The organism is Izhakiella capsodis (assembly GCF_900115045.1).
GTDB classification, from domain to species: Bacteria; Pseudomonadota; Gammaproteobacteria; order Enterobacterales; family Enterobacteriaceae; genus Izhakiella; species Izhakiella capsodis.
Genome location: NZ_FOVC01000005.1, coordinates 115,344 through 173,014, shown reverse-complemented (window position 1 = coordinate 173,014; position 57,671 = coordinate 115,344). Strand labels below are relative to the sequence as shown.

Below are 57,671 nucleotides of genomic sequence, written 5' to 3'. Positions count from 1 at the left end.
TGGTGAACGCTGCGGCGAGCTGGCTGAAGTAATCGTTAAAAATCGCTTCGCGGTGGGAGATAGCCTGGAGCTAATGACGCCTGAGGGCAACCTGCGTTTCGAGCTGGAAACGATGCAGGATAAAAAAGGCAATCAGATGCTGGTTGCACCGGGTGATGGCTATCGCATCTGGCTGCCTGTGAACCATGATATCGACCTCGGCTGGGCACTGCTATTGCGTAATTTCAGCGAAGGCTCCACTCGCCAGGCGGTGAGCGCAGCGACCAGATAGTAGCCTGTTACAAGCTTGAGAGCCGTTAATCACAACCGACAAACCCTGGTTCACAGCAATAATCTCATTGGCCCGTTCGCCTCCGAACGGGCCTTTCTTTTATCTTTCATCGGGCTCTTCAGCCCGCGTTTATGCTATAACTTGTGACATATCGTGATTATTCAGGAAATTAACATGGACAAGTACGCCCGCACCTTATTGATTATTAATGGCAAAGGCGCCAACAACGAGGCTCTGCGTAACGCAGTCGTTTTGTTGCGCAAGGAAGGATGGAAAATAGACGTTCGCGTTACCTGGGAACAGGGTGACGCGCAGCGTTACGTCGATGAAGCGCTGGCGCTTGAAGCCAGTACCCTGGTCGCTGGCGGTGGGGACGGTACCATAAATGAGGTTGCGACGGCGCTGGCCGCACAGCCAGCAGACAAACGTCCGGTACTGGCGATTTTACCGCTGGGTACTGCTAACGATTTTGCCACCAGCGCCGGTATTCCGTTCGAGATGGAAAAAGCGCTGCGGCTGGCTCTGGTCGGCAAGACTTACACCATCGATCTTGCCAGCGTCAATAAGAGCCGCTACTTCATTAATATGGCGACCGGCGGTTTTGGCACCCGTATCACCACCGAAACACCCGAAAAGCTCAAGTCTGCGCTGGGTGCAGTCTCCTACTTCATCCACGGGCTGATGCGCATGGATACTCTCAAAGCCGATAAATGCACCATCATCGGGCCTGACTTTAAATGGCAGGGTGAAGCGCTGGCAATCGGTATTGGTAATGGTCGCCAGGCCGGCGGCGGACAGCGCCTCTGCCCGGATGCATTGGTGAATGACAATCTGCTGGCGCTAAGCATCGTTACCGCACAGGAAATGGTACCTACCCTGCTGAATGCCATCTTTGGCGGCGATGACGATAACCCCAATATTACTCGCGCATCGCTACCCTGGCTGGAAATTCATGCACCTCATAAAATGACCTTTAATCTGGATGGCGAGCCGCTGACCGGCACTGATTTCCGTATTGAGATCATTCCTGACGCCATCAAATGCCGTCTGCCACCGGATTGCCCGCTGCTGGCCTGATTTTACCTGGCGGCGCAAGCCTGCCTGCCGCCAGCCCCCTGTTATCATTGCACCATCGTCTTCCGCGCGTGAGACCCCATAATCGAGACAATCCCATCAGGGGTTTGTGATCGCGATCCGATATTATAGCCTGCTAACTTGTATGGTAGTTATACAAGGATTACATTCCGCCCATCGCTTACGACGAAAGGGAACTTTGAATGAAAATTGTCAATGCTGAGGTGTTCGTTACCTGCCCGGGACGTAACTTTGTCACGCTGAAAATCACCACCGATGAAGGGGTGACAGGTATTGGCGATGCCACGCTTAATGGGCGTGAGCTGCCCGTCGCCTCTTACCTGAAAGATCATATCTGCCCACAGCTGATCGGCCGTAACGCTCACCAGATTGAGGACATCTGGCAGTATTTCTATAAAGGCGCTTACTGGCGGCGTGGGCCAGTAACCATGTCAGCCATCTCCGCCGTTGATATGGCTCTGTGGGACATAAAAGGTAAGGCAGCCGGTATGCCGTTATATCAGCTGTTGGGCGGCGCTTCTCGCGCTGGTGTCATGGTCTATTGCCACACCACCGGTCACAGTATCGATGAGGTACTGGATGATTATGCCAGGCATAAAGAGATGGGCTTTAAAGCTATTCGCGTGCAGTGCGGCATTCCCGGAATGAAAACCACCTATGGCATGGCGAAAGGTAAAGGGTTAGCCTATGAGCCAGCAACCAAAGGCAACTGGCCCGAGGAGCAGATCTGGTCGACTGAAAAATACCTCGACTTCATGCCGCAGCTGTTCGAGACCGTGCGCGAGAGATTTGGCTTTAACGAGCATCTGCTGCATGACATGCATCATCGCCTGACGCCGATTGAAGCGGCGCGTTTCGGTAAAAGCGTTGAGCCCTATCGTCTCTTCTGGATGGAAGATCCGACGCCCGCAGAAAATCAGGCCTGCTTTCGTCTTATCCGTCAGCATACCGTTACGCCGATCGCCGTCGGTGAAGTATTTAATAGCATCTGGGACTGCAAGCAGCTAATTGAAGAACAGCTGATCGATTATATCCGTACCACCATCACCCACGCAGGCGGCATCACCGGAATGCGACGTATTGCTGATTTCGCCTCACTGTATCAGGTGCGCACCGGGTCGCACGGCCCTTCCGACCTCTCCCCCATCTGCCACGCGGCAGCGCTACATTTCGATCTGTGGGTGCCCAATTTTGGCGTACAGGAATATATGGGTTACTCCGGGCAGATGCTGGAAGTATTTAAAACCAACTGGCGTTTTGAAAACGGTTATATGCACCCGGGAGACGCCCCAGGCCTCGGCATTGAGTTTGACGAAAAGCTCGCGGCGAAATATCCCTATGAGCCAGCTTACCTGCCGGTAGCCCGGCTGGAAGACGGCACGCTATGGAACTGGTAAAGCATAAGGAATGAATATGAAAAGTGTCGTCATTGAACAACCCGGGCAGTTGAACATTGCACAGCGTAACGTACCGCAACCAGACCCCGGAGAAGTCCGGGTAAAAGTAAAATACGCCAGTATCTGTGGCTCAGATGTACATATCTGGCACGGGCATAACCCCTTTGCCAGATATCCTCGCGTTATTGGCCACGAGTTTTTCGGGATTATCGATGCTGTCGGTGCGGGCGTTGATCCTGCCCGTCTCGACACGCGCGTTGTCGTTGACCCGGTAGTGAGCTGTGGCCACTGCTACCCCTGCTCGATTGGCCGGCCAAACGTCTGCAGTGAGCTACAGGTTATTGGCGTTCACCGTGACGGCGGCTTCAGCGAATTTGCGCTAGTGCCTGACGCCAACGCCTGGGCGCTACCCGATAGCATTGAAGATCGGGTTGCAAGCCTGGTTGAGCCATTTACCATCGCTGCCAATATCTGCGCCTTTCTCCAGCCGCAGCCACAGGATATCGCGCTGGTCTTTGGCGCAGGTCCTATGGGGTTAACAGCGATTCAGGTGCTTAAAGGCGTGTACGGCGTTGAGCGGGTCATCGTGGCCGACCGCATCGACGAGCGCCTGCAAATGGCCCGTGATAACGGTGCCGATTTAGCGCTGAACAACACTGAGACGCCGCTGGCAACACAGCTCAACGGCGTGCAACCCACGCTGATTATTGATGCGGCTTGCCATCCGGACATTTTCGCCGAAGCCGCGGCGCTGGCCTCCCCCGCCGGACGGATTGGCCTGCTTGGATTTTCTGGGGCGCCCTGCACTATCACTCAGCAAAGCCTGACCAGCAAAGAGCTTTCAGTTTTCACCTCAAGACTCAACAGTCATCGTTTCCCTCACGTGATCCGCTGGATGGCCGAGGGGAAAATTGCACCGCATAAGCTGATAACCCACTACATACCGCTGAATGAAATCGAACGGGCGATGACCCTGTTTGAAAAAGACCCACGCGCCTGCTGCAAAGTGATTCTGGAGATTTAGTCACCAGACCAGCAGAGTGCAGTTGCTGGGGGGCTGTGATAGCCCTCCCCTGCCTCCCCTTATAGCTATAAATATAATGATGGAGTGATTATGTTTAAGAATCTGCGCTGGACAATCGTGTTGCTGCTGTTCCTCGTCTATATGATTAACTATCTTGATCGCGTAGCGCTTTCGCTAACCGTACCAATGATTGAGAAGGATCTACTGCTTAATGCCGAGCAATTTGGCATGATTTTCGGCAGCTTCTTTTTTGGCTATGCCCTGTTTAATTTTATCGGTGGTCTGGCCACCGACCGGTTTGGCCCAACCCTTGTCCTCGGCGCTGCGGTTGGCCTGTGGTCGCTATTCTGCGGCCTGACGGCGATTGCCACCGGATTCTGGTCTATGCTTATCCTGCGCGTGCTGTTCGGCATGGCGGAAGGACCTATTTGTGCTTCAGCTAACAAAGCTATTAACGGATGGTTTCCTAAAAAGCAGGCGGCAACCGCGATGGGTTTTCTTAGCGCCGGATCACCGTTGGGCGGCGCGGTAGCTGGACCGATAATCGGCTGGCTGGCGCTGTCATTCGGCTGGCGCCTGGCGTTCATCATCATTTGTAGCATTGGCATCGTCTGGATGATTATCTGGTTTTTTATTGCCGCCGATAACCCGACGAAAAGCCGCCTTGTTCGCAAGCAGGAGCGCGAGCTGATTGAAAAACTTAAAAATGAACAGCACACCCCGGAAGATGAGCTGACACAGTCAAAGCATGGACTTGGCTATTATCTGCGTCAGCCAGTTATCATGGTCACTGCCTTTGCATTTTTTTGTTATAACTATATCCTGTTTTTCTTCCTCAGCTGGTTCCCGGCGTATCTGGTTCAGGCGCATCATCTTGATATCAAATCCATGAGTATGACAACCGTCATTCCGTGGATAGTCGGTTTCGTTGGGCTGGCACTGGGCGGCTGGATTTCCGATAAAATTTTCAACATTACCGGAAAGCTACTGATGTCGCGCAAAATCGTACTGGTCGTATCGTTGATAGCGGCAGCCATTTGCGTTGCGCTTGCCGGCAGCGTACAGGGCGTAATCCCGGCGGTTGCACTGATGTCTGTATCGATCTTCTTTCTCTACATCACCGGCGCTATTTACTGGGCGATTATTCAGGATATAGTGCATAAATCGCGGATTGGCGGCGTTAGCGGATTTATCCATCTGGTGGGCAGCATCTCCGGCATTATCGGACCGATCGTTACCGGCTTTATCGTGCAGCGTACCGGTCATTTCGATAGTGCTTTCGTGCTGGCAGGGGGCGTAGCCGCGCTGGGGGCGCTGTTGGTGCTGTTTGTGATTAAAAGTCCCAAAGTTGCAGATAACACCGTTTCCATCTGAAATCTACCGGGTGCACGGCACGTGCACCCGGTTATGTTTATAAGGACGTTCTATGCTCACCCTCTCCTCATTGAAAACCGGCGTAGCTACGCCGGGATATGATCGACGCCAATTGCAAACCCGTATGGTGCACATCGGTTTCGGTGCCTTCCATCGCGCCCATCAGGCGCTATGCAGCGATACCCTGGCACGCGACCATAACAGTAACTGGGGTTATTGTGAAATCAATCTCAACAGCGGCGAGTTGATTAACGCCCTGAATGCGCAGCAGGGTCTGTATAGCGTGGCTGAGATGTCTGGCGATGCGATCACACTACGCGTAATCGGGGTCGTCAAACAGGGCATTCACGCGAAATCGGCAGGCATGAATGCCGTCATTGAAGCCCTCAGCCAGCCTGAAGTCGCTATCGTCTCACTGACCATGACAGAGAAAGGGTATTGCCATCATCCAGCCAGCGCACGGTTGAACCTCGATCATCCGGATATTATTCACGACCTGGCTTACCCGGATACGCCCCGCTCAGTGCCCGGCATCATCCTGGCCGCAATCCGCCGGCGGCGTCAGCGTAAGCTGCCCCCTTTTAGCGTCATGTCCTGCGATAATATGCCGGAAAACGGGAAGGTTACACGCCAGGTGGTTAGCGAATTAGCTCGCCAGCAGGACCCCGCGCTGGCCGATTGGATCGTAAGCGAAATCGCCTTTCCTTCCACGATGGTGGATCGTATTGTTCCGGCAATGACCGAGGAAACCCACCGTCTGCTGCGGGAAAAACTGGGCTGCGACGATCCGGTAGCGGTCGCCTGTGAACCTTTCTTTCAGTGGGTGATTGAAGATAATTTTGTTAGTGGTCGTCCCAGTTGGGAGAAAGCGGGCGCACAGCTGGTAAACGACGTGGTGCCATTCGAGGAAATGAAGTTGCGTATGCTTAACGGCAGCCACTCCTTCCTCGCCTATCTCGGTAATCTCGCTGGCTATGAATATATCAGCGATTGTATGGCCGACGAACATTTTCGCCAAGCCGCCCGCCAGCTCATGCTTGCGGAGCAGGCACCCACTCTCAGCATCCGGGGTGTCGATCTGGTCGCCTATGCTGATTCGCTCATCGCCCGCTATGAAAACTGCGCGATCCGTCATCGTACGGCCCAGATAGCTATCGACGGTACACAAAAACTTCCACAGCGCTGGCTGGAAAGTATTCGCTGGCATCTGCGAAATGGCAGCCGCTTCGACCTGCTGGCACTGGGCGTCGCCGGCTGGATGCGCTACGTTGGCGGCCTCAACGAACAGGGTGGAAACATTGAAATCCGCGACCCGCTGAAAGAGCGTCTTGCACAGTGCGTGGCATCATCAGGGCAGGGTTCAGCGCGCGTTAGCGCTCTGCTTAGCTTGCAGGAGGTATTTGCTGACGACTTGCGGCACAGCGCCGTGTTTACTGAACGCGTAAACACATTTTATCAACAATTATTGCGCCAGGGCGCAAAAGCAACGGTACAACAATTAGTTAAACGCGATTAATCAGCCTGTCTCACTTGTAGCTGAAAGGGCTGGCGCTCCGTCAGCTGGCTGTTTAGACTGGGCGCGACCCCGCTGCCGCTGAACGGAACTTGTCCATGTCAATTGCTTATAACATCACCGCCTGCGAGCCGGTAAATCAGCAAATTTACCGCTTCCTGCGTCAGGATATCGTAACCTGCGCAATTCATCCCGGCTCACTGCTATCAGAAAAAGAGATCTCTACCCGCTTCAGCGTTTCACGCCAGCCAGTGCGTGAAGCCTTTATCAAGCTGGCAGAGGCGGGACTGGTGCAGATCCTGCCGCAGCGCGGTACCTTCGTGCGCAAAATTTCAGCCAGGCAGGTCGCCGATGGCCGATTTATCCGTGAAGCCGTTGAAACCGCCGTTGTGCGCCGTGCCGCCCTTGAAGCATCGCCGCAGACCTTAAGCGAGATGGCGCATAACCTCGATCTGCAACGGCTGGCGGCTTCACGTCTTGACAGTCAGCGCTTTTTACTTCTGGACGACGAGTTTCACCGTCTGATTGCGCAAAGTATCGGCTGTGCACTGGCCTGGGAAACGGTGGAGAACATCAAAGCCACGATGGATCGGGTGCGTTATCTTACCCTTAGCGAAGTCTCTCCGCCTGAAAGTCTCATCCAGCAACATGAGAAGATTTATCAGGGGCTAATTCAGCGTGACGCAAACGCTGCCGCATGCGCTATGCAGAAACATTTGCAGGAGATTATCTTCTCTATTACCCCTATCGCCGAGCACAACGCCAGCTGGTTTGAAGCGTTCTGACAACATGCGAGTGGCGATAATAGAACACCGCCCCGGCAGATAACTCACCCTCTGTTCAGGCAAGCGCTTGGTGTTTCGCCAGATGGACATCCCTTACTTCGTTAATCAACGCATCGCATCGGCAAGATCAAAAACTCCGCCCGCGGCTCCGCCGACGTTGATCAGGCCGGCTCGCCTCATGTAACCGTTAGGCTGCGGATAGCCCGCTTTATAGCCACCGTTATTCTCTGCCATTTTCTGCATAACACTATCCGCGCCTATTGTGGCTGCCAGGTGATTGGCCTGTCCTGTTACGTGAGAATCGATTCCCGTCTTTTATAAGGCGTTTATAGTTAAGTTCTTAACGTACTTTTCCCGGCGCATCAGGCTTAAAATCTCTCTAACAGAGATTGTCCGCTGGAATAGTCATGTAACGTTTTGCAAAAGTGGACCAGCATCTTTACCTAATAACTTTAAGATGTCCGTCATGTTAGCGCCTGTTGAGATGTAATCAGCCGCAGCGCGGCGATTGCGAACCTTTCACATACTGCACGCAAATCGCGCAGGCAGGCAGATTGCTGACATTATTTTTCCGACAGCCATTGGTAAATCGGGCGTTAAGGTTAAGGCCTTTCCCTACGGGTAGAAGCAGTGCGGCCATACGTTGCGCTCTGCCCAGCGTGGGTATTTTAACTCCCCGCTCCTTAGCATTGATTACGCCGCCGCCGCCGCAGCGGAATAAACCCCGCCAGGGTACCCGCTTTTTACCCGCAGACAGCGGGTTGCTGACATTTGGTTGATCCTCATCAAACGTCGCAACGCTAAAACAGCGCTTAATATCGCCGCTTTTATCCTGTCTTTTTGCTGCAATACTTCGGGAGATTGAAGGTGCTGCCACTTTTATTACGCTGTCGCGCATTACGATTAAGAATCAAGCAGCTGGAACAACATAATCGCCAACTGGAACGTAGGTTAGACACGGCGCGCAACTGTATCCGGATGCAGGCGGAAAAAAATTTTCGCCTCTACAACCAGTGCCGCCGCTGTAAAAGGCCACAAAGCGCTCAGGTCTTTGAACTGAAAGAACATTAAGTTCACTGCTTTTAAGCGCTTATCGGCTCAGCTACTGCTAAGCCGATAAGCACTCCTTTTTTTGTAAAATGCAGTGCTCAGACCTCGATGATAAAATAGAACCTACCGGAAGAGACTAATAAGCACGCGCTGGTCGTTTTTTGCCCGGAGCCCTCCGGGCAGAAATACGCAAATAGTGCGTTACTTATTGCGCCATTAATTTGGCAGCGGAGCATTATCATGAGCGCGTGGTGTACCCCCTAAGGCAATATACTGCCCGTTAGGGCGATACGCGCCGCGATATCATCAATCAGCACTTTTATTTCCCCCGCCACTCAGCACCGTCAACCGCCAGGTTACAGCATGAGAAAATCTGCTATGTTAATAAATCGTTATCTAAGCCATGCTGCTGGTTATTAGCAGATTTATCACGCGCTTCAGCGTCGGGGATTACAGCTTACTCACTGTTGAATCACCCTATACTCATACAGAAAGGGAGCCGCACGATGGAAATTCGCCGTTATATCGAGGAGGACCGCCCCTTTCTGCGCACGCTGTATCTGGCCTCACGTAAGGCAAACTGGCACTGGCTAAATGCCAGCGCCTGGCAACTGGAGGACTTTGATCAGATTATCATCGGCGAGCGCGTATGGGTTGCCATTGAACAAGGATACCGGGTTGGTTTTGCCGCAGTAAGCGTAAATGATAATTTTTTGCATAGCCTGTATATCGCGCCGGGCTGGCAACGTCGCGGCATTGGCAGCGCGCTTCTGGATGAAGTTGAAACCACATTTACCTCTATTGGCGCGTTAAAATGCCTGTCAGCCAATACTGCCGCGCTGGCGTTTTATTTACAGCGCGGCTGGCATCGGGTCTCTTCCGGAGAAAGCGAGCTGGGAAGCTACGAGCTGATGCATCTCAGGAAATAAACCTGCTTGTCGTGCCGTTAAATCGCCCTGAAAGCAATGCCATCCGGGATCACCTCACCGCGCCAGTACAGCTGCGCCGCCACCCGACCAGCCAGCTGGCGATACAATGTGGTTAGCTCGCTGTCGGGACGCCGGATCACCGTTGGCTGGCCATAGTCCAGATCCTCACGCAGGGTGATGTGCAGCGGTAACTGCCCCAGCAACGGGGTATGATAATGCACGACCAGATCCTCCGCGCCGCCACTACCGAAAATGGGCTCCTGATGGCCACACTGGCTGCAAATATGAATGCTCATATTTTCAACGATGCCCAGCACCGGAACATCAACCTTGTTGAACATCACGATCCCTTTGCGCGCATCAAGCAAGGCGATGTCCTGCGGTGTCGTTACCACCAGCGCGGCCGTTACCGGAACGTTTTGCGCCAACGTTAATTGGATATCACCCGTACCGGGGGGCATATCCAGCACCAGATAATCAACATCCGGCCATAAGGTTTCATTTAACAGCTGGAGCAGCGCTTTACTGGCCATCGGACCACGCCACACCATCGCGTTGTCGTCGTTGACCAGATAGCCAATCGAATTGGTCGCCAGACCATGCGCCATAATCGGTGCCATGTGGGTTCCATCCGGGGAGCCGGGCCTTTCACCCTCGGACCCAAGCATTGAGGGAACAGAAGGCCCGTAGATATCCGCATCCAGAATACCCACTCTGGCCCCTTCCGCCGCCAGTGCCAGAGCAAGGTTCACTGCCGTACTGGATTTACCCACGCCACCTTTACCCGAGCTGACGGCAATAATATTTTTAACGCCGTTGATACCCGACAGGTTTTTAACGCGTTTTAACGTGGCTATCTGGTGGCGTAGCTTCCAGCTGATCGCCTGCGCCCCCGTCAGCCGCAATAGCTCGCCACTTATCTGCTCCTGTAATTGCTCAAATCCTTGCTGCCAGGCAAAAGGCATAACAAGCTCCAGGTGCAAGGTCTCGTCAATGAGTGCACAGTGGTGTAGCGCTTTCAGAGTGGTTAAATTTTGTTCAAGCGTTGAATGTTCAAACGCGGCCAGCGTACCCACGACCAGCGCCCGCAGCGCTTCCGGTGATTGCTGACCAAGGGATTGTGAACGCATCCCGACTCCTCACATTTTTCTCAACATACCTGCAACAGGATAGATAGCGCTAAGCATATCAGATGTGGGTATATCACGCAGAGTCCTTGTAAAATTTCCAACAACAATCAGCATCCTATTCGGGTTCTGTTTACGCCGGGCCGCGCTTTCAGGTAACATCAAGACCCCTTTTTTTCATTCAGGAATAGCAAGTCTCACTATGACTCAAGTCGCGAAGAAAATAATGGTAACGTGCGCCCTGCCATACGCTAATGGCTCGATACATCTCGGCCACATGCTCGAGCATATCCAGGCAGATATATGGGTGCGTTACCAGCGAATGCGCGGCCATCAGGTGTATTTCATCTGCGCGGACGATGCTCACGGCACGCCCATTATGCTGAAAGCTCAGCAGTTAGGTATCCCTCCGGAGCAGATGATCGCCGAAATGAGTCAGGAGCATCAAAAGGATTTCGCTGGCTTTAATATCAGCTATGACAACTATCACTCCACGCATGGCGAGGAGAACCGGGAGCTGTCAACGCTGATCTATCGCCGCCTGAAAGACAATGGCTTTATCAAAAACCGTATCATTTCTCAGCTCTACGATCCCGAGAAAGGCATGTTTTTGCCTGACCGTTTCGTAAAAGGTACCTGCCCTAAATGCAAGGCCGCCGATCAATACGGCGATAACTGCGAAGTCTGTGGGGCAACCTACAGCCCAACGGAGCTTATTGAACCTAAATCGGTCGTTTCCGGTGCCACGCCGGTCATGCGCGATTCAGAACATTTTTTCTTTGACCTGCCAGCCTTTAGCGAAATGCTCAAAACCTGGACCCGATCCGGTGCACTACAGGAACAGGTTGCGAATAAAATGCAGGAATGGTTTGAATCAGGACTGCAACAGTGGGATATCTCCCGTGATGCGCCCTATTTCGGCTTCGAAATCCCCGATGCACCCGGCAAATATTTTTACGTGTGGCTGGACGCGCCGATTGGCTATATGGGATCGTTTAAAAACTTGTGTGATAAGCGCGGCAACATCGACTTTGATGCGTTCTGGAAAAAAGACGCCACCACCGAGCTTTACCACTTTATCGGCAAAGACATTGTCTATTTCCATAGCCTGTTCTGGCCGGCAATGCTGGAAGGTAGCGGCTTTCGCAAGCCGGATAATCTGTTCGTACACGGCTACGTTACGGTCAATGGTGCCAAGATGTCTAAATCGCGTGGCACCTTTATAAAGGCCAGCACATGGCTCAATCATCTTGATGCTGATAGCCTGCGCTATTACTACGCGGCCAAGCTATCTTCACGCATTGACGACATAGATCTTAATCTTGAGGACTTCGCGCAGCGCGTCAATGCTGACATCGTCAATAAAGTCGTCAATCTGGCGTCGCGTAATGCGGGCTTCATCAATAAGCGTTTCAACGGTCAGCTCTCGGACCATCTCGCCGATCCGGCGCTGTATAAAACTTTCACCGACGCCACGCAGAGCATTGGTGATGCGTGGAACGCGCGCGAATTCAGCCGTGCCGTGCGCGAAATTATGGCGCTGGCCGATCAGGCTAACCGCTATGTTGACGAGCAGGCACCCTGGGTGGTAGCGAAGCAAGAGGGGCGCGATGCCGATCTGCAGGCTATCTGTACTATGGGGATCAACTTGTTCAGGGTGTTAATGAGCTGGCTGAAGCCGGTATTGCCTTCACTGACCGAACGTGCGGAAGCTTTCCTCCAAACCGAACTGAGCTGGGATAGCATTGCCCAGCCGCTACTCAATCATACGATTGCGCCTTTTAAAGCGCTTTACAGCCGGATTGAGATGGATCGGGTAAACGCGATGGTTGATGCTTCTAAGGAAGAGGCCGCCGCGGCAGCAAAACCGGCTTTGACCGGTCCGCTGGCCGATGATCCACTTCAGGAAACGATTAGCTTCGATGACTTCGCCAAAGTTGATATGCGCATTGCTCTTATCCAGCAGGCAGAGTTCGTTGAAGGCTCCGATAAACTCTTGCGTTTGCAGCTGGATTTAGGTGGCGAAACCCGGCAGATTTTTTCCGGTATTCGCGCGGCCTACCCCGATCCATCGCTGCTGGTAGGTCGCCTGACGATAATGGTCGCCAACCTGGCACCGCGTAAAATGCGCTTCGGCGTCTCACAGGGAATGGTAATGGCAGCAGGCCCCGGAGGAAAAGATATTTTCCTGCTCAGCCCGGATAGCGGCGCCCAACCGGGTATGCAGGTTAAATAGGTATAGTTAAACCCTCAGGGGCGGTATCTGCCGCCCCTTATACTCTGATCGTCAAGGGCGATTCAGTTCAGGCAGCCCTGGCGTCTGTATTCGCAGAAATAACGATGAAAACAGGTCGTAGTATGAAACAACTCGGGTGCTGTCTGCGTGCATTTCTGATCATTTATCTTTGCCTCTATGCGGGCGAGGGTATTGCCATGCTACTGCCCGTCGCTATTCCGGGCAGTATAATCGGCATGCTGATGCTATTTACGCTGTTGGTGACACAAATTTTGCCACTGGACTGGGTTAAACCCGGCTGTCATATACTCATTCGCTACATGGCTCTGCTGTTTGTCCCGGTCAGCGTCGGGGTGATGAACTATACCAACCTGTTGCAAACGCAATTTGGACCAATTGTCATCGCCTGCCTGGTCAGCACGTTAATCGTACTGACAACCGTCGGACTTTGCGCCCATCGTTTGCAGCGCGGGGAGAAAACGTCTCTGGAGGAGAGGGGCCATGAGTGATATCTGGTGGTCCCTGCCTTTAACCATCGCAGTTTTCCTCTGCGCCCGTCGGCTGGCTGCGCGATTAAAAATGCCGCTGTTTAACCCGCTGTTGATTGCTGTCGCCGTGATAATCCCGCTGCTGATCCTGACTCATATACCCTACACCCGCTATTTTCAGGGCAGTGCAATCCTCAATCATCTGCTGCAACCTTCGGTGGTTGCGCTGGCGCTACCGCTTTATGAGCAAATACATGAGATTCGCGCTCGCTGGAAGTCGATAATTTGCGTCTGTTTTATCGGCTCAATGACCGCGATGGTTAGCGGCACGGCCATCGCTTTATGGATGGGGGCGTCAAAAGAGATTGCTGCCACTATTTTGCCAAAGTCGGTCACCACGCCAATCGCGATGGCGGTGTCCGGTAACCTCGGGGGCATTCCGGCCATTAGCGCGATATGCGTGTTATTAGCAGGCGTACTTGGCGCGTTATTGGGTCATTCGATCCTCAATATTCTACGCATTAAAAGCAAAGCTGCCCGTGGTCTGGCGATCGGCAATGCTTCCCATGCCCTTGGCACGGCTCGCTGTATGGAGATTGATTTTCAGGAAGGCGCATTCAGCTCTCTGGCATTGGTTTTCTGCGGCATTATTACCTCGCTGCTGGCACCCTTTATTTTTCCGCTGCTGATGCGCGTGCTTTAAATTTGCGCTATATCGCACAAAAATCCTTTTCGTTTCAGACATTGCACCGGTTAAGTGATTAAGGTCACATATAACCCTGTGCATCGCCGTTAGAATCGAGCGCCCATCCGGTGAGAGAGGTTTACCACCATGCACACACGTTTTAACCACGCACTGGCGTCTCTGCCGGACAGCTTACGTTTAGCCATTACGCCTTTGCTTTGTGCCGCTGACTTTTCCGCCAGCTTTTCTGCTGAACATATCACCATGCTGTGTGCGACAACACAGATGGACCAGCAACAGCTGGCCTTCGCGCTGCTTCCGCTGGCGGCAGCCTGTGCGTGGACCCCGCTGTCAACATTTAACGTTGGGGCCATCGCTCGTGGTGCCAGCGGACGATTCTGGTTCGGTGCCAACATGGAATTTAGCGGCGCAACAATGCAGCAAACGGTACATGCCGAGCAAAGCGCGGTGACCCATGCCTGGATGGGCGGCGAAACGTCACTGCTGGATATCACCGTGAATTACACGCCCTGCGGACACTGTCGGCAGTTCATGAATGAGCTAAACAGCGGAGCCGGGCTGGGGATTCATCTGCCCGGTCGCCAGCCGTCCACCCTCGGCAGCTATCTACCGGACGCCTTCGGCCCTCGCGATCTTAATATCATCAGCCTGCTGATGGACCCAAACGATCATCGGTTGAAGGCTAAGGGCGATGAACTTACGCAGCTGGCGCTTCGCGCCGCCAATCGCAGCCATGCGCCCTATACGCAGGCCTGGAGTGGTGTTGCTCTGGAAACCAGAAGCGGACGCCGGTTCTGCGGCAGCTATGCGGAAAACGCCGCGTTTAATCCCAGCTTACCGCCGCTTCAGGCCGCTTTGATCATGCTTAATATGGCGGGTGAATCGCCGCTCGAAATTAAAACAGCCGTCCTCGTGGAAAAAAGCGACGCGGTGATATGTCAGTACCCGGCGACTAACGCCACACTTGATGCTCTGGGCTGCCAGCATCTCAGCGTCATTCACCCGAACAATGATTGATTTTTAACCTTCATGATTTTTTTTATTTGCTTTTGTTAGCGCTGGTTAACAAAAGCTGTACTTCCGCCTGATTTTTCTTAGGATTGGGATTCGCAACTTTCACAGAACAGAAGAGTTAACACCCTATGGAACTCGAATACGAAAGTAAACGCCCGCTTTATATATCCTACGCTGGCCCTATCCTGCTGGAGTTTCCGCTGCTCAATAAAGGCAGCGCCTTCTCGGTTGAAGAGCGTAACGATTTCAATCTTAACGGCCTGTTACCGGAAACGGTCGAAACCATCGAAGAACAAGCTGAACGGGCATGGCGCCAATTTCTGGAGTTTAAAAACGATAACGATAAGCACGTTTATCTGCGTAATATTCAGGATACCAACGAGACCCTGTTTTATCGCCTGCTGGATAATCACCTCGAAGAGATGATGCCGATTATCTATACGCCAACAGTGGGCGCCGCCTGTGAGCACTTCTCGGAAATCTATCGCCGGGCGCGCGGTTTGTTCATCTCCTACCCTAATCGTGCCAGCATTGAAGATATGCTGCAAAACGCCACCAAACAGAATGTAAAAGTGATTGTGGTAACCGATGGTGAACGCATTCTGGGCCTCGGCGATCAGGGCATTGGTGGTATGGGTATACCGATTGGTAAATTATCACTCTATACCGCTTGTGGCGGTATCAGCCCGGCGTATACCCTGCCGGTTGTGCTGGATGTCGGCACGAATAATCCACAACTGCTTAATGACCCGCTCTATATGGGCTGGCGCCATCCCCGTATTACCGGCGAAGAGTATGATCGTTTCGTGGATGAATTTATTCAGGCCGTAAAAAGTCGCTGGCCGCATGTTCTGTTGCAGTTTGAAGATTTCGCCCAGAAAAACGCAATGCCGCTGCTTGAGCGCTACCGCGATGAAATATGCTGCTTTAATGATGATATTCAGGGAACCGCGGCAGTCACGCTGGGCTGCCTGATTGCTGCCAGCCGCGCAGCCGGAAGCCAGCTGAGTGAGCAAAAAGTGGTTTTTCTGGGCGGCGGTTCAGCCGGCTGCGGTATTGCTGAGTCGATCATCGCACAGATGAAGTCAGAAGGTCTGAGTGATGAAGAAGCGCGCGCACGGGTTTACATGGTCGACCGTTACGGCCTGCTAACGACCAACCAGCCCAACCTGCTCAACTTTCAGAGTAAACTAGCTCAGAACAAACAGACACTCGCTCACTGGGATACGCAAAGTGATGCCCTTTCTCTGATGGATGTAGTACGCAATGTTAAACCGGATATTTTGATTGGCGTCTCCGGCCAGCCAGGACTCTTTACCGAAGAAATTATTCGTGAAATGCATAAAAACTGTCCGCATCCTATTGTGATGCCGCTGTCGAATCCCACGTCGCGGGTTGAGGCAACGCCGCAGGATATCATTTCCTGGACCGATGGTGCCGCGCTGGTTGCTACCGGTAGCCCTTTTGCTCCGGTTCTCTGGAAGGATAAATATTATCCGATTGCCCAATGCAATAACTCTTATATTTTCCCCGGTATCGGTCTTGGCGCGATTGCTTCACGCGCTAGCCGTGTTACTGACAGCATGCTTATGGCCGCCAGCCGGACGCTGGCTGACTGTTCGCCATTGGTTAATGATGGCAGCGGCCCGGTGCTGCCTGAAGTAAAAGACATCCAGGGCGTATCAAAACTTATCGCGATGGCCGTCGGCAAAGCTGCACAACTGGCTGGCGTCGCGGTAGTGACGTCGGAGGATGTACTGTCTCGTGCCATCGCCGACAACTTCTGGCTGCCACAGTATCGTTCGTATCGTCGAACGTCTATCTGACCGTCGTTTGTCCGGGTACAGGGGTACCCGGAGTTTTAGGGTAGAAGCCGCCAGAAGGTGCGTTGTGGCTTGCTACACAGGGCGTGCTAAAGTAGCCTGAATGGCCTGATTTTTATCACCGAGCACCGGAACGCATGCTGAAACGCCTGATTTATGGATTAATCTGCTTTATAGCCTTAGTTCTGCTGACGGCGATTTTTTTAGATCGCTGGGTGAGCTGGCGCACTGCGCCTTACGTCTATGAAGATCTGCAATCACTGCCGCACCGTCAGGTCGGCGTGGTATTGGGTACGGCAAAATATTATCGTACCGGCGTTATCAACCAATATTACCTCTATCGTATACAGGGCGCTCTCAACGCGTATAACAGCGGCAAAGTGAACTATCTGCTGCTGAGCGGCGACAATGCGCTGCAAAGTTACAACGAGCCGATGACGATGCGGCGAGATTTGATAGCCGCCGGCGTTGATCCGGCGGATATCGTGCTCGACTATGCCGGTTTTCGTACCCTGGATTCGATCGTCCGCACCCGTAAGGTGTTTGATACCAATGACTTTATTATTATTACGCAACGCTTTCACTGTGAGCGCGCACTGTTTATTGCCTTAGCTAAGGGGATACAGGCACAGTGTTACGCCGTCCCATCGCCAAAAAATATGCTCAATATTCGACTACGCGAGGTGGGAGCCAGGCTGGGCGCACTGGTCGATCTTTATATCATGAAGCGTCAGCCGCGTTTTCTCGGTCCAATGATCCCTATCCCAGCCATCCACCAGGTTCCCGAAAACGCACAAGCATACCCGGCAGTCACGCCGGAGCAACTTCCGTAAAACAGGGCATTGGTTGAGTATCATCAAGAATCTTAACAGCCTGAGAAAAACTAATATTGATTGAAGTGAATGTCCTCATATCAAAGATCTAATTAATAATTTTCACCGGATAAATAAAGATTCAGGCAGTAATACTCACTAAGTTCACAGAATGAATTTGCTTATTTTCCACCTTACACTAGTATTAGTTCTAAGCTTTTAATTTACTGTGGAGTTTCTATGAATATCCTCTTCTGGGGTATTGGAAATATGGGCTTAAAAATAGTAAACAGGCTCGCTGATGCGGGCCATACTCTTCACGCCTGGGATATTAATAAGAAAAATTTCAACTTGCTGAATAAAGATATTATACAGTGCCAATCCAAAGACGAGGACACTGGTGTAGTTTATGATGCAATCATCAGTATTCTTCCTGACGATGATGCATGCCGTGATCTTGCATACAACACAGAACATCTGAAAAAAAATGTTATTTGGATTAACCTTTCTACTATTTCTGTGAAACTTAATGACGAGCTAACAAATTTCTTTTCTAACGGTGAAAAATATATTTCCTCTCCTGTGATGGGAAGGATGGACATGGCAGAAAAGGGACTGCTGGATGTATATTATGGCGGAAAAATCGAAACTTTCAACGACTTAAAAGAGATTTATAAGGTTTTTTCTAAAAAAGTCTGGTTCTGTGGTGAACATCATAATTCCGGGCTAATTTGTAAGTTAGCCGGTAATTTCCTTCTCAACTCGGCAATCGAAAGTATTAGTGAAGCTACAAGTCTGGCAATCAAAAATAACATCTCTGAAAATTTATTCTCTGAAATTATGCTTTCTGATGTTTTCGACTGCCCTGCGTACCATTTATATTTCAACTTAATAAAAAACAGAAGTTTCACTCCCCCAGGATTCAGAATCAGGCTAGGATTGAAAGATATCAATCTAATATGTTCCGCAGCCGAAGCCTCTTATACCACTATGCCCGTCGCATATCTTGTCAAAGACAGATTCATTGAATCCATCGCTTCTGGTAACGAGGATCTTGACGAATCAGCAATTTCATTATGCTCTTTCAAACATAGTGGAATTTTGAAATAAAGAGAGAATATCCATGATAACTGATCAGCAACTGAGTTTTTTTAAAAAAAATGGTTTTTTAATCATCAGCAAATATTTCAATCATGAAGAATTAATTGAAATTGACTCTATGATTAGTAGGCTCAGTGAGAAGAAGCATGATTCTTATGTTTATGAAAATGATGGAATCACGCTCAGAAGCGTTAATGGTCCACATCTAATTGATAAAAAATTCGAACAACTTCCCAAAAAAGGAATCATAGATGATATCAGAGTGTTACTAGACTCCGATGTGTATATACATCAGTATAAAATTAATTTCAAAAGCCCTTTAGGAGGAGATGTATGGCCGTGGCATTCTGATTTCTATTTCTGGAATAAAGAGGACGGCATGCTTAATAATAATGCCCTTAGTGTAGCGATAGCGCTCGATGATATAACTGAATTTAACGCTCCAATGTTTTTTGTTCCCGGCTCTCACATTGAACCCATTGATGATAAAAATATCATCAATAATTATGAAGGCGAAGCAAGAGATTGGCGACAAACAACCTCTGCAAAATTAAAGTATGAACTCAAAAAAGAATTTATTGAAGACATCGTGAAGAGAAAAGGTATCTTCAGTGCCAAGGCAGAAAAAGGGGCCATAATAATATTTCACTCTTCCACATTACACGCCTCCGGTTTAAACTTAACTCCCTACTCCAGAAGAGTGGTGTTTTTGAGCTTTAATGATGTTAAAAATAAACTACCAGAAATAAACACACCCAGACCACTTTTCATGGCGACTAGGTAAAAATAATCATCCGGTTCTAATTTTTTAAAAAAGAACAACTGATTAACAGGACGGGCATACGCGAGTTTTTTTACCTGACTCGCCCGCGCTACGTTGAAAATCCTGGTGTCCAACGCTCAGCCTGATATGCTGCTCCGCGTGCATTCCGCGCGGACTCTTCACCGTCGATGAGATCCAGTGGTGCTGCCTTTGCTCCACGCGTGATTTTCACGATGTTAAGCATGACGTCTGATACTGAATTTTTACCAACAACAAAGTCATGGTGAGAATATCAAGACGAGACGTTATCGGACTTGTGCTCTAAAGTTACGATCGGTTGAGGCCGGGTCTGAACACCATCCGCGACTAACCCCTGTGAAAGCGCCACTTTAACGCCCCGTATACCGATACCGGCCGACCATCCCTGGAAAGAGTCGCTCAGTATGTATGACCCGGACGTAATCTTAAGGACCTGCCGGTGTTAGCATTTCTTTTGTGGAACTTAGGCGACGACTCGGTGATAAATCACTAGCTCACCTATTGTTCGGGGAAATTTAACCGCAAGACGCGAAACCTCGAAGGTATGATCGGGAGCCAAATCAGACAGGTGGCGACCCGACATTACAGAGGGTTGATTACTCCAGACTTTTGATCAATTTCAGATGGAAAACATGGCTTCACCTAATGAGAAAATCCATTGATTTAGGTGTCCACTGTTTAAACTCAACCGGGTCGAAGACATCACCAGGGTGAAAGCCATTACAGGTTGCGTTACGCCTGATGATGCAAGTGATTAATCTGCCGACATCGAGCCTGCGGTGCGCCGTGTCAGTTTTCGCCACAAACTTTCCATCGGCCCCTGATGAAAACGTCGCAGCCAAAAATGGGAAAACAGCAGGTTAACCATCCATATGATCGGTACCACACACAATAACTGCACACGATTCAGCGTCATAAACAGGCCAAAGGTATCGAATAACGTCGTGCAAATCAGGGTTTGCAGCAGATAGTTACTGAGTGCCATGCGGCCTACCTGAGATATTAGCTGTACAAGGCGATAATGCGACCAGCGCGGCCAGCAAGCTAGCACCAGCGCCGCATAGCCTATCGCCTGAACCGGCGCACTCAGTTCAAGTGGGATCTGCAAAAAAAAGGCGGACCAGCGGAAATCCCAGCCGGTGCGCCATTGCAGAGTAATGCCGAGGAGGTCAACCAGCGCGCCCGCAACGATAAATATCCAGGCGATCCAGCGGTAATGCGCTGGGCTGAATTTACCTTGCAGCCAACCGCTGCGCATCAGCGCAGCGCCTGTGAGCATTAAACCGGCAAGCTGCCAGCCGTACTGCGCGCCAAGCGCAAGCAGACCATCGCCTAACGCGTTGAGTCGGCTATCGATTGCGAGCATACCTCCATGCAAATGCCAGAACTTTTCATACTCAACATCCGCAGCGCCGGGCAGCCAGCCATCACCGGGGATTGGGTGGCTGATAAAACCAAACAGCAGCAACATCAAGCTGCCGGTAAGGTAGAGGAGAATGCCAGTACGTAGCAGCATGCCGGTCGAATGGGCATCCCGGATCATACGCCAACTGATCAGCCCCATCAGGCCGTAATCGAGCAGAATATCTCCCTGCCAGAAAAAGACCCCGTGGATAAATCCCAGCATGATCAATAGTGTCAGGCGTGCCTGAATCCAGGACTTACCGCGCGGCAGCAGCATCACCAGGCCGGCACCAAACAGCAGCGCGAAAAGTGAGAGAAACTTGAGCTGTGCCAGCAGATCCATCAGTGCCCAGATTAAGGCATCGCCAAAGGATACGCTGCCAGCCCAGGCCGGATTAAGATAAGCCGCCCGCGGCAGGCCAAATGAGACAATATTAAGCAGCAGAATCCCCAATACCGCGCAACCACGGATAAAGTCGAGAGCCATATTGCGTTGCATGGTGATCCTTTCAGAGCCAAGATGAGATTTGCTTAGCGATGACGAACTGCGCGCAGAAACTCCTGACGGGTATTCTGGCTCGATTTGAACAGACCTCCCAGTGACGTCGTGGTCGTTGCGCTGTTCGCATCACGGATACCGCGAGCTTTAACACAGTAATGTACCGCATCGATTAACACCGCAACATTGTTAGTGCCAAGCAGTGTCTGCATAGCGACCAGAATTTGTTGAGTCAGACGCTCTTGCACCTGTGGACGTTGGGCAAAAAATTGCACAATTCGGTTTATTTTCGACAGGCCAATCACTTTATCTTTCGGGATATAAGCCACTGTGGCTTTGCCATCAATAATAACGAAATGATGTTCGCAGGTGCTGGTCAGCGTGATATCACGCACGGTAACCATTTCATCAACGTTCATCTTATTTTCAATCAGGGTAATTTTGGGAAAGTTGGCATAGTCCAGACCGGAAAAGACTTCGTTAACGTACATTTTAGCAATGCGATGTGGCGTTTCAGCCAGGCTGTCATCGTCGAGATCAAGATTTAGCAGCTGCATTATTTCCGTCATGTGGCCCGCGATCAGCGCTTTACGCTTATTATCATCCAGTTGGTGAACCGGCTTGCGCAATGGGGTTTCCAGACCACGGGTTACCAGAGCATCATGAACAAGCCTGGCTTCCTGACTCAACGTCGGCATAAAGGGTTTTCTCCAGCAGGGACCAAGGCCGGAAAAATTCCGGCATACATTCTGACCGGCTATTCTGGAGCACATCACGATTGCGATCCAGTGAAACCGAGTACAGCCCCGTGAAATGGTTTCATTTGCTATTCTGGCGTTCAGGCTACGGGAAAAAAAATCACCACCATCAATACCATCGTCCAGCCTATATCAAAGTGAATAAAACGATATTGGCGCGAGCTGTTGGCGCGTTTGGAGATTCACGTTAAAAGTCCCCTTTTCCATACCCCCCTTGAGGCGGTTCCCGGCTCAGATCATTGCGCGCGCTGCGTTCCCACCACTGACCCTATCCACTCTCCAGTCTGGCTATTTCAGGACGTTCTGTTGTTTGCCCTGTCAGGCTTGCGGTCATTAGCCGTTAGCGATATGCTCACTAAAAATGAACAGTAACAGTAAACTTAGTTACAATTAAAGAATAAATGGATCTGATTCAACTGCGTATGTTCTGCACCGTAGCAGAGACTGGCTCGTTGGCACGTGCAGCGGAAGTGCTGCATCGCGTGCCGTCAAACTTGACGACGCGCCTGCGTCAACTGGAGCAGGAACTCGGCGCAGACCTGTTTATTCGGGAAAAACAGCGTATCAGGTTATCGCCGGTCGGCTACAATTTTCTCAACTACGCCCGGCGCATCCTGGCGTTAAGCAATGAAGCGCTAAATATGGCTCACAGTGGCGATCCTGCCGGTCAGTTTCCCCTTGGCGCGATGGAGAGCACCGCTGCCAGCCAACTCCCCGCATTGCTTGCCACCTATCATCAGCGTCATCCGCAGGTAAATCTGTCTCTGAGGATCGGCACCGCCGAAGAAATCACCGAGCAAGTGCGAATGGGCACCCTGGCAGCGGCGCTGGTCCATAATCCGATCAGCGATGATGAGCTGCATCGCTGTGTGGCCTTCAATGAGGAGTTAGTGCTCATCTCCTGCGCGGATTTCCCTGATATCACAAGCCCGGGTGGAGCCGCAAATCAGAGGCTATTTTGCTTTCGCCAAGGCTGTTCTTACCGCAAACAGCTAGTAAACTGGTATGAAAGTGCCGATGTTCAACCTGGCACGATAAATGAAATCCATTCCTACCATGCCCTGTTGGCCATCGTCGCCAGCGGAGCCGGGCTGGCAATTATTCCTACCAGCGTACTACAGCAATTATCCGGCCACGAGAGGGTAAAAACGCACCCCCTTCCCGATGAGATGAGCCATGCTCAGACCTGGCTTATCTGGCGCAGTGAGGCTTTTACTCCCAATGTGAACGCACTCAAATACTTAATTATTACGCTTTTTGGACAGCAGAAATGTGATGAAATTAACGAGACCTGAACGGATCCGGTTAACTTATCGTCACCACTGACCACCGAAAAAATGCAAACTGGAGAACAGAGATGAAAATGATTAAAACCCGTGCTGCTGTTGCCTGGGCCGCCGGCGAGCCGCTGAAAATAGAAGAGGTCGACCTGATGCCGCCACAAAAAGGCGAAGTGCTGGTACGCATTGTGGCAACGGGCGTTTGCCATACTGATGCCTACACGCTGTCAGGGAAAGATCCCGAAGGGGTTTTCCCTGCCATTCTTGGTCATGAAGGCGGCGGCGTAGTTGAAGCGGTCGGAGAAGGTGTTACCAGCGTTGAAGTTGGCGATCATGTGATCCCTCTTTATACGCCGGAATGCGGTAAATGTAAGTTCTGCTTATCCGGTAAAACCAATCTTTGTCAGGCGATCCGCGCAACACAGGGCAAAGGCTTGATGCCGGATGGCACCACGCGCTTTTTTAAAGACGGCCAGCCTATTTTCCACTATATGGGCACCTCTACCTTTTCGGAATATACCGTAGTACCGGAAATATCACTGGCAAAAATCAGCCAAGAAGCACCGCTGGAAGAGGTTTGCTTGCTCGGCTGCGGCGTCACTACCGGCATGGGTGCGGTGATGAATACGGCAAAAGTGAAACCCGGTGATACTGTGGCAATCTTTGGCCTCGGCGGCATTGGATTATCGGCGATAATTGGTGCAAAAATGGCAAATGCCGGGCGTATTATCGCTATCGATATCAACACCAGTAAATTCGATCTGGCTCGCAAACTGGGTGCCACTGACCTCATCAATCCAAAAGATTATGACAAACCCATTCAGGATGTCATCGTTGAGCTGACTGACGGCGGCGTGGATTTTTCTTTCGAATGTATCGGTAACGTGAACGTGATGCGCTCCGCGCTGGAATGCTGCCACAAAGGCTGGGGCGAATCTGTCATTATCGGCGTTGCCGGTTCAGGCGAAGAAATCGCTACCCGCCCCTTTCAGCTGGTTACCGGACGCGTCTGGCGCGGTTCTGCCTTTGGCGGCGTAAAAGGTCGCAGCCAGCTGCCCGGCATCGTACAGGATTATCTTGACGGCAAGTTTACCCTTAACGATTTTATTACTCACAACCTCAAACTCGAGGATATCAATCAGGCATTTGAGCTGATGCATGAAGGGAAATCTATTCGCACCGTCATCCATTACCGCTAAACAGGAGCAACTATGAGCACCCTGGAGTTACTGGAGAATCATCGCCTGTTTGGCGGCTGGCAGCAGCGTTATCGTCACTATTCGTCCAGTCTGAACTGTCCGATGACCTTTAGCATCTTTTTGCCGGAACCGCGCGGCACCAGGCTGCCACCGACGCTTTATTGCCTTGCTGGCCTGACCTGCACAGATGAGAATTTCAGCAGCAAAAGTGGCGCTCAGCGCGTCGCGCAGCAACTGGGTATTCTGTTGGTAATGCCGGATACCAGTCCGCGCGGCGACAAGGTTGCTAACGACGAGGCATACGATCTTGGCCAGGGCGCAGGCTTTTATCTTAATGCAACTCAGCCACCCTGGAGCGAGCATTTCAGGATGTATGATTACATTCAGTCCGAGCTTCCGCTGCTGATTAGGGATAACTTTGACATCGATGAGCGACAGGCGATTATGGGCCATTCGATGGGGGGACATGGTGCCCTGATGCTGGCATTGCGCAATCCGGGCCAGTTCACCTCAGCCTCTGCCTTTGCGCCGGTGGTAAACCCCTGCGACGTACCCTGGGGACAGAAGGCATTCCGCACCTATTTGGGTCAGGATGAAACGCAGTGGTGGCAGTATGATAGCTGTCATCTGTTGCGGTGCGCTGAACATCAGTTACCCATGCTGATCGATCAGGGCGAAAGCGACCAGTTTCTTGCCGGGCAGCTGCAACCGGAGCGGCTGGAAGCTATCGCCAGTGAGAAGAATTATCCGCTAACCTTGCGCATTCAGCCTGGCTACGACCATAGCTACTTCTTTATCAGTAGCGTGGTAGAGGATCACCTGCGCTTTCACGCTCAGTTTTTGTTCGACTAAAACCACGCCCCGTAACGGGGCGTGGTTTTTATTCATAATTCCATCAGAAGAACGACAAACCCGCACTTAACGCACTCGCCACGAAAATAATCCCCTTCAGCTTTCAGCCCGGACGCGCAACCAGCCCGTCGATAAATACCTGGGGGATCCCTCGACTGCAACACTCAATACGGCTTTGCACACCGTATGTGCGCGCAAGGTTTTCTGGGGTGATGACCTGCGCCGGTTCGCCGCTATCAATCAGCTCACCGTTGAGCAGCAAAAGCACGTGTTCGCCGTGGCGCAATGCGATATTAATATCATGCACGACCACCACGGTAATGATATGACGTTGGCGGGTTTCACGTGCAATCAGATCCATGACATGGAACTGATAATTAAGATCCAGCGCGCTTAGCGGTTCATCAAGTAACAGCAGCTCTGGCCGTCGAATCAATGACTGCGCCAATCCCACCAGCTGCTTCTGCCCGCCGGAGAGTTGATCCAGATAGCAAAGTGCCAGCGAGGCAATGCCCAACTGCTCAAGCAGCGCCATTGCTTCCGCTTGTGCCTCGGCTCCCGACTTGCCAGAGGAGGCCTGACGCGCAACCAGAACCGATTCCAGAACGTGCAGATGCACCCCGGCAGGCAGCGACTGCGGTAGATAAACGACACGTTCAGCACGGCGGGCAAAGGGCTGCGTCTGTAGCCCCTCACCATTCAGCCATAGCTCTCCCTTAGCCTGGTTTAATCCGGCCAGCGCCCGCAAAAGGGTCGATTTCCCGCAGCCATTCGGCCCCAGCAACACGGTTATTTTTCCGCGCGGCAGCGGTGGCACCGTCAGATTCTCGATCACCTGCCGTTTGGCATAACCGGCGCTAAAATTGCAAATGCGAAGCCCCTGCATCATAGACTTGCCCTGTAACGCAGAATGATTGCCAGAAAGAAAGGTATGCCGATTAACGCGGTGACGATCCCAACCGGAAGAATGACGCCGGGAAGCAAATTTTTCGCCGCTATTGATGCCAGTGAAAGCACCAGGCCGCCAGTCAGCGCACTGGCGGGCAGATAGTAACGGTGATCCTCACCACACAGCAGGCGAGCAATATGGGGGGCGACCAGACCAATAAAACCTACCGGGCCGACGAAGGCCACTGCCAGCGCGGAAAGGATGCTGATGCGCAGTAACGTACCCAGTCGCAAACGGCGCACGTTGATACCAAAACTGGCGGCGCGATCCTCACCGAGACGCAGAGCGGTCAGCTTCCAGGCGTTGAGCATACTCCACGGCATAAGAATAATCAGCGCCAACGCCAGCACCGCCAGCTTTTGCCATGAAGCACGTGCCAGACTTCCCATCGTCCAGAACACCAGTCCTTGCAAGGTATCTTCACTCGCAATGAACTGCATCATTGAAACCAGCGCGTTGAAGGTAAACACCAACGCTATGCCAAATAACACCACACCGGAAGTTGCTACCCGCGTCCAGCGAGTTACCGCATCCAGCATCACCGCAGCAAACAGTGCAAATGCAAAAGCGTTGGCGGAAATAACCCAGCGGTCAGGGATACCCGGAAGGGTTATACCGGCAACAATAGCCAATGCGGCGCCGAACGCCGCTGCAGAAGATACTCCCAAGGTAAAGGGGCTTGCCAGGGGATTATTCAGAATGGTTTGCATCTCGGCGCCAGCCAGCCCGAGAGCCATACCGACAACGACCGCCATTAATGCATAGGGCAGACGGATATCCCAGACGATCAATCGGGTACTGGGATCGGCCTGCGCCGGATAGATCAGCGTATCGGCCAGTGTATGTAATGTCAGCCCGGCAGGACCGAAGGTAAAATCCAGCGCCAGCGATGCGAGGATTGCCAATAGCAGCAGCAACATCAGCCATAAGCGATGGCGCAAAAGTTGGTGATAATGACGGAGTTGATCGGTTGGAGTTCCGGCTTGTAGCCGCACAGCAGATAGCCTCAAGCCCATATTCTATTCGCCTGCCATTCACTGAACGCCAGATTTTACCGGCGTCAGGGGAAATGAATCTATTTATCAGACCGCCCTGCAAACAGCGGCCAGTGGTATCATGCTGGTGGATAGTATCATCCGGACAATGTTACCGCCGCCATTTCACAAGAAGCTTAATTGTAAAAATTAGCAGTAATAGGTAACGATAAAAAAAGCACCCATCGGGATGCTTTTTGCCAATTCATCAGCGCTTTTTACTCAGGCCAGAGAATTCCATTTCGCTATACTTGATAAAACGCGTTTTACGTACCAGCTTATAGCCGAACCATAACACCAGAAACAGCGGAATGCCGATGTAGGTCGCTGTTACGCCATACCAGTCGATGCGCGCCTGAAGAAACGCCTGATAGTTTTGGCCAAGCGTGATGGCTAAACAAAGAATGAAAGCGAAGATCGGCCCCAGTGGAAAGAGAGCCGAGCGGTACGGTAAATCGGTGACGTCATAACCCTGCATCACATAACCTTTACGAAAACGGTAATGGCTGATAGCAATGCCTAACCAGGCAATGAAACCCGTCATGCCGGACGTATTCAACAGCCAGAGATAAACGGTCTGATTACCAAACATCGAGCTAAGGAAGCACAGCGCGGCAACTAAGGTTGTTGCATACAGCGCGTTCCGAGGTACCCCACTGGCGGACAGTCTGGCAAAAACCCGGGGGGCTTTCCCTTCAGTGGCGAGGGTATAGAGCATGCGCGTGGAAGCATAGATACCCGAGTTGCCTGCAGACAGCACGGCGGTCAGAATAACCGCATTCATTACTGCCGCAGCTGACAGTAACCCTGCATGGCGAAATACGAGGGTAAACGGGCTGACGCTGATATCTTTAACATCGTTGCGCAGCAGGCTCGGATCGGTATAAGGAATAATCAGGCTGATAATCAAAATCGCGAAGATATAAAACAGCAAAATACGCCAGAACACCTGACGCATCGCCCGGGGGATATTTTTCGTTGGATTTTCTGACTCACCGGCCGCGATGCCGATCAGCTCGGTGCCTTGAAAAGAAAAACCAACGATCATCGCAACACCGATCATTGAGGCGAAACCACCAACAAAAGGCGCATCCCCGATATGCCAGTTATGCCAGCCGGCATCTTTGGCGCCGTGTAAAATGCCCCAAATCATCAGAGTGCCGACCACAATGAAAATAACCACCGTGGCAACTTTTATCAGCGAAAACCAATATTCCGCTTCGCCGAAACCTTTCACCGAGATGTAGTTCAGCAGAAACATCACGCCAAGAAACAGCGCGCTCCATACCCAGCCGGGACTATCCGGAAACCAGTAACTCATAACCAGCTGTGAAGCAACCAAATCGACAGCAATGGTCACAGCCCAGTTGTACCAGTAGTTCCAGCCCAGAGCGAAGCCGAAGCCTTCTTCAACATACTTCGCGCCATAGGTTGAAAAAGACCCCGATACCGGCATAAAAGCAGCAAGTTCGCCAAGACTGGTCATCAGGAAATAAACCATCACCCCGATCAACGCATAAGACAATAACGCGCCCCCCGGGCCTGCCTGAGAAATGGTTGCTCCCGAGGCGACAAACAAACCGGTACCAATCGATCCACCAATGGCGATCATTGTCAGATGACGAGCCTTAAGCTCGCGACGTAATGTTGTGGGTTCTGTTCTGTTAATATTCTCAGCCATATTAAAACGCTGTTCAAAGTAAAAAATAGGGCGCGATTGTATCAGAGCGCTTTGACTGATATAGCATTAACCAGGAGTTATTAGATAGCTTCATAATCAGCGAGGGATTATAAGCGCTTTGCGTTATAAAAAAAAAGCCTATGCTTCAGGAGCATAACTGAGAAAACGCGCCAGCGCCGTTGACAGATGCTTCTGCTTGTGGTGAATACGGTACAATGTACGCTTCAGCTGTCCCAGTGGCGCTGGCAGCGGTACTTCTACCAGCGTGCCACTTGCCAGCTGCTCGGCAATGACCCGACGGGATAAACAGCTGATCCCCAATCCATACCTGACGGCGTGCTTGATGGCCTCTGAATTACCCAATTCCATTACCATCTGAAATTTCGGCAGGTGTGAAAGCAGTAGATAATTAACAATTTCGCGCGTTCCTGACCCGCTTTCCCGCAGGATCCAGGGGGCAGCAGCCAACGACGTTAAGCTCGCTGACTCACGTAACAACGGGGAATCGGGGGCGGCAAACACCACCAGCAGATCCTCAAGCCAGGGTTGAGAGATCAGCTCTGCCATGTGGCACGGGCCTTCAATCAAACCAATATCGACGCGAAAATCGATAACAGCATTTATCACATCCAGGCTATTGCCGACGCTGATATCAAGGGGCAGATCGGGATTCTCACGGCGATATTTCGCTAGCATCGCCGGCAAGATGTAATTGCCGATAGTACTGCTGGCATAGATTCGTAGCGCACCTTTATCTTCATGAAACAACTGCTCAATTTCGCTGGTTTGTTGCAGCAGCGCGACAGCCCGTGGGTACAGCAATCGACCATATTCATTAATCATCAGACGCTTACCTACACGATCAAACAGCTGTACCCCAAGTTGTCCCTCAAGTTCTGCCAACGCCGCACTGACCGCTGACTGGGAAAGCGAAAGTATCTGAGACGCCTGAGTCGTAGAGCGACTTTTCAGCACCTCGCAAAAAACCGCTAGCTGACGCAGCGTAATGTGCATATATCCCGATCCCCGTCTTCGTTGTCATAAGGCTCATTGCTACTGGCCGCCGTTAAGCTGCGGAGGCTAACCACAGCGGCAAGCGTTAATTTCATACTTAACAAAATATTCCGATTGATTATAACTATATAATCAATTTTTCTTTTAAACCAGCAACCGGCACTCTCTTTCCGATAACAAAGGAGATAAGCAATGGCCGATATTTGTCTGGCTAAACATCATCGTAACCTGGGGCATTTTCTTCCCGGACTCATACTGACAGCCTTGATCGCAGCAGCGGCTATCTGGCTCGGCAGGCTGCCTTAGGTCATCGGTTTCGGGCTTGGGGCTCTGACGCTGGCGATCATCGCTGGCATTATTGCTGGCAATACCCTCTATCCGTCTCTATACCGATACTGTGACGGCGGCGTTTTATTCTCTAAGCAGATATTATTGCGCGCTGGCATCATCCTTTACGGCTTTCGTCTGACCTTCCAGCAGATTCTGGATGTCGGTGCCAGCGGCATCTTGATTGATATTCTCACGCTGAGCAGCACATTCATGCTGGCCTGCTGCCTGGGACGGCGTTTGCTTGGTCTGGACAGGGAAACGGTCTGGCTAATTGGCGCGGGTAGCAGCATCTGCGGTGCCGCTGCCGTGCTGGCGACCGAACCGGTGATTAAAGCCGAGTCATCAAAGGTAGCAGTCGCAGTGGCGACAGTGGTGATTTTTGGTACGATCGGGATTTTTCTCTACCCATTCATGTGGCGTGAATTTGCCCATCTGATACCGGCTATGGACGCAGCACAATACGGCATTTACACCGGTTCGACGATGCATGAGGTGGCACAGGTAGTCGCTGCTGCTCATGCGGTTAGCCCTGAGGCTGAAAATACGGCAGTCATCGCCAAAATGCTGCGGGTAATGATGCTGGCTCCTTTTTTAGTGCTGCTGGGTATGCGTGTCAGACGCACCGAACCCACCCGGGAGGGACATGTCCGAAAGATAACCTTCCCATGGTTTGCACTGGTTTTTATGCTGGTGGCACTGTTTAACTCTTTTCATCTGCTGTCTCCGGCGCTGATAAAAAATATCGGTCAAATCGATGATCTGCTGCTGGCAGTGGCAATGGCAGCCCTGGGACTGACCACACATCTCAACCAGCTGCGTAAAGCCAGCCTGCGCCCCCTGCTTCTGGGATTGATGCTGTTTATCTGGCTGATTGTCGGCGGCGGCGCCATCAACTTGCTGATAATGCATGTGTTGCGCTGAGTTCTTGCGTTATGATGACGGTTTTGATTGCTAAACGGCCAATTAACTGGAGGGCAGGCATGAAATATATCGGCGCGCACGTCAGTGCCGCAGGCGGTGTAGATCAGGCGGTAATGCGCGCACATGCGCTCGAGGCGACGTCTTTCGCCCTGTTCACGAAAAATCAGCGTCAGTGGCACGCTGCGCCTTTGAGTGAGAAAACGATCAGCGCTTTTCGTGCGGCTTGTGAGGAGTATCATTTTACCAGCGCACAGATACTTCCTCATGACAGCTATCTGATCAATCTTGGTCACCCGGTCAGTGGGGCACTGGAGAAGTCACGCGAGGCTTTTATCGATGAAATGCAGCGTTGCCAGCAGTTGGGTCTGAGCCTGCTTAACTTTCATCCCGGCAGCCATCTGCACCAAATTAAAGAAGAAACTTGCCTGAAGCTAATTGCTGAATCGATTAATATCGCGCTGGATAAAACGCAGGGCGTGACCGCAGTGATTGAGAATACCGCCGGTCAGGGCAGCAATCTGGGCTTTGATTTTTGTCATCTGGCAGCCATCATCGAACATGTCGAAGATAAATCTCGCGTCGGCGTCTGCATTGATACCTGCCACGCCTTCGCCGCTGGCTATGACTTGCGTAGCGAGGAGACCTGCGCGGCAACCTTCGCAACCTTCGAAGAGCAGGTGGGCTTTAACTACCTGCGAGGAATGCACCTCAACGACGCCAAAAGCACCTTTAAAAGCCGGGTTGATCGCCATGAAAGCCTCGGTCAGGGCAATATCGGCAAAGCGGCATTTAGCTGGATAATTAAAGATCCCCGTTTTGATGGTATTCCGCTTATTCTGGAAACGGTAAATTCCGATATCTGGAAAGATGAAATAGTCTGGTTAAAAAGCCAGCAATACAGCTGAATATCCGGGGAGCCATTAGCCGGGCCTGAAGTGGTACTGACCGAAGCGGCGATATAAAGAGATTGCGATAAAACGAAGGCTCCCTCACGGAAAGCCTTCGTTTATCCACTGATTATCCCTGAACGATGGCAGATGTCGCGGGAGTCTCCGCCTCAGGACGTTTGAGTATCGCATATCCCAAACCCGCCACCAGCGTACCGACAATAATCGCTATCAGGTAGCCAACAACGGGTGTTATCGCACCGGGAATAAGCAGCACGAACAAACCACCATGCGGTGCCATCAGACGGGCGCCTACGTACATAGAGATGGCGCCAGTAATCGCACCGCCAACGATGCAGCATGGCAGTACCCGCATGGGATCGCGCGCGGCAAACGGAATTGCCCCTTCAGTAATGAAGCACAGCCCAAGCACCAGAGACGCTTTGCCACCCTCCTGCTGATTTTTGTTAAATTTACTGCGTGCAACCAGCGTTGCCAGACCCATTGCCAGCGGTGGTACCATGCCTGCGCCCATAATCGCCGCCATTGGACCATAGGTTTGTGAGCTCAATAGGCCAACGCCAAAAGCATAAGCAACCTTGTTTACCGGGCCACCCATATCGGTACACATCATGCCGCCAAGGATAGCGCCCAGTAATACCGCATTCGCCGTACCCATATCCGCCAGCCAGTGAGTCAGCCAGGTCATGATGCCGGCCACAGGCGTACCTACCACGTAAATCATCAGCAGTCCGGTAATTAAACTGGCAACCAGCGGGATAATAAGTATTGGCTTCAACGCCTCCATGCTTTGCGGCAGTTTAAGTCTGCTGCTGAGCAACCTGGCGGTATATCCGGCAATAAACCCGGCAATGATGCCACCGAGGAATCCGGCGTTAATAGTGGTCGCCAGCAGGCCACCAATCAAACCAGGCGTCAGACCCGGACGGTCTGCGATGGAAAATGCAATAAAACCAGCCAGCACCGGCACCATCAACTTGAAGGCGCTGTTACCACCAATTTCCATTAAGGCAGCCGCCAACGTTCCCGGCTCCTTGAACGCGGTGATACCGAAAGCGAAGGACAGCGCAATGCACAGGCCGCCCGCAACCACCATCGGCAGCATATAAGATACGCCGGTCAGCAAATGGCGGTAGGGTCCGGATTTTTGCGTTTTTTCTCCGCCCGGGCTGGTGCTGGTTCCGCCCTGTGGCTGCCAGGGCGTGGCTTCACGCTGTGCCGAGTCCAGTACCTGTGCCGTTTTTTTCAGGGCCATGCCGGTGCTGGTGCGATACATGGGTTTACCGGCAAACTTCGCCAGGTCAACTTCTATATCCGCTGCAACGATCACCAAATCAGCCTGAGCAATTTCTTCCGCGGTGATGGCATTACCCGCCCCCACTGATCCACGGGTTTCGACTTTACACCACCAACCGCGCTTTTTAGCTTCCGTTTCAATTGCCTCAGCTGCCATAAAGGTGTGTGCTACGCCGGTAGGACAGGCAGTCACAGCGACGATGCGTTTGGCCGTGCCGCTGCTGCTGGCGCTCATCGATGCCGGTCGCTGCCAGGGCTTAGCCGCTTGCTGCGCCTTCGCCAGCTCTTCTTTCGGCTGACGCAGCATTTTTTCGACCCCGACGATATAAAGCGGTTTGCCTTCAAGCTCCTCGCGATCGGGTACCTGCTCACCAATCACGATCACCTGTTGTGCTTCGCTGAGCTCTTCTGTCAGCGTTATACCTGCTTGTGCGGCTGCTCCGCTGGCAAGCTGTTTTGCCAGGTAGCCCGTGGCCACTCCTAGCTGAGAATCAATTATCAGCAGCGTTTTCATCATACCTCTCCTGCTGTCAGTGAATGGGTTTCAGCTCAACACGCGCCATCATGGCGGCTAGCTGAGGTCGATCGGTGATGCCAACACTGCTCTGACTGACCGCCAGTGCGGCCACACCGGTCGCAAGACGCAGCGTGTGCTCACTGGATTCACGCATTAACAAGCCATAAATCAGGCCGCCAACCATTGAATCTCCGGCACCGACGGTGCTGACCACCTCACAGGCCGGCGGTTTCGCTATCCATTCGCCGGAAGCGTTAACCCACAAGGCGCCTTCTGCGCCGAGCGAAATGACTACGTGGGCAATCCCCTGTTCACGTAGCTGATGGGCAGCGTCGATGACATCTTCAAGCGTCGGCAGCTTGCGCCCCGCCCACACTTCCAGTTCGCGGCGATTAGGTTTTACCAACCAGGGTGCGGCTTTAAGTCCTGCAACCAGCGCCTCACGGCTGCTATCAAAAATGATGCACGGGCACTGCATCCGCAATTGCGTCATCCAATGGGTGAACGCCTGAGGGCTGACACCTGCCGGCAGACTGCCGCTGACGCACACCATATCAAACTGGCCAAGCCAGGCCAGCGAGTCTGTGGTAAAACGCTCCCAATCCATCGCGCTCACATCGAAGCCTGAAAAATTTAGGTCGGTTACCTCACCATCTTTTTCGGTCAGCTTAACGTTTATACGCGTGCGGCCCGGGACCACCTGAAAGCGGTTAGCAATACCCAGCTCACTGAACAGCTGTTGAAATCCATCCTGATTTTCCCGGCCGAGGAATCCACCAACAGTGACGTCAATCCCCAGATCCTTCAGGACTTTGGCAACGTTTATTCCTTTACCTGCGGCGTGCAGCCCTGTGGTTTTTACCAGGTTCACTTCCCCACGCTCAATTTCGCCACAATAACCGACAAGATCATAGGCTGGATTAAGGGTAATAGTCGCTACGCGTCTGCTCATGCTGCCCCCTCCCCGAGGCCACTCATGATGGCTTCTTCAATCGCATCCAGTGCCTGGCGGCTGTCAGGCCCACTGACGCTGAAACGCAGGCGGTGTCCTTTTTTGACACCGAGAGCAACTACTTTCATCAGGCTACGTCCGTTAGCGGGCTTGCCGCTGCCATCCAGGTTGGTAATAGTGACATCACAATCAAACTGTTTGATAACGCTTACCAGCGCAGTGCCAGGACGGGCGTGCAGTCCGTGCTCATTGCGTATGGTAAAATCAGCGGTCAACGCCTGTTCATCATGGATCACACTCCCGGTAAGCAACGCGATTATCTCTGCCGCATCGGCATGCAGCAGTTGGTCACCCTTCTGCTGCGTTAATAATTGACTCAGATGATTTAACACCTTGTGCGGAGCGTCGTCGGTAATGGCAACGGTAATCAACAGCGCAGCTTTTTCCCCTTCAACGTCAAAAGGCACAGCTGCACGGCTGATCGCCACTGCACTGCTCAGGTTCCCGCTGATGCTGTCGTTGAGCCAGATACCCTGCCCGAGGTTGAGAGGGGAACGGCCAATCGTCTGGCTGATAAATTCAGCATCCACAGCGCCGGCCTTTTGCAGGCGTCCGGCGTTGAGCGCCTGCAGCGTGATTAAGTCTTCAGCAGCAACCTCAGTAGCAATCAGCGAGGCGTCGAAGCGAAATTCAACCGGTTGCCTTTCCCCCATCAACTGCGCCCTCAACTCTTCTGCTGAGTCGGTTTTACGCAATTTTTCAGCCACGCTTTCATCGCTGAGGACGTGCGTCAGCTGTCGTAAAAGCGCCAGGTGTTCATCAGATTTTGCGGCAATACCAATGACAATGAACGCTTTTTGCCCTTCTCCCCAATCAATACCTTGTGGGAACTGGAAAACCTGTACGCCGGTTTTTAGCACCTTGTCACGGGTGTCTGTCGTACCATGAGGGATAGCAATACCGTTACCAAGGTAGGTTGAGGTTTGCTGTTCACGCGCCAGCATGCCCTCGATATAACCTTCAGCTACGTTGCCTGCGTCAACTAACGCACCGGCAACCTGCTGGATGGCCTGCTCTTTATTACTGGCTGCGGCGCCGATGTGAACCGCACTGAGATCAAGCTGGAACATAGTTCTCCTCTCCACCATATTTGAATCGTTTCAGCTAACTGGCAAAATTGACATGCTATCTGCCGCGGCAAAGCTGAACCAACGTCATGCTGAAACGTTTCAATCAATTTGAAGTGAATCACTCCTGATGGCAAGTATTAGTGAAGATCAGATAATAAATTTTTGATGCTACGCACACTTTATCGCGACGGGAACGAATACATACCTTCGTAACAAGATTGAGCTGACGCATTGCTGAAGCCCTGATTAAAGATAAATACAAAAATTGAAGAATACTTGCAGTGCAGGCAGAACAATTAGTGCGGTATGGCTCAGGCAGATAAATTAAACGCCGGAGAGCACTGTTAATTAGCGTCCTTAATAGTAAAATTTTGCCGTCCTTATTTAGATGAAGTAATGATTATGTCTACTCCAGGCGTGCTGATACGCCGTTTGCTGAATCTGCAGGCGAGCGCCTTTTTGCTGGTTGCTTTCTTTTCCGGCGTGGCCAGCGCGCTGCAAACGCCCACGCTGAGCCTCTATCTTTCCAGTGAAATTCACGTCAGCCCGATGCTGATAGGACTATTTTTTACTATCAACGCCCTGGCCGGCATCGTTGTCAGTCAGCTTCTGGCCTCCTATTCTGATCGGCGCGGTGATCGTAAAACTTTAATCCTGCAATGCTGTTTGCTGGGAGCTGCAGGTGCGCTGCTCTTCGCCTGGAGCCACAGTTATTTTTTGCTAATAATTATCGGAACATTGCTGTCTGGTTTCGGCTCTACGGCTAACCCGCAGATGTTCGCGCTGGCACGCGAACATGCCGATAAAACTGGACGTGAAGCGGCGATGTTCAGCGCGGTAATGCGGGCACAAATTTCACTTGCCTGGGTCATCGGTCCACCGATTGCTTTTATGCTTTCAGTCAGCTTTGGTTTCAAAACCATGTACATCTGTGCAGCCGTCGCCTTTGTCGCCTGCGCTCTGCTGGTGCATTTTTTTTTACCGACGATGCGCAAAACCGTTGTCGCCAGGCATGATAAGTTACAGCCGCCACGGCGTAACCGGCGCGATACGCTGTTACTTTTTATCGCCTGTACTCTGATGTGGTGCGCTAACAGCAGCTATCTTATAACCATGCCGTTGTACATTGTTAAAGGATTGCATCTGAATGAAAAGCTGGCCGGTGAAATGATCGGCCTCGCGGCCGGGCTGGAAATTCCGGTAATGCTGATTGCGGGTTATTTCGCCGCTCGTTTCAGCAAGCGGCGTCAGTTGTGCATCAGTGCGGCAGCAGCGGTGATATTCTATAGCGGAATCTTGCTGACCACTTCACCCACGTTGCTGCTGTCACTGCAGTTTTTCAATGCGTTATTTATTGGGCTGGTCGCGGCAACGGGTATGCTCTACTTTCAGGATTTAATGCCGGGCCAGGCGGGAGCTGCCACCACCTTGTTTACCAATACCAGCCGCGTTGGCTGGCTAATTGCTGGCCTGGTGTCCGGTGCGACGGCCCAGCTGTGGGGCTATCACAGCGTTTTTCTATTGACGCTGGCGATGGCAGCGGTAAGCCTCGGCTGCCTGTGGCTTATCCGCAAGAGCTGAACATCACGATGCTCTATTCGTCGCCTTTGCCAGAGGCGCGATTACTGGTAATAAGCTCAAATCAATAACAGCCTGTCATCCCGGCGTATTAATCGTGGTCTGCGCTTTGTTTCGCTTGCCTGATTCTAATGGTGCGGGTAACCTGGCACTGATTAAATCGATGGAGAGTTGCCAGATGGCAAAAGCAAACGAAATAAAAAAAGGCATGGCGATAAGCTATAACGGCAAACTGTTGCTGGTAAAAGATATCGACATACAAAGCCCCAGCGCTCGTGGTGCGGCAACCCTTTACAAAATGCGTTTCACCGACGTGCGTAATGGCCTCAAGGTCGAAGAGCGTTTCAAAGGTGATGATATTCTTGACACCATCTCACTCAGTCGTCGGGCTGTCACCTTTTCCTATATTGACGGTGACGAATACGTATTTATGGATGATGAAGATTACACGCCTTATCACTTCAAAAAAGACCAGATTATAGACGAGCTACTCTTTATCCCTGAAGGCGGTATTTCGGGTATTCAGGTTTTAACCATGGACGGACAAATATTGGCGTTGGAGCTACCACAAACTGTAGATATGGAAATTATCGATACCTCTCCGGGTATCAAAGGTGCCTCAGCGAGTGCCCGAACCAAACCGGCCTGTATGAGCACCGGGTTAGTTATTCAGGTACCTGAATATCTCAGCAATGGTGATAAAATTCGAATTCATATTCCGGAGCGTCGTTACATGGGGCGTGCTGATTGATCATTTGAGTCGGATCGGAATAATCCTATGACTAAATTAAAAGCGGTAATTGCATTTACCGCTTTTAATATGAAGTTAATTATAACTAACGGTCATAATCGCCAGAGTGCGCTCGGGGTTAAGCCAGGTTGTTTCGACCTGACCGGTTTCCGCAGGGAGAGTTCTATCAGCCGCCGCGATACTTACGGTTTTGACTGCCGTTTTACCATCACGCATGCAGTGACTGGAAATATGAGTATCGGTATGACTAATTTCACAAACAGGCTCAACGATTGAACCAGTAAAATGAATTATCCCGTGACCTATTTCACCTGAGCTGGCTAAAACCGTATTGGTGTTAACAAATGCAAGTGCAGTACACAGAATGCGTATTGCAATCAATTTCATGATCGGTTCCTCATCAGACTATGGATCGGGTATCGGCGCATGAACAGAACGCTTTAATGTTGAGGAGATTTTTTATGACGCGGGTCAATCTCATTACCGGCTTCCGTGGCTGTGGCAGAACTACCACTAGGCTCCATAGACTCGAAGCTAAGCCTGAAAATGAAAAATAGGCTGTCCTTGTCAACGAGTTTGGTGAATCGGTATTGACGGCGCTCTGAATGCTGAGAGCAATGCCGTGCTTGAAGAGATCTCCGGTGTATGTAGGTATTGTGTATATGGCCTGCGTAGGCAGGCCGGTTAGAATAGAGTGCTTAGGCAGGTTAAATCGGACAGGTTGCTAGATTTAGCAACCAGGCTTGTGCATCCATAGCAGATTCTCAGCATGCTGAGCAATACGAATTGTTAACCCTGGCTGAAACTTAAGGCAACTAAATGATCGTTAAATCCGCCTCAGCCTGGCAATCGTAAGTAACAAAAAATAGCAATATTCACGAGATAATTATTAGCAGCAAAATTATAATTGCCAATAAGAATCTGCCGAACTCCAGAAGATAAAATTGCACTTGCAAACTGGTGTGGAAACCCTACAGAAGGACGCCGGGTAATGACCAGTGTTCACGGACAAACCAGTCTGGCCATATTGAACAGGCCACGACGAGAAGTACGCCCTCTGACCGATAGCGTACTTCACCGCCTGGCCAGAGGTACTTTTATGCAGCTGGATATTTGATAGTGACACCGTATTTGAAACTACCGCTTTACTTGAGTAAATGCGAAATGCATCTGCCCATGGGGTAAAAGAGGTAATAAGAATTAAGCGGACGCTATATGCATCGCCAGGACGAGGAGATGAATATCCAAATGCATTCTGATGCTCCGTTTGAAAGCCGCATTAAACTTATTAATGACCTCCCTGCAGACAGGAACAGGCCACAACACAAACTACTTGTTCTTCATTCACCCATCAAGAGATGAGTAAAAGGATGTCATTAACACGCTCTGAATTGTCATGGCTGAAAAAGGCCCCCTGTTCCTATTGTTGATTAGTGTCGCACGGCCTTTCCTCATTTCAGTTCTGCATGCTTTATGGGGCGCGTTTAGCATTATTGTCACGTTTTTGGCCTGCCAAAGATCATGTTCGACGTACAAAGCCTGACGGACCCACGGTGGATACGGCTAAGTGGGTGGTTGCCTACACTGGCCTGCAAACATACACTTAACCAGGATTATTATCTGATAAATAGGGCGATCGAAAAATAAGGCAATAAAATGGGCAGACGAAAAAACGTTAAGCGCATGGTGAATATTCTGAGATTTTATCCGGCTAGCTCATGTCTCTCTTGGTGTGGGTACAGCGTATGATATTGGAACTTGGTTACAGCATAAAAAGCAGACAATGTCAGAAATGCGATAAAACATTCTAAAAAGCTATAAAAAGTCTGCAAAATCCCTCGCCATAAGACTATTATTAAGTTAACCTCCTTCATTGGCTGGTAAAATGTCAGAGTTATTCCCTGCTATCTTGATTAAATTTGTGTGATTAGACACCTTTTAATTACTCAGGAATTATCTTACGGCACTGGTCTTATTAATCTCAATTTGTTCTGCAATTCTGCTAGCGACTTCGTCGTTAAGGACTTCAAGGGATAACAAACATAATGGTCAAGTCTCAACCAATTATGAGATACATTTTGCGGGCGATACCCGCCGTTGCGCTGGCAACGATACTTGCAGGATGCAGTACATCTCAATCACAATACAACGCAAACACTGAGACGCATGCAGTTAAAAACAAAAGCAGTTTTTTACTGCAAGCGTCTCAGGATGAATTTGAAAAAATGGTTCAGAATGTGGATATTAAATCCCGTTTAATGAACCAGTACGCCAGCTGGAAAGGTGTTCGTTACCGGCTTGGTGGGGAGAGTAAGCGAGGCATCGACTGCTCCGCTTTCGTTCAAACCACTTTTCGCGAGCAGTTTGGCCTGAGCCTTCCGCGTTCAACGTCTCAGCAGCGTGAATCAGGTCGTAGCGTTCAGCGTAGTAAATTACGACCTGGAGATTTAGTCCTCTTCCACGCAGGATCAACGGGACGCCACGTAGGTATCTATTTAGGAAACGATAATTTCGTTCATGCATCGACCAGCAGTGGCGTAATGATTTCCAGCCTGAATAACAGCTACTGGAAGCATCGCTACCGTGAAGCCAGACGCGTTCTGAGCAGCACGCAAAGCTGATCATCCCTTCCTGAATGCAGAACAGAAATGCTGCCATCGGCAGCATTTTTTATCTCCGGAAGCATTGAAAAGAAACGCCTGCCTGCCAGCATCGTCCTGAAGGCGACGATAAGCTGGGGTATACTCTCAGCGATAGCTCCGTAATATTTAACCCCTTAAGAAGCCGTACAGCTTTATTCAGGCTTAACCTCAATACTGGTTGAACTCTATTGCCGAAGCAAATTAATGATAATAAAACAATTACTGGCAGAGAATAATGATCCGTATTCGTCCTTCATCAGCTCGTTTAGCTCGCGTGATTTTTAGACGGGTGTGAAGCATAGAAGAAAAGCAACAATGACGCGCTGGCGCAAACAAAGATCACGCTTACCATCGGCCACACACTGATAAATGAGAACGAAGATAGCAGTGCTCCGGCTAGTGCCCCCACGCCAAAACGTAGCGTGCCCGCAAGCGAAGACGCCGTTCCGGCCATGTGAGGGAACTCTTCAAGAATAACGGCCATTGCATTGGATGACACCATTGCCACGCAGCCAATAAACATCGCCACGCCAAATACCAGCGGTAAAAATCCGAGCCCAAGAGCGCTAACTATTATCATCCACAGCGCCATTATAAACTGAATGATGAGACCAAACCTGAACAGGGTTAGCGGCCCGAAACGTCTGACAAAGCGGCTGTTTATTAGCGTCATCAGGAACAGGAATATTATGTTCAGAGCAAAATAGTAGCCGAAGTGTTGTGGCGAAATATGGTTAAGTTCAATATAAACAAAAGGTCCGGCATTCAGAAACGAGAACAATCCGGCGAAGGAAAAGCCGCTTGCCAACATATAACTAAAAACCCGCTTATGACGTAAAAGCGAGAGAAAATTGCCAAGCGTTGTGCGTAAATGCAGCCTCTGACGTTTTTCTTTTGGCAGGGTTTCTTTAATCTGAGTCACTACCAGCAACGTGGTAACAATTGCCGCAGCAGAAATAGTCCAGAAAATAGCGTGCCAGCTCCACAGAATCAACATCCAGCCGCCGATTATCGGTGCCAGCAATGGTGCAACGGTTGTCACCAGCATGACAAAAGACATCATGCGTGAAAACTCCTCTCGTGAGTAGCTGTCACGCATCAAAGCGCTAATAACCACGCTGCCTGCCGCCGCTGACAATCCGTGCAAAAAACGCATATTAATGAGTGTGTCAATAGATTGAGAAAGCGCACAAGCCGCCGCTGCCAGCGCAAAGATTAGCGTGCCAATGGCAATAACTGGCTTACGTCCGTAGCTATCGGCCAACGGCCCGTAAAACAGCTGGCCGAGAGCGAACCCCAAAATATACGCATTGAGGGTCATCTGAACGCTGCCCGGTTCTACGCCAAACTGGGCGGCTATCTGTGGCAGCGCCGGTAAATACATATCAATAGAAAGCGGCATCAACATAGCCAGCAGACCACAGATGGTCACCAGTCCCAATGATGAATTTTTTTCCTTACCCACAGCCAGAGTACCCCTGATATTAATGATGTTTATTCAGGCTTCGCGGGCCAGTCCAACGCTGGCAATCTCTTCCTCACTCAGCTTGCGATATTCACCAGGCGCCAGCGTTTCATCGAGAACAATGCCGCCTATACGCTCGCGATGCAGGGCTTCAACGTGGTTACCCACCGCAGCAAACATTCTTTTGACCTGGTGATAGCGGCCTTCACTGATAGTCAGTCTGACTTGCCGTTCTGACAGCACTTCCAATCGGGCAGGTTTAGTCTGGTGCTTTTCACCATGCAGCTGAATTCCCGAAAAAAACTTAGCCACTTCATCACCAATAAGCAGTGATTTAAGCGTGACCAGATAAGTTTTATCACAATGATAACGTGGGGAAGTTATGCGATGAGACCACTGCCCGTCGTCGGTCATCAGAACCAAACCCGTGGTGTCAATGTCCAAGCGGCCAGCAGAATGAAGCTTTCCGACAGCTGGCTCCTGTAAAAAAAAGAGGACCGTTGGATGGTCGGTGTCTTCCGTTGAGCAAACATATCCTTGCGGCTTATTTAGCATAAAATAACGCGGGCCTACCTGCTGTTGTAGCAGGTTACCATCATATTCAACCTGATGCTCAGGATGCAGTTTAAACGCGCCGTCACGTACAGTTTCGCCATCAACGGTTACCCGCCGGGCGCGTAGTTCACGTCCGGCAATCGCACGGCTGATCTCCAGCTGCTGAGATAAGAACTTATCAAGTCGCATTAAATTTTGTACTGCCTTTTTTAAGTGAGTGGCGGTGTTTTAAGACGATAGCGCGGTCGCGCAACATACTGAATGGGGCCAAAAATGATCTGTTTAAAATATAAATAGAACGTAAATAACTTATTTCCCGGCGCCGTGGCGGCGATAGCCCTGATGACACCAGCACGCCCCTGAAACAGCCTGCTATACAAAACAGACTGCCAGTTGCGTTTTAGTATAACTCCTCTTCTCCTCCAGTCACAGAGAAGATAGCCATTATGCCTTCAATTCATGGCATAATTCTGTTTTGCCACGGCCATCAACGGTTGTTATGTCTTTTACGCTACGCCCTTATCAGCAAGAAGCGATAGACGCGACGCTTCGCTATTTTCGCCATAGTAAAGAGCCAGCGCTGATCGTACTCCCTACCGGTGCAGGAAAAAGTCTGGTGATTGCCGGTCTCGCTCGTCTGGCTCGCGGTCATGTTCTGGTACTGGCCCACGTCAAAGAGCTGGTCGAGCAAAATCATGCTAAATATTGTGCCTGGGGACTGGAGGCAGATATTTTCGCCGCCGGACTGGCCAAAAAAGAGAGTGATGGCAACGTAGTTTTCGCCAGCGTTCAGTCCGTCGCGCGAAATCTCCCGCGCTTCGACCGCGCCTTCTCACTGCTCATCATTGATGAATGCCACCGAATCGGCAACGATGAACAGAGCCAGTATCAACTAATTATTAATCATCTGCGCAGTCGAAACCCTGAACTGCGCCTGCTTGGACTGACGGCAACACCTTATCGACTCGGTCAGGGCTGGATTTATCAGTATCATTATCACGGGATGATCAAAGGCGATCATCGCACTCTGTTTCGCGATTGCATCTATGAATTACCACTGCGTTACATGATAAAAAACGGCTTTCTGGTACCACCGGAGAGGCTGGACATGCCAATCGTCCAGTATGATTTCAGCCGACTTGTCGCCCGGCCTGATGGTCTGTTCAGCGAAGCCGATTTAAATAATGAATTAAAAAAACAGCAGCGTGTCACCCCAAAGATTATTCAGCAGATTGTTGATTTTAGTGCAAAAAGACAAGCCGTAATGATTTTTGCCGCAACGGTCGAACATGCTAAAGAAGTGCTCAGCTATCTGCCGCAAAGCAAAGCATTCATCAGCGCGGCCACCCCGGCCAAAGAGCGTGATCGTCTCATTGTCGACTTCAAGCAGCGGCGCATTCGCTATTTGGTTAACGTAGCGGTATTAACGACGGGCTTTGATGCACCGCATGTTGATACCATCGCCATACTGCGTCCGACGGAGTCCGTCAGCCTATACCAGCAAATAGTCGGACGGGGCCTGCGTCTCAGTCCTGATAAATGCAGTTGTCTGATTCTTGATTACGCCGGCAATCCTCATGACATTTTTATCCCGGAAATTGGTTCGCCCAAAGGCGCCAGCGATAACCATCCGGTTCAGGTCTTCTGCCCGGCCTGTGGCTTTGCTAACACTTTTTGGGGGAAAACCACGGCTGAGGGTATGCTAATCGAGCATTTTGGCCGCCGCTGCCAGGGCGTATTGACGGATGGCGCAGGCCATCGCTCGCAATGCGACTTTCGCTTCCGCTTCAAAATTTGCGGCGACTGCGGCGCAGAGAATGATATTGCTGCTCGCCGCTGCCATAGCTGCGACACCCTACTTGTGGATGCCGACGATATGCTAAAAGCAGCGCTGAAATTGAAAGATGCACGGGTTTTACGCTGCGGTGGCATGCAGCTAAGCGCAGGCTTCGATGAAAAGGGAGAATGGCTGAAGGCTGTTTACTATGATGAAGACGGGTCCAGCGTCAGCGAGCGTTTTCGCTTGCACACGCCCGCACAGCGCGGCGCTTTTGAACGGTTATTTATGCGTCCGCATCAGCGAGCACCCGGCGTGCCACTCGGCTGGAAAAATGCAACCGATGTCGTGGCGTTACAGGCGTTTTTACGGCATCCGGACTTCGTTGTTGCGCGGATACGAGGAAAACTCTGGCAGGTGCGGGAGAAGCTATTCGATTATCAGGGCCGCTATCGACGCGCCAACGAATTACGCTAATGACGTTGCTGTGAACACTAAACATCGCTATAATTCGCCGCGCTTTTGCTTACGCATTAGCAGAACCTCAACCTGTTGCTGGGTCGCCTGCAGCGGGCATTTAATTTGAAGAGAATGATTATGTTCACACTGAATGCAGAATTACGTAAAGAGCAGGGTAAGGGTGCGAGCCGCCGCCTGCGCGCAGCTAACAAATTTCCCGCTATTGTTTATGGTGGTAAAGAAGCAGCTGTCTCCATCGAACTTGATCATGACAGCGTTATGAACATGCAAGCCAAGCCAGGATTTTATGACGAAGTTCTGACTCTGGTTATCGATGGAAAAGAGACTAAGGTTAAGATTCAGGCGGTACAGCGCCATCCGTTTAAGCCAAAAGTCAGTCACATCGACTTCGTTCGCGCTTAAGCCTCTCTGCAGCATGTAAAAAACGCCGCAATCGCGGCGTTTTTTATTGTCGTGTATCATACGCCAGCTTACTTACTACCGATGGCGCGCTGCAGTTGATCGCGCAGGTTAGGCGGCGTTCCTTTGATCGTCAGCGTGTCGGTCATCGGATCCCAAAAAACACGCTCACCAAGCAGTATGGCGTCAAAATTGAGTGTTAACCCTCCCCCACTACCGGCATATTTTGTCAACTGACGCAGAGTGCTGCGATCGGCAGGAAAGTGCTCCTCCAGCTCATAGCCCTGCTGATGGGTAAACTCTTCGAAACTCTTTCCACACAAGGGTTCAAGCTCCTGCGAGAGATCAGAAAGCGCAATCTCCGCACCGGACTGCAGCTGATCGTTGCAGTAGCTGTATACCTGCTGACGGTAACTTTGGCGATCATGTTTATCAAGACTGGCATCAGAACAATAATCATCAACCGCCTGCAACAGGCCACGGTTCTGCGCTTTAGTATCCAGTCCGACCCTTGCACCCAGAAAATCCATGAAGAAATCGGCAACCTTACGCCCTACCCGACCACGTAAAAAGGTCAAGTAGCGCGTTGATTCCGGGTTTGCTTCCCATTCGGTAAGATCAATACGAGCAACGATATCTGCATGATTAATATCCAGATAATGGGTCGAGCTGATATCGAGATCTTCATTAACGCGCATACTGCTCTGGCTGCTGAGCACCCCAACAAGCAGGTATTCAACCGCGAGATAGCGATAATGGCTATACAGAACGATGCCGCCCTCGGCGAAAGAGTATTTACTCAGTTCGTCACGTAGTCTGGCAGTGCCTGCGCGACTGAAAGCCAGAAAATCATGTTCACCCTTGCGGCAAAGTCGCAATGCGTCTGCCAGCTCACTATCCTCATTAAACAGGCCGTAAGCTTTATTTTTCGCACTGTAAACCCGGTGCAGCTCTTCCATCATTTGACTCACCGCCTCTGTGGCAGGCAGCAAAGAATCGCGCAGTATCAGCTCCAGCGTCTGCTCATCACGCTTAACAAGCTGATGCAGGGCAATCTGGTTGATGTCCAGACTCATGATAAACTCTCCAAAGACCATAAGGGGGTATTCAATCAAAGCTCAGGCTGGCAATCAATACATAAAGTGACGACATTATTCTGCTGGCTTAACCGCTCCACTGTGATAAAAGAGCAGAATAAATCGTGAATTTACTGTAGGATAATTCCCCTTAACTCAGTCGAACACTTGATTATTTATCGTTATGCCACAATCATCCCGATACAGCGACGAACGCGTGGAGAAAATCCTCGCAGAACTGGTTCAGATTCTGGAACAGAATCAGACACCAACCGATCTTTCCCTGATGGTTCTGGGGAATATGGTGACAAACCTCATTAATACCGATATACCGCCAGCGCAGAGAAGAGCACTGGCTCGCTCCTTCGCCGAGGCGCTCCAGTCCTCCGTCCGCGAAGACAAAGCGCACTAAAAGGCAACGGTATCAAAATCATGGTAACGAACCGACAGCGCTATCTGGATAAAATTTCGCAAATGATAAGCTGGGGGCATTGGTTCGCCCTCTTCAACATCATCTGCGCATTTATTTTAGGTAGCCGTTACCTGGTGCTTTCTGACTGGCCAGCCTCACTGGCCGGACGCGTTTACGCTATCTCCAGCTGGATTGGACACTTCAGTTTTATTGTTTTTGCTGCTTATCTGCTCATTATTTTTCCGCTGACGTTTATTGTCATGTCACAGCGGCTGATGCGCTTTCTGTCGGTTGTATTGGCGACCTCCGGCCTGACGCTGTTACTGGTCGACAGCGCAGTTTATAACCGTTTCCATCTCCACCTGAATCCGGTGGTCTGGGAGCTGGTGATCAACCCTGACCAAAGTGAGCTGACACGTGACTGGCAGCTGATGTTTATCGGTGTTCCGGTCATACTGCTGGTGGAAATGCTGTTCGCAACCTGGAGCTGGCAAAAGCTGCGAAGTCTGAATCGGCGTCATTTTGGCAAACCGCTCGCTATGCTTTTTATCTGTGCATTTGTGACTAGCCATGTCATGTATATCTGGGCTGATGCTAACTTTTATCGGCCGATTACCATGCAACGCTACAACCTGCCACTCTCCTATCCGATGACCGCACGTGGTTTCCTGGAGCGCCACGGGATGCTGGATGCCAAAGAGTTTCAGCGTCGGTTGATTCAACAGGGTAACCCAGAGGCGGCCTCGATAGATTACCCCCTGAGCAACCTGACCTATCGGGATGCTGGCACCCGGCAAAACCTGCTGATCATCACCGTTGACGGAATTAACGCCGCCAGCTTCAGCAAAGACATGCCACAACTCAGTCGTTTTGCCGAGCAAAACATACAATTCACTCAGCACTTCAGTTCTGGCAGTGATAGTGACAGCGGTTTGTTTGGTTTGTTCTATGGCATTTCGCCCAGCTATATGGACAGCATCCTGGCGTCCCGTACACCATCTGCCCTGATGATAGCCCTGCATCATCAAGGCTATCAGTTCGGTTTGTTCGACAGCGACGGTTTTACCTCACCGCTTTATCGTCAGGCGCTGCTGGCTGACTTCACCCTGCCGACGGCAACCAGCCAGAGCAATAGCGCAACGACAACGCAGTGGCAGCACTGGCTCAATGGACTTAAACCCGACAGTGCACCCTGGTTCTCCTACGTGGCGTTTGATGCAACCGGCGATGACAGCGGCAGCGAGAGCGCGGCAATAACCCATTATTCGGACGCTATTGGCGGTGTAGATAATCAGATCCAGCAGATTCTGAATACGTTGCAACAAAAGCAACTGCTCGATAATACTGTCGTGGTGATAACTGGCCGTCACGGCATTGCCATGCAGGGTGAGAATAATCCGGGAAATCGTGCTCTGCTTAAGGTCCCGCTGGTTATACACTGGCCCCATACTCCGGCACAGACGGTTTCCCGTCTGACTGAGCATCAGGATATCATGATGACGTTAATGCAGCGTTTGCTGCACGTCTCACTCAACCCAGCCGATTATTCCCAGGGCGAAGATCTGTTTGCTGCTCAGCGTAATCACAACTGGGTTACAAGTAGCGAGGGTCGCCACCTGATGATCACCACACCGCAGATCACCATTGCTCTGAATAATAACGGTAGCTATGACGTCTGGGATAATCAGGGAAATAAACTAAAAAATCACAAGCTTCAGATTGCACTGTTATTACAGGTGCTGACAGATGAAAAACGTTTTATTGCCGATTAATCTGACTTGTGACCTTAATTCTGTATAAATACAGAGCAGTCAACGCGTTAGCTCTTGCAATCAGAACTGAAATCAGTACTATAGGCCTCCTCGTTCGGCACGTAGCGCAGCCTGGTAGCGCACTGTCATGGGGTGTCAGGGGTCGGAGGTTCAAATCCTCTCGTGCCGACCAAATTTCCCCTTTAAAAGCAGCCTTTACGGCTGCTTGTTGTTTTGCATAAATTCAGTACGTTGGAACCACTACCATTCATTGTCTTGTTAACTGCGGTTCCAATACCCGACAATCCACCGCTTTATGCAGATAAGCCACGTCTCAACGGCTGTCGCCGTGGCACGATACCAGGCCGTTACATCCACTCAGTGAGGCTATTTTCTGAACGTTAAAAAGCCCGACGAAAGGTCAGGTTATAGCGAAAAGCACCGCACTGGGGATGAATATCCGCCTTTAGCGGTAAGACGCCATGATAACGCAGACGCGACGACCCGCCCCAGACCACTATGTCGCCATGCTCAAGTAGAATACGCTGTGTTGCGGCGTCTCGTTCAAAGCCGCCGAACTGAAATATTGCAGGTAAACCAAGAGAAATCGAAACGACAGGCTGACGCAGATCTTTCTCATCTTTATCCTGGTGCAGCGTCATTCTGGCTCCTGGCTCATAGCGATTAATCAGACAGGCGTCCGGATTAAAGCCGGTGAAGCCCGCTTCTTCCGCTGCGGCCACCGCCAGCGAGTAAAAGAGCGCTGGCATTGCTGGCCAATTCTGAGCACTATTCTGGTCCTGGCGACTGTAATGATAACCTCTGGCATGAGTTGCCCAGCCAAAATCACCGCAGTTTGTCATTGCCACCGACATACGATGACCACCAGGCGTGATACGATGATAAAACGGATTGAGCTTCGCAATGGCGTCGATATTAGCGAGAAGTTCATCGGCCACAGCCAGCGCACGTCTTCGCTGTACCTGTGCGCCGTCAGCTAACGTCTCTGACCAGGGTGCTTCCCCGCTAAATAAATCGAGCATCATCAGCCTCTATCATTATCATACTGCTGACGCAGAAACGATTTAAATTGTGGTGACATCCAGGTGGTGAAGCCCTTATCCGTTTTCATTATCAGAAATACCGCCAGCCTTTCACGCAACGCCAGCGCCTGCGCACGCTGCTCGCCGAGAACCATCAAACCAGTATCCCAGCCGTCAGCTTCAGTGGCACTGGTGGCAATAACCGTCGCAGATACCAGCCGATGCTGTATCGGACGCCCGGTAACCGGATCGATAATATGCGAAATACGTTTACCATCCAGTTCATAATAGTTGCGATAGCTTCCGGATGTGCTGATACCATGCCCTTGTAGGTCGACAATAGCTTCGACCGAATTTTGTTGATCGGTGGGCTTTTGAATCGCAACACGCCAGGGTCGGCCCTGGGCATTCTGGCCGCGAGATAATACCGCTCCACCCACTGAAACCAAATAGTTAGTTATGCCCTCTTGTTCCATCAGTCGCGCAAGATGGTCAGTCGCATAACCCTCACCGATGGTGGAGAGGTCAACATACAGCGCCGGTAAATCCTTTTGAATGAATGCGCCATCGGCCCGTTCGATAACCTGTAGATGCTGCAAACCGGTACGGGCGCGGGCAGCATCAATCTGCGTCTGACTGGGCGTATGAAGCGGCTGTTTTGATGGCCCAAATCCCCAAAGATTGACCAGCGGACCAACGGTAATGTCCATTGCTCCCGCCGTTTTCCGACCTATGCGCAACGCAGTAGTCATAATATCAGCCATATCATCACTGACCGGCTGCTCAGAAGTCCCCTGATACTGATTGAAGCGAGATAATACTGAATCAGGCTTCCAGGTGGAAAGCACTTGATCATCTGCATCCAACTGACGCTGGATCATCTGCCGTAAAGCAGCTTTACGCTGATTATCGACATCCGACAGACTAACCCGCCAGACCGTCCCCATAGTTTTCCCTTGTAAAACCAGCCCGGTTTTTTGCTGTGGCTGATGACTATCGTCACAGCCAAAAAGTGAAAAAAACAACCAAAAACCGATTAAATAAGCTACTTTCTTCTTCATACTGCCAGGTTAATCCTGATGATTAAATTAAAGTATCTCTTTGTTAAGAAAGACACTATAGGAAATTTCACGTTGAATAAAGCACACTCAGCTAACTATCTTATTAATCAGCATGCAAGTAACAGAGAATAGCCTCAACACCCACGGCGAACTTCACGCCAACGCATCAATCCCCTTCTTGTTATAACGAATTGCATTATAATCACCTGTTGCGTTCATCAGCTTAACCCGCGGGGCGTGCAGGATAGATCGCTACTTATAAATTGAGCGCGAACAAGCCTGACTACTCATCGGAATAGTGCTCTGGCGGCTAATGAAAAATGGCTGTTCTTGGCTGATAAACAACGTTGATGATGACATAGCGCTCAGTTATCCGCCCACTGTTATTCAAACGCCAGCGTTCGTTAGCATAAATTCGATACCTGATGCTATCGCTATCCAACCACAGATAATCGGCAATAATTGCCTGATGCCAAAGTCTAAACCCGGGATCTGAGTCTTCAATCCGGGCGCTTTTGCGTAGCGCTGGTGAAATAAGCTGGAGTAGTAGTAGGCATAACAGTGCTTTTCGACCGCAGGCAAGTCTGTATAAGCCGATTAGTAGCAAGGTTGCCAGATACAGGTTGTAAGCCAGGTGGAGTGTCGATCGTAAAAATACAGACCGGGAAAAATCAGGGATAATCAGCAGAGAGCCTGCATCAGGCTCTCTGGATATGAATACCCGCGTACTACAGGCTACACCATAAAATCTTAGAACTGATAAACCAGACCTAACGCAACAACGTTGTCGGTATTGATACCGGCGCCGCGGGTAAAATCATTATCTTTCAGCAAGTTAATTTGATAATCAACATAGGTAGACATGTTTTTGTTGAAGAAATATGTAGTACCGACATCAACATATTTTTTCAGATTCTGGCTACCGTAGCCCTGGATGTCATGACCGCGTGAAGAAAGGAAGGCCAGGGATGGGCGAAGACCAAAGTCGAACTGATACTGAGCAACCAGTTCCCAGTTATCTGCAGTGTTAGCATAACCATAAACAGTATTATCAGTATCACCAAAACGCGTCGCCTTATTGGAGCGGGTGTACTGCGCTGCCAGATAAATATTGTTAGCATCGTATTTCAGGCCGCCGGTATAGGCTTCAGCTTTACTGCCGTGGCCCAGAACGCCCGGTGCATTTTGAGCATTAGTGCGATCAGACTGGAACATAGCAGCACCGAGGCTAACACCAGCACCGAGATCGTAAGTCGTGCTCAGACCCCAACCGTCACCGTTTGAGTTCAGTACGCTACGGCCATTTTCACCAGACTGGCTATCGTTTTTGCCCTGATACTGAACAGCAAAGTTCAAGCCATCAACCAAGCCGAAGAAGTTGTTGTTACGATATGTCGCCATACCGTTACCACGTGAGAACATAAACTGGTCTGTGCCATAAGTATCGCCACCAAACTCAGGAAGAACGTCAGTCCAGCCAGCGACGTCGTAGATAATGCCATAGTTACGACCATAGTCGAATGAACCGGCGTTACCAAAGCGCAGACCGGCAAAACCAAGACGGGTCGCATTGCCGCTGTTAGAATCGCCGCCTTCAGAATTATTCAGATTGTACTGATATTCCCACTGACCATAGCCTGTCAACTGATCAGAGATCTGGGTTTCACCCTTCAGGCCGAAACGCATATAGGATTTGTCACCGTTTGAACTATCATTTTTAGAGAAATAGTGTAAACCGTCAACTTTACCGTAAATATCTAATTTGTTTCCATCTTTATTGAAAACTTCCGCTGCGTTTGCGCCGCCTGCCGCTAACATGAGCGCAGGTACCATCAGAGACAGAATACGGATTTTCATGTTTTACCCTCTAGTTATGTGCCTTAATTGCCACTGCGAGATGAATATTCAACATTCAACCAGCGGATTCATGTTAATGCCAGAACAGTAATAATCCACCGCGCAATTGCTACTAAATCTGCAAATTAGTTTCAGAATGGGTTAAATTTATTACCAAATGTAAACCCAGCAGAACTTTAGCGCAACACATTTCAATGAAAAATAAAAAACATCTAAATAACATTACCTTGCAGATATTACTAGTCAATAAATTACAAAAAATGACAATATGGCGCACTGAAAAGCAAAACAACGAACGGGTTAGGTAATACAGTTAATCCGCTATCATCATTTTTTAATTATTACCTTCATTCACCCCGAATGAGTTGTTTTAACCTTTCTAATTGCCGGGCCTTAACCACCCGGCTTTTTTTATACTTTGCGCAGTTTGTAAAAAAACGTCAATCTCGGTTAATTTACTTCGGCCTCCTGAGCGACTATTTTTCCTCCCTTACTAACGAGTTGAAAATTGCTAAAATTCAGATAGAAACCCTGGTTCTTACAACTGTAACGCCAGCCTCTTTACAGGCAGAGCAATTTTCACTTTCCTTTTAGCAGGCCTGATAGTTCATCAGCAATAAATGATAAATTAACTTCTAATGTGATTGCAGCCATGGATCATACTGCCAGCGCAATTTTGCGAGCCGGTTTAAAATCTAACTTATTCAGTAGATCCATTACCTTTCCATTAACGTAATAAGTAAGCCCCAGCTATATAAGAAAACAATCCTGGCCAGATACATCAACCCAATGGGGTATGAATTCACCCATGACAAGCTACCGATATGCAGGTATTCTGAAAAACCGTTCTATTGCGGGCGCTTAGGTTAAGAGTTCGCTAAGATAAAAGAATTGCCGGCACTTGCACGTTGCTCTCGATTCTGGCTGCGGATATCCGCTTCACTACTGACTAATTTGCCTCTGTAGAGACACTATGTTGTTTTACAAGTTTTCATTCACCTCAGGCAATGTGACACGATTTTTCGTGCTGGTTATTCTGTTGTTGCTCATGGCATCAGGCTTTATGGTGAATAGCATGGTCAACACCTGGCTAACAACCACACGCTATGCTATGACCGATATCGCGCGTGCAATACAAAAACGCATTGAAACCTATCGTTTTGCGACATGGGAAATTTATGAAAACCAGACCGCCAGCGCAGCTAATTCTACTTCTGATGACCTTCAGGAAATTCGTCTGAGACCCGACATTTACTATCTCGAAAAAAAAAGACGGAAAACAGAAGCCCTGATTTTTGGCTCACATGACAGCAATACGTTGAATATGACGCAACGGATGTCAAATTACCTTGATACACTGTGGGGAGCGAAAAACAGTATCTGGTCAATGTATTATCTGAATGGTCAGGACAACAGCCTGATCCTTATTTCTACCTTGCCACTAAAGGATATGGATGGAAGGTATAAAGAAAGTGCAATCAATAATTTGGTAGACGCTCGCCGCGCAGAAATGCAGCAGCAGGCCACCGCGCTGGATGAACGGGAAGGCTTTTCTCCGTTGCGACACTTTTCATGGCAAAACGATTATTACTTTACTCTGCGCACCATCTTTAACCAGCCTGGGCATCTTGCTACCGTGGTAGCCTTTGATCTCCCTATCAACGACTTAATTCCAATGAATATGCCACTGGAAAACTTTCAGCTTAAACAGGATGATACAGCTCTTAACGAGGGTAGTGACGCCGGCAATGATGAGTTTGCCAGTACTATCCGAATCGCGTTCACTAATCCTAACGTTGAAATTACCGCATCGCTCCCCAGCACGCCGTTACAACTGATTTATCGGGTCTCACTCAGTAGTCTTATCGCAGACACATTACGCAACCTGTTCTGGCCGCTAGTGGCGGATTTTATCCTGCTGATACTTTCCCTTGGCGGCTTGTTTTTGCTACGTAAGCAGTCGCTGCGTCCAAGTGAAAACCAGAGCGCCGAACTTGATGCACTGCGCATACTCAATGTAGAAATCGCCAGCAGCCTACCTATGGGGCTGCTCGTTTATGACTTCTCCTCTAACCGGACCATCATAAGCAACAAAATCGCTGAACACCTGCTGCCGCACCTGAATTTACAAAAAATCATTAACATGTCGGATCAACACCAGGGCGTACTGCAAGTCACGGTGAATAACGAAGTATATGAAATACGTCATGCACACAGTCTGACTGCCCCTAAAACACAGTTATTTTTAATGCGTAACCAGGATCGTGAACTACTGGTCAATAAGAAATTGAAACGAGCGCAGCACATACTGGATAAGAATCATCAGACCCGCCAACAACTGCTGCGAAACTATGTTCACTTTTTGCAAAAACCATTGGGACTGATCATTGAAAAATTGCGATCTATTGATCCCATACATCCTGAAGACACGCTATCGGAAGCGATCGAGTCCTCACTGGCGCTGAGTCGTCTGCTTGACGACATAGTGCTGCTTAATCGGCTTGAAACTCAGGATTGGGCGCCATACGCAGCCCCATTCAACCTGCAACGCCTTCTTGACGCTTTAACGCTGGAAATGCTGCCATCAATCAGCCGCAAAGGATTACAGCTAATTGTTGATAACCAACTTTCCAGCGACGAGGTGCGCTTTGCTGATGCTCAGGCCATCCACAAAGTGTTGGCAACGCTGTTGCACTACGCCATTATCACTACCGCCTGCGGTAAAATCAGCATGGGGATCAAATCCCCTCCTGAGCGTCCAGACCTATTGGCTATCCAGATTATTGATACGGGCTCGGGGCTGAAAATTAATGAAACAGACAATGCTGACTTCCCTTTTCTTAGCGAGACCAGTGCCGACCGTTTTGGTGAAGCATCAGGGATGGCATTCTTTCTCTGCAAACAGCTGTGCAAACAACTGGGAGGTAATCTGGACATTCACGCCCGCCCGGAAATTGGCACACGTTATAACATTCTGCTTCAAGCCCCCCTGGAGCCGCAGCAAAAACAGGAGCAGGAAGATAAATTACTGGCTGGCATTACCGCACTCATAGAAATAGCCGTGGAGGATATTCGTAAAATTGTTATTCGCCAGCTGGAAAACTGGGGCGCTATTTGCCTGACTCCCAATGAGCGATTGTCCAGCCAAAGTCACGACGTGCTGATCACCGATGATCTGACGAATCTGTCGCCGTGGTCATTATTGCTGGCGAATGATGAACCCGGCTTCACTGCTCTTGGTTATGGACAGTTCCGCGTAAATTTCAATGTTGTCGGAGCAATGCTTGATGCGCTGTTGCAATTGATTGAACAACAGCTCTGCGCCAATCAAGTAATGGAGAAGGATGAAGGATCGCCGCTGATTGCCAGCGGATATTTTCAGCTATTTGTTGACACGGTACCCGTTGATGTAAAGAGATTGTATAATGAGGCGGCAGAAAAAGATTACAGTTCGCTTGCTCAGACCGCACACCGCCTGAAAGGTGTTTTTGCCATGTTAAATTTAACGCCGGGCAGGCAGCTTTGTGAAACTTTAGAACAGTACATCAAAGTGTTTAATAATCCACAGATTGAAAATACAACCAGCCAAATTGACCAGTATGTCAATGAACTGCTGCAGCAGGGTAATCCATAATATGAATAATATGAACGTAATTATCGCCGATGACCATCCCATTGTTCTGTTCGGTATCCGCAAGTCACTGGAGCAAATCGAGTGGGTCAATGTAGTCGGTGAGTTTGAAGACTCCACTGCACTGATTAATAGCTTATCCAGGCTTGATGCTCACGTGCTTATCACCGATCTTTCCATGCCGGGAGATAAATATGGCGATGGGATTACCCTGATCAAGTACATTAAGCGTCACTATCCCGGCCTGTCGATCATTGTTCTTACTATGAATAATAACCCGGCGATACTTAGTGCGGTTCTGGACCTGGATATTGAGGGGATCGTTTTAAAACAGGGCGCACCGGCCGACCTGCCAAAAGCACTGGCAGCGCTGCAAAAAGGTAAAAAATACACACCTGACAGCGTCGCCAAGCTGCTGGAAAAAATCAGCGTCGGTGGCAATGGCGACAAACGCTTATCGCCCAAAGAGAGCGAAGTCTTACGTCTGTTCGCGGAAGGTTTTCTGGTAACAGAAATCGCGAAGAAGCTGAATCGCAGCGTTAAAACGATCAGTAGCCAGAAAAAATCAGCGATGATGAAACTGGGTGTTGATAATGATATTGCCCTGCTCAACTATCTGTCTTCCGTGAACTCTGCGCAGCCGGATAACGACTAAGCTACGCGGTTCAACTCAATAAGCCGGGAAACTTTCCCGGCTTATTGCCGGATATTTATCACAAAGAATCCCTACGCCCTCTCACCTTGCGAACCTGACCTGCATAATAAGCTAAGGATTGACGAAGCGTATCAAGCGTCACCGGCTTAGAAAGGCAGATATCCATGCCCACTTCAATACAATGCAGTTTTTCGTCAGCCAACGCGTTGGCCGTCACACCCACAATAGGAAAACTTACCCCTCTTTCTCGCAGGCGCTGCGTCAGGA

General features: G+C 50.4%; 49 protein-coding genes, 1 tRNA gene and 2 pseudogenes (2 of these 52 cut by a window edge). 32 read left to right on the top strand and 20 right to left on the bottom strand.

From position 1 onward, the window contains the following. The 7 genes from trhP to BM191_RS09605 all read left to right on the top strand — a co-directional run. Positions 1–271 carry the end of a prephenate-dependent tRNA uridine(34) hydroxylase TrhP gene (gene trhP, locus BM191_RS09635; protein ID WP_092877564.1) on the top strand. 1,070 nt of this gene lie to the left of the window's left edge, so the window shows 271 of its 1,341 coding nt (coding positions 1,071–1,341); the start codon falls outside the window, past its left edge; its stop codon occupies positions 269–271. 174 nt (positions 272–445) lie between these two features. After that, entirely contained in the window at positions 446–1,348 is a 903-nt protein-coding gene (yegS, locus tag BM191_RS09630) for a lipid kinase YegS (RefSeq protein WP_092877562.1), read from the top strand. 200 nt (positions 1,349–1,548) lie between these two features. Beyond that, on the top strand, positions 1,549–2,763 hold the full coding sequence (gene manD, locus BM191_RS09625) for a D-mannonate dehydratase ManD (protein ID WP_092877560.1): 1,215 nt from the start codon (positions 1,549–1,551) through the stop codon (positions 2,761–2,763). A 16-nt stretch (positions 2,764–2,779) separates the two neighbouring features. Next, complete coding sequence (locus BM191_RS09620) at positions 2,780–3,787, top strand: Zn-dependent oxidoreductase (RefSeq protein ID WP_092877558.1); 1,008 nt, start codon at positions 2,780–2,782, stop codon at positions 3,785–3,787. Between the two features lie 90 nt (positions 3,788–3,877). Next, positions 3,878–5,161, top strand: coding sequence for an MFS transporter (locus BM191_RS09615; RefSeq protein WP_092877556.1), 1,284 nt, complete (start codon positions 3,878–3,880; stop codon positions 5,159–5,161). A gap of 52 nt (positions 5,162–5,213) precedes the next feature. Beyond that, a complete protein-coding gene (locus BM191_RS09610; RefSeq protein WP_092877554.1) occupies positions 5,214–6,677 on the top strand; it encodes a mannitol dehydrogenase family protein in 1,464 nt (487 codons plus the stop codon). Positions 6,678–6,772: 95 nt separating this feature from the next. Next, positions 6,773–7,459, top strand: a complete 687-nt coding sequence (locus tag BM191_RS09605) for a GntR family transcriptional regulator (protein WP_092877552.1) — start codon at positions 6,773–6,775, stop codon at positions 7,457–7,459. Between the two features lie 108 nt (positions 7,460–7,567). On the opposite strand, the pseudogene BM191_RS09600 reads toward BM191_RS09605, so the two are convergent. Together BM191_RS09600 and BM191_RS09595 are read right to left on the bottom strand one after the other, a co-directional pair. Next, positions 7,568–7,774: pseudogene (locus BM191_RS09600) on the bottom strand (class I fructose-bisphosphate aldolase); the annotation flags it as partial. Between the two features lie 175 nt (positions 7,775–7,949). Next, the gene (locus BM191_RS09595; protein WP_092877550.1) at positions 7,950–8,357 is read right to left on the bottom strand and encodes a hypothetical protein; all 408 of its coding nucleotides are present in this window, start codon (positions 8,355–8,357) and stop codon (positions 7,950–7,952) included. A gap of 658 nt (positions 8,358–9,015) precedes the next feature. Here BM191_RS09595 and BM191_RS09590 point away from each other — a divergent pair. Further along, the gene (locus tag BM191_RS09590; protein WP_092877548.1) at positions 9,016–9,438 is read left to right on the top strand and encodes a GNAT family N-acetyltransferase; all 423 of its coding nucleotides are present in this window, start codon (positions 9,016–9,018) and stop codon (positions 9,436–9,438) included. 17 nt (positions 9,439–9,455) lie between these two features. Here the strand turns inward: BM191_RS09590 and apbC are convergent, their stop codons facing one another. Then, positions 9,456–10,568 carry an iron-sulfur cluster carrier protein ApbC gene (apbC, locus tag BM191_RS09585; RefSeq protein ID WP_092877546.1) on the bottom strand — a complete coding sequence of 371 codons (1,113 nt, stop codon included), beginning with the start codon at positions 10,566–10,568 and terminating at the stop codon, positions 9,456–9,458. 199 nt (positions 10,569–10,767) lie between these two features. Here apbC and metG point away from each other — a divergent pair, with 199 nt between their 5' ends. The 8 genes from metG to BM191_RS09545 all read left to right on the top strand — a co-directional run bounded on the left by metG (position 10,768) and on the right by BM191_RS09545 (position 19,529). Further along, positions 10,768–12,801, top strand: coding sequence for a methionine--tRNA ligase (gene metG / locus BM191_RS09580; RefSeq protein ID WP_092877544.1), 2,034 nt, complete (start codon positions 10,768–10,770; stop codon positions 12,799–12,801). Positions 12,802–12,923: 122 nt separating this feature from the next. Next, entirely contained in the window at positions 12,924–13,310 is a 387-nt protein-coding gene (locus BM191_RS09575; protein ID WP_230479569.1) for a CidA/LrgA family protein, read from the top strand. Beyond that, positions 13,303–13,992, top strand: coding sequence for a CidB/LrgB family autolysis modulator (locus BM191_RS09570; RefSeq protein ID WP_092877539.1), 690 nt, complete (start codon positions 13,303–13,305; stop codon positions 13,990–13,992). The genes BM191_RS09575 and BM191_RS09570 overlap by 8 nt, the downstream gene beginning before the upstream one ends. 129 nt (positions 13,993–14,121) lie before the next feature. Beyond that, a complete protein-coding gene (gene cdd / locus BM191_RS09565; protein WP_092877536.1) occupies positions 14,122–15,012 on the top strand; it encodes a cytidine deaminase in 891 nt (296 codons plus the stop codon). 125 nt (positions 15,013–15,137) lie between these two features. Next, positions 15,138–16,835 carry an NAD-dependent malic enzyme gene (locus BM191_RS09560; RefSeq protein ID WP_092877534.1) on the top strand — a complete coding sequence of 566 codons (1,698 nt, stop codon included), beginning with the start codon at positions 15,138–15,140 and terminating at the stop codon, positions 16,833–16,835. Positions 16,836–16,969: 134 nt separating this feature from the next. Then, a complete protein-coding gene (gene sanA, locus BM191_RS09555; RefSeq protein WP_092877532.1) occupies positions 16,970–17,665 on the top strand; it encodes an outer membrane permeability protein SanA in 696 nt (231 codons plus the stop codon). Positions 17,666–17,884: 219 nt separating this feature from the next. Continuing rightward, positions 17,885–18,754 carry an NAD(P)-dependent oxidoreductase gene (locus tag BM191_RS09550; protein WP_092877530.1) on the top strand — a complete coding sequence of 290 codons (870 nt, stop codon included), beginning with the start codon at positions 17,885–17,887 and terminating at the stop codon, positions 18,752–18,754. Positions 18,755–18,767: 13 nt separating this feature from the next. Further along, positions 18,768–19,529 (top strand): phytanoyl-CoA dioxygenase family protein, encoded by a 762-nt coding sequence (locus tag BM191_RS09545; RefSeq protein WP_092877528.1) that lies wholly within the window; start codon positions 18,768–18,770, stop codon positions 19,527–19,529. 772 nt (positions 19,530–20,301) lie between these two features. On the opposite strand, the gene yeiB is transcribed toward BM191_RS09545, so the two are convergent. Then, on the bottom strand, positions 20,302–21,450 hold the full coding sequence (gene yeiB / locus BM191_RS09540; RefSeq protein ID WP_092877526.1) for a DUF418 domain-containing protein YeiB: 1,149 nt from the start codon (positions 21,448–21,450) through the stop codon (positions 20,302–20,304). Positions 21,451–21,482: 32 nt separating this feature from the next. Then, the gene (folE, locus tag BM191_RS09535; protein ID WP_092877524.1) at positions 21,483–22,148 is read right to left on the bottom strand and encodes a GTP cyclohydrolase I FolE; all 666 of its coding nucleotides are present in this window, start codon (positions 22,146–22,148) and stop codon (positions 21,483–21,485) included. 461 nt (positions 22,149–22,609) lie between these two features. Here folE and ptrR point away from each other — a divergent pair, with 461 nt between their 5' ends. The 3 genes from ptrR to fghA all read left to right on the top strand — a co-directional run bounded on the left by ptrR (position 22,610) and on the right by fghA (position 25,539). Further along, positions 22,610–23,503: a putrescine utilization regulator PtrR gene (gene ptrR / locus BM191_RS09530; RefSeq protein WP_092877522.1), complete on the top strand. Its 894-nt coding sequence runs from the start codon at positions 22,610–22,612 to the stop codon at positions 23,501–23,503. A 62-nt stretch (positions 23,504–23,565) separates the two neighbouring features. Continuing rightward, entirely contained in the window at positions 23,566–24,687 is a 1,122-nt protein-coding gene (locus tag BM191_RS09525; protein ID WP_092877520.1) for an S-(hydroxymethyl)glutathione dehydrogenase/class III alcohol dehydrogenase, read from the top strand. Positions 24,688–24,699: 12 nt separating this feature from the next. Then, complete coding sequence (gene fghA, locus BM191_RS09520; protein ID WP_092877518.1) at positions 24,700–25,539, top strand: S-formylglutathione hydrolase; 840 nt, start codon at positions 24,700–24,702, stop codon at positions 25,537–25,539. 103 nt (positions 25,540–25,642) lie between these two features. On the opposite strand, the gene BM191_RS09515 is transcribed toward fghA, so the two are convergent. The 4 genes from BM191_RS09515 to yieE all read right to left on the bottom strand — a co-directional run bounded on the left by BM191_RS09515 (position 25,643) and on the right by yieE (position 30,217). Then, a complete protein-coding gene (locus BM191_RS09515) occupies positions 25,643–26,425 on the bottom strand; it encodes an ABC transporter ATP-binding protein (RefSeq protein WP_092877657.1) in 783 nt (260 codons plus the stop codon). Continuing rightward, positions 26,425–27,504 carry a FecCD family ABC transporter permease gene (locus BM191_RS09510; RefSeq protein ID WP_092877516.1) on the bottom strand — a complete coding sequence of 360 codons (1,080 nt, stop codon included), beginning with the start codon at positions 27,502–27,504 and terminating at the stop codon, positions 26,425–26,427. The genes BM191_RS09515 and BM191_RS09510 overlap by 1 nt, the downstream gene beginning before the upstream one ends. A 226-nt stretch (positions 27,505–27,730) precedes the next feature. After that, positions 27,731–29,203 (bottom strand): amino acid permease, encoded by a 1,473-nt coding sequence (locus tag BM191_RS09505; RefSeq protein WP_092877514.1) that lies wholly within the window; start codon positions 29,201–29,203, stop codon positions 27,731–27,733. Between the two features lie 138 nt (positions 29,204–29,341). Further along, entirely contained in the window at positions 29,342–30,217 is an 876-nt protein-coding gene (yieE, locus tag BM191_RS09500; protein ID WP_092877512.1) for a DNA-binding transcriptional regulator YeiE, read from the bottom strand. A gap of 192 nt (positions 30,218–30,409) precedes the next feature. On the opposite strand from yieE, the pseudogene BM191_RS09495 reads away from it, so the two are divergent. Both BM191_RS09495 and nfo read left to right on the top strand, forming a co-directional pair. Continuing rightward, positions 30,410–31,468 (top strand): annotated as a pseudogene (locus tag BM191_RS09495) (YeiH family putative sulfate export transporter). A 59-nt stretch (positions 31,469–31,527) separates the two neighbouring features. Further along, positions 31,528–32,373: a deoxyribonuclease IV gene (gene nfo, locus BM191_RS09490; protein WP_092877510.1), complete on the top strand. Its 846-nt coding sequence runs from the start codon at positions 31,528–31,530 to the stop codon at positions 32,371–32,373. A gap of 112 nt (positions 32,374–32,485) precedes the next feature. Here nfo and fruA read toward each other — a convergent pair whose 3' ends face one another. Genes fruA through fruB form a run of 3 tightly spaced genes read right to left on the bottom strand, consistent with a single transcriptional unit; the run spans position 32,486 to position 36,271 of the window. Beyond that, positions 32,486–34,186 carry a PTS fructose transporter subunit IIBC gene (gene fruA, locus BM191_RS09485; RefSeq protein ID WP_092877508.1) on the bottom strand — a complete coding sequence of 567 codons (1,701 nt, stop codon included), beginning with the start codon at positions 34,184–34,186 and terminating at the stop codon, positions 32,486–32,488. A gap of 16 nt (positions 34,187–34,202) precedes the next feature. Further along, a complete protein-coding gene (gene fruK / locus BM191_RS09480) occupies positions 34,203–35,141 on the bottom strand; it encodes a 1-phosphofructokinase (RefSeq protein WP_092877506.1) in 939 nt (312 codons plus the stop codon). After that, positions 35,138–36,271, bottom strand: coding sequence for a fused PTS fructose transporter subunit IIA/HPr protein (gene fruB, locus BM191_RS09475; protein ID WP_092877504.1), 1,134 nt, complete (start codon positions 36,269–36,271; stop codon positions 35,138–35,140). Before fruB ends, fruK begins: the two co-directional genes overlap by 4 nt. A gap of 402 nt (positions 36,272–36,673) precedes the next feature. Here fruB and BM191_RS09470 point away from each other — a divergent pair, with 402 nt between their 5' ends. Together BM191_RS09470 and yeiP are read left to right on the top strand one after the other, a co-directional pair. Then, complete coding sequence (locus BM191_RS09470) at positions 36,674–37,852, top strand: MFS transporter (RefSeq protein WP_092877502.1); 1,179 nt, start codon at positions 36,674–36,676, stop codon at positions 37,850–37,852. 175 nt (positions 37,853–38,027) lie between these two features. After that, a complete protein-coding gene (yeiP, locus tag BM191_RS09465) occupies positions 38,028–38,600 on the top strand; it encodes an elongation factor P-like protein YeiP (RefSeq protein WP_092877655.1) in 573 nt (190 codons plus the stop codon). A gap of 75 nt (positions 38,601–38,675) precedes the next feature. Here the strand turns inward: yeiP and BM191_RS09460 are convergent, their stop codons facing one another. Beyond that, entirely contained in the window at positions 38,676–38,987 is a 312-nt protein-coding gene (locus tag BM191_RS09460; protein WP_092877500.1) for a hypothetical protein, read from the bottom strand. A 604-nt stretch (positions 38,988–39,591) separates the two neighbouring features. Between BM191_RS09460 and BM191_RS17395 the strand changes: the two genes are divergently transcribed. Next, on the top strand, positions 39,592–39,717 hold the full coding sequence (locus BM191_RS17395) for a hypothetical protein (protein WP_269017635.1): 126 nt from the start codon (positions 39,592–39,594) through the stop codon (positions 39,715–39,717). Positions 39,718–40,645: 928 nt separating this feature from the next. After that, on the top strand, positions 40,646–41,221 hold the full coding sequence (gene mepS / locus BM191_RS09455; RefSeq protein WP_092877498.1) for a bifunctional murein DD-endopeptidase/murein LD-carboxypeptidase: 576 nt from the start codon (positions 40,646–40,648) through the stop codon (positions 41,219–41,221). Positions 41,222–41,507: 286 nt separating this feature from the next. Here the strand turns inward: mepS and BM191_RS09450 are convergent, their stop codons facing one another. Both BM191_RS09450 and rsuA read right to left on the bottom strand, forming a co-directional pair. Further along, complete coding sequence (locus tag BM191_RS09450) at positions 41,508–42,707, bottom strand: Bcr/CflA family multidrug efflux MFS transporter (RefSeq protein ID WP_092877496.1); 1,200 nt, start codon at positions 42,705–42,707, stop codon at positions 41,508–41,510. A 33-nt stretch (positions 42,708–42,740) separates the two neighbouring features. Then, complete coding sequence (gene rsuA / locus BM191_RS09445) at positions 42,741–43,451, bottom strand: 16S rRNA pseudouridine(516) synthase RsuA (protein ID WP_092877494.1); 711 nt, start codon at positions 43,449–43,451, stop codon at positions 42,741–42,743. A gap of 310 nt (positions 43,452–43,761) precedes the next feature. On the opposite strand from rsuA, the gene BM191_RS09440 reads away from it, so the two are divergent. Together BM191_RS09440 and rplY are read left to right on the top strand one after the other, a co-directional pair. Further along, positions 43,762–45,516, top strand: a complete 1,755-nt coding sequence (locus BM191_RS09440) for a DEAD/DEAH box helicase (RefSeq protein ID WP_092877492.1) — start codon at positions 43,762–43,764, stop codon at positions 45,514–45,516. Between the two features lie 120 nt (positions 45,517–45,636). Next, entirely contained in the window at positions 45,637–45,921 is a 285-nt protein-coding gene (gene rplY / locus BM191_RS09435; protein ID WP_092877653.1) for a 50S ribosomal protein L25, read from the top strand. Positions 45,922–45,989: 68 nt separating this feature from the next. Here rplY and yejK read toward each other — a convergent pair whose 3' ends face one another. Further along, entirely contained in the window at positions 45,990–46,994 is a 1,005-nt protein-coding gene (gene yejK, locus BM191_RS09430; RefSeq protein ID WP_092877490.1) for a nucleoid-associated protein YejK, read from the bottom strand. A gap of 184 nt (positions 46,995–47,178) precedes the next feature. On the opposite strand from yejK, the gene BM191_RS09425 reads away from it, so the two are divergent. The 3 genes from BM191_RS09425 (at position 47,179) to BM191_RS09415 (ending at position 49,350) form a co-directional block, all read left to right on the top strand. Continuing rightward, positions 47,179–47,406, top strand: a complete 228-nt coding sequence (locus BM191_RS09425) for a YejL family protein (RefSeq protein WP_092877488.1) — start codon at positions 47,179–47,181, stop codon at positions 47,404–47,406. Positions 47,407–47,426: 20 nt separating this feature from the next. Beyond that, positions 47,427–49,178, top strand: coding sequence for an LPS biosynthesis-modulating metalloenzyme YejM (gene yejM / locus BM191_RS09420; RefSeq protein WP_092877486.1), 1,752 nt, complete (start codon positions 47,427–47,429; stop codon positions 49,176–49,178). 95 nt (positions 49,179–49,273) lie between these two features. Then, positions 49,274–49,350: transfer RNA gene (locus tag BM191_RS09415), tRNA-Pro, on the top strand. 208 nt (positions 49,351–49,558) lie between these two features. Here the strand turns inward: BM191_RS09415 and alkB are convergent. The 3 genes from alkB to ompC all read right to left on the bottom strand — a co-directional run bounded on the left by alkB (position 49,559) and on the right by ompC (position 53,118). Then, a complete protein-coding gene (gene alkB, locus BM191_RS09410; RefSeq protein WP_092877651.1) occupies positions 49,559–50,200 on the bottom strand; it encodes a DNA oxidative demethylase AlkB in 642 nt (213 codons plus the stop codon). Between the two features lie 2 nt (positions 50,201–50,202). Further along, positions 50,203–51,261, bottom strand: a complete 1,059-nt coding sequence (gene apbE / locus BM191_RS09405) for an FAD:protein FMN transferase ApbE (RefSeq protein ID WP_092877484.1) — start codon at positions 51,259–51,261, stop codon at positions 50,203–50,205. 750 nt (positions 51,262–52,011) lie between these two features. Further along, the gene (gene ompC, locus BM191_RS09395; RefSeq protein WP_092877480.1) at positions 52,012–53,118 is read right to left on the bottom strand and encodes a porin OmpC; all 1,107 of its coding nucleotides are present in this window, start codon (positions 53,116–53,118) and stop codon (positions 52,012–52,014) included. A 973-nt stretch (positions 53,119–54,091) separates the two neighbouring features. Between ompC and rcsD the strand changes: the two genes are divergently transcribed. Together rcsD and rcsB are read left to right on the top strand one after the other, a co-directional pair. After that, a complete protein-coding gene (rcsD, locus tag BM191_RS09390; RefSeq protein ID WP_092877478.1) occupies positions 54,092–56,752 on the top strand; it encodes a phosphotransferase RcsD in 2,661 nt (886 codons plus the stop codon). 1 nt (position 56,753) lies between these two features. Continuing rightward, positions 56,754–57,404: a response regulator transcription factor RcsB gene (gene rcsB / locus BM191_RS09385; protein ID WP_092877475.1), complete on the top strand. Its 651-nt coding sequence runs from the start codon at positions 56,754–56,756 to the stop codon at positions 57,402–57,404. A 58-nt stretch (positions 57,405–57,462) separates the two neighbouring features. Here the strand turns inward: rcsB and rcsC are convergent, their stop codons facing one another. After that, positions 57,463–57,671, bottom strand: the end of a protein-coding gene (gene rcsC, locus BM191_RS09380) for a two-component system sensor histidine kinase RcsC (protein ID WP_092877473.1). It continues 2,653 nt past the right edge of the window; only the last 209 of its 2,862 coding nucleotides appear in the window; its start codon lies off the right edge, out of view; its stop codon occupies positions 57,463–57,465.

What these genes read in the sequence shown, in the direction of transcription:
- BM191_RS09550 (WP_092877530.1), top strand. Translation starts at nt 17,885, where the DNA reads ATGAATATCCTCTTCTGGGGTATTGGAAATATGGGCTTAAAAATAGTA.
- mepS (WP_092877498.1), top strand. Translation starts at nt 40,646, where the DNA reads ATGGTCAAGTCTCAACCAATTATGAGATACATTTTGCGGGCGATACCC.
- fruK (WP_092877506.1), bottom strand. Translation starts at nt 35,141, where the DNA reads ATGAGCAGACGCGTAGCGACTATTACCCTTAATCCAGCCTATGATCTT.
- yeiP (WP_092877655.1), top strand. Translation starts at nt 38,028, where the DNA reads ATGGCAAAAGCAAACGAAATAAAAAAAGGCATGGCGATAAGCTATAAC.
- BM191_RS09510 (WP_092877516.1), bottom strand. Translation starts at nt 27,504, where the DNA reads ATGGGCTTGAGGCTATCTGCTGTGCGGCTACAAGCCGGAACTCCAACC.
- BM191_RS09575 (WP_230479569.1), top strand. Translation starts at nt 12,924, where the DNA reads ATGAAACAACTCGGGTGCTGTCTGCGTGCATTTCTGATCATTTATCTT.
- BM191_RS09590 (WP_092877548.1), top strand. Translation starts at nt 9,016, where the DNA reads ATGGAAATTCGCCGTTATATCGAGGAGGACCGCCCCTTTCTGCGCACG.
- metG (WP_092877544.1), top strand. Translation starts at nt 10,768, where the DNA reads ATGACTCAAGTCGCGAAGAAAATAATGGTAACGTGCGCCCTGCCATAC.
- BM191_RS17395 (WP_269017635.1), top strand. Translation starts at nt 39,592, where the DNA reads ATGACCAGTGTTCACGGACAAACCAGTCTGGCCATATTGAACAGGCCA.
- ompC (WP_092877480.1), bottom strand. Translation starts at nt 53,118, where the DNA reads ATGAAAATCCGTATTCTGTCTCTGATGGTACCTGCGCTCATGTTAGCG.
- fghA (WP_092877518.1), top strand. Translation starts at nt 24,700, where the DNA reads ATGAGCACCCTGGAGTTACTGGAGAATCATCGCCTGTTTGGCGGCTGG.
- rcsB (WP_092877475.1), top strand. Translation starts at nt 56,754, where the DNA reads ATGAATAATATGAACGTAATTATCGCCGATGACCATCCCATTGTTCTG.
- BM191_RS09570 (WP_092877539.1), top strand. Translation starts at nt 13,303, where the DNA reads ATGAGTGATATCTGGTGGTCCCTGCCTTTAACCATCGCAGTTTTCCTC.
- apbE (WP_092877484.1), bottom strand. Translation starts at nt 51,261, where the DNA reads ATGAAGAAGAAAGTAGCTTATTTAATCGGTTTTTGGTTGTTTTTTTCA.
- rsuA (WP_092877494.1), bottom strand. Translation starts at nt 43,451, where the DNA reads ATGCGACTTGATAAGTTCTTATCTCAGCAGCTGGAGATCAGCCGTGCG.
- BM191_RS09515 (WP_092877657.1), bottom strand. Translation starts at nt 26,425, where the DNA reads ATGCAGGGGCTTCGCATTTGCAATTTTAGCGCCGGTTATGCCAAACGG.
- BM191_RS09505 (WP_092877514.1), bottom strand. Translation starts at nt 29,203, where the DNA reads ATGGCTGAGAATATTAACAGAACAGAACCCACAACATTACGTCGCGAG.
- ptrR (WP_092877522.1), top strand. Translation starts at nt 22,610, where the DNA reads ATGGATCTGATTCAACTGCGTATGTTCTGCACCGTAGCAGAGACTGGC.
- folE (WP_092877524.1), bottom strand. Translation starts at nt 22,148, where the DNA reads ATGCCGACGTTGAGTCAGGAAGCCAGGCTTGTTCATGATGCTCTGGTA.
- BM191_RS09615 (WP_092877556.1), top strand. Translation starts at nt 3,878, where the DNA reads ATGTTTAAGAATCTGCGCTGGACAATCGTGTTGCTGCTGTTCCTCGTC.
- cdd (WP_092877536.1), top strand. Translation starts at nt 14,122, where the DNA reads ATGCACACACGTTTTAACCACGCACTGGCGTCTCTGCCGGACAGCTTA.
- fruA (WP_092877508.1), bottom strand. Translation starts at nt 34,186, where the DNA reads ATGAAAACGCTGCTGATAATTGATTCTCAGCTAGGAGTGGCCACGGGC.
- BM191_RS09460 (WP_092877500.1), bottom strand. Translation starts at nt 38,987, where the DNA reads ATGAAATTGATTGCAATACGCATTCTGTGTACTGCACTTGCATTTGTT.
- nfo (WP_092877510.1), top strand. Translation starts at nt 31,528, where the DNA reads ATGAAATATATCGGCGCGCACGTCAGTGCCGCAGGCGGTGTAGATCAG.
- BM191_RS09545 (WP_092877528.1), top strand. Translation starts at nt 18,768, where the DNA reads ATGATAACTGATCAGCAACTGAGTTTTTTTAAAAAAAATGGTTTTTTA.
- BM191_RS09560 (WP_092877534.1), top strand. Translation starts at nt 15,138, where the DNA reads ATGGAACTCGAATACGAAAGTAAACGCCCGCTTTATATATCCTACGCT.
- yejM (WP_092877486.1), top strand. Translation starts at nt 47,427, where the DNA reads ATGGTAACGAACCGACAGCGCTATCTGGATAAAATTTCGCAAATGATA.
- rcsD (WP_092877478.1), top strand. Translation starts at nt 54,092, where the DNA reads ATGTTGTTTTACAAGTTTTCATTCACCTCAGGCAATGTGACACGATTT.
- yieE (WP_092877512.1), bottom strand. Translation starts at nt 30,217, where the DNA reads ATGCACATTACGCTGCGTCAGCTAGCGGTTTTTTGCGAGGTGCTGAAA.
- BM191_RS09605 (WP_092877552.1), top strand. Translation starts at nt 6,773, where the DNA reads ATGTCAATTGCTTATAACATCACCGCCTGCGAGCCGGTAAATCAGCAA.
- BM191_RS09440 (WP_092877492.1), top strand. Translation starts at nt 43,762, where the DNA reads ATGTCTTTTACGCTACGCCCTTATCAGCAAGAAGCGATAGACGCGACG.
- BM191_RS09610 (WP_092877554.1), top strand. Translation starts at nt 5,214, where the DNA reads ATGCTCACCCTCTCCTCATTGAAAACCGGCGTAGCTACGCCGGGATAT.
- yeiB (WP_092877526.1), bottom strand. Translation starts at nt 21,450, where the DNA reads ATGCAACGCAATATGGCTCTCGACTTTATCCGTGGTTGCGCGGTATTG.
- apbC (WP_092877546.1), bottom strand. Translation starts at nt 10,568, where the DNA reads ATGCGTTCACAATCCCTTGGTCAGCAATCACCGGAAGCGCTGCGGGCG.
- BM191_RS09525 (WP_092877520.1), top strand. Translation starts at nt 23,566, where the DNA reads ATGAAAATGATTAAAACCCGTGCTGCTGTTGCCTGGGCCGCCGGCGAG.
- fruB (WP_092877504.1), bottom strand. Translation starts at nt 36,271, where the DNA reads ATGTTCCAGCTTGATCTCAGTGCGGTTCACATCGGCGCCGCAGCCAGT.
- BM191_RS09470 (WP_092877502.1), top strand. Translation starts at nt 36,674, where the DNA reads ATGTCTACTCCAGGCGTGCTGATACGCCGTTTGCTGAATCTGCAGGCG.
- BM191_RS09425 (WP_092877488.1), top strand. Translation starts at nt 47,179, where the DNA reads ATGCCACAATCATCCCGATACAGCGACGAACGCGTGGAGAAAATCCTC.
- manD (WP_092877560.1), top strand. Translation starts at nt 1,549, where the DNA reads ATGAAAATTGTCAATGCTGAGGTGTTCGTTACCTGCCCGGGACGTAAC.
- rplY (WP_092877653.1), top strand. Translation starts at nt 45,637, where the DNA reads ATGTTCACACTGAATGCAGAATTACGTAAAGAGCAGGGTAAGGGTGCG.
- alkB (WP_092877651.1), bottom strand. Translation starts at nt 50,200, where the DNA reads ATGCTCGATTTATTTAGCGGGGAAGCACCCTGGTCAGAGACGTTAGCT.
- BM191_RS09595 (WP_092877550.1), bottom strand. Translation starts at nt 8,357, where the DNA reads ATGCGCGACAGCGTAATAAAAGTGGCAGCACCTTCAATCTCCCGAAGT.
- yejK (WP_092877490.1), bottom strand. Translation starts at nt 46,994, where the DNA reads ATGAGTCTGGACATCAACCAGATTGCCCTGCATCAGCTTGTTAAGCGT.
- yegS (WP_092877562.1), top strand. Translation starts at nt 446, where the DNA reads ATGGACAAGTACGCCCGCACCTTATTGATTATTAATGGCAAAGGCGCC.
- sanA (WP_092877532.1), top strand. Translation starts at nt 16,970, where the DNA reads ATGCTGAAACGCCTGATTTATGGATTAATCTGCTTTATAGCCTTAGTT.
- BM191_RS09620 (WP_092877558.1), top strand. Translation starts at nt 2,780, where the DNA reads ATGAAAAGTGTCGTCATTGAACAACCCGGGCAGTTGAACATTGCACAG.